Source organism: Advenella faeciporci (assembly GCF_014652395.1).
GTDB classification, from domain to species: domain Bacteria; phylum Pseudomonadota; class Gammaproteobacteria; order Burkholderiales; family Burkholderiaceae_B; genus Advenella; species Advenella faeciporci.
The window spans coordinates 1-57,671 of record NZ_BMYS01000017.1 but is presented as its reverse complement, the minus strand read 5'-3'; the positions used below and the strand labels follow the sequence as shown (position 1 = coordinate 57,671).

General features: G+C 53.2%; 50 protein-coding genes and 1 tRNA gene (1 of these 51 running past the window's edge). 33 read left to right on the top strand and 18 right to left on the bottom strand.

Going from position 1 to position 57,671, the window contains the following annotated elements; translation table 11 throughout:
* The 11 genes from trbE to IE074_RS11385 all read left to right on the top strand — a co-directional run.
* A protein-coding gene (trbE, locus tag IE074_RS11435) for a conjugal transfer protein TrbE (RefSeq protein ID WP_189385589.1) crosses the window boundary here: on the top strand, positions 1-1,718 show its 3' portion. Its footprint begins 742 nt before the window's first position; 1,718 of the gene's 2,460 nt are visible here — the last part of the coding sequence; its start codon lies off the left edge, out of view; its stop codon occupies positions 1,716-1,718.
* Positions 1,715-2,455 (top strand): P-type conjugative transfer protein TrbJ, encoded by a 741-nt coding sequence (trbJ, locus tag IE074_RS11430; RefSeq protein ID WP_189385588.1) that lies wholly within the window; start codon positions 1,715-1,717, stop codon positions 2,453-2,455. The genes trbE and trbJ overlap by 4 nt, the downstream gene beginning before the upstream one ends.
* A gap of 12 nt (positions 2,456-2,467) precedes the next feature.
* Entirely contained in the window at positions 2,468-3,673 is a 1,206-nt protein-coding gene (gene trbL / locus IE074_RS11425) for a P-type conjugative transfer protein TrbL (protein ID WP_189385587.1), read from the top strand.
* Positions 3,674-3,684: 11 nt separating this feature from the next.
* A complete protein-coding gene (gene trbF / locus IE074_RS11420; protein ID WP_189385586.1) occupies positions 3,685-4,389 on the top strand; it encodes a conjugal transfer protein TrbF in 705 nt (234 codons plus the stop codon).
* The gene (trbG, locus tag IE074_RS11415; RefSeq protein WP_189385585.1) at positions 4,386-5,378 is read left to right on the top strand and encodes a P-type conjugative transfer protein TrbG; all 993 of its coding nucleotides are present in this window, start codon (positions 4,386-4,388) and stop codon (positions 5,376-5,378) included. The genes trbF and trbG overlap by 4 nt, the downstream gene beginning before the upstream one ends.
* 2 nt (positions 5,379-5,380) lie before the next feature.
* On the top strand, positions 5,381-6,688 hold the full coding sequence (locus IE074_RS11410; protein WP_189385584.1) for a TraB/TrbI/VirB10 family type IV secretion system protein: 1,308 nt from the start codon (positions 5,381-5,383) through the stop codon (positions 6,686-6,688).
* Positions 6,685-6,900: a DUF2274 domain-containing protein gene (locus tag IE074_RS11405; protein WP_189385583.1), complete on the top strand. Its 216-nt coding sequence runs from the start codon at positions 6,685-6,687 to the stop codon at positions 6,898-6,900. Before IE074_RS11410 ends, IE074_RS11405 begins: the two co-directional genes overlap by 4 nt.
* A 142-nt stretch (positions 6,901-7,042) precedes the next feature.
* Complete coding sequence (locus IE074_RS11400; RefSeq protein WP_189385582.1) at positions 7,043-7,237, top strand: YodC family protein; 195 nt, start codon at positions 7,043-7,045, stop codon at positions 7,235-7,237.
* Positions 7,237-7,503 (top strand): DUF6953 family protein, encoded by a 267-nt coding sequence (locus tag IE074_RS11395; RefSeq protein WP_189385581.1) that lies wholly within the window; start codon positions 7,237-7,239, stop codon positions 7,501-7,503. The genes IE074_RS11400 and IE074_RS11395 overlap by 1 nt, the downstream gene beginning before the upstream one ends.
* 128 nt (positions 7,504-7,631) lie before the next feature.
* Complete coding sequence (locus IE074_RS11390) at positions 7,632-8,207, top strand: hypothetical protein (protein ID WP_189385580.1); 576 nt, start codon at positions 7,632-7,634, stop codon at positions 8,205-8,207.
* 247 nt (positions 8,208-8,454) lie between these two features.
* Complete coding sequence (locus IE074_RS11385; protein ID WP_189385579.1) at positions 8,455-8,757, top strand: helix-turn-helix transcriptional regulator; 303 nt, start codon at positions 8,455-8,457, stop codon at positions 8,755-8,757.
* Here the strand turns inward: IE074_RS11385 and IE074_RS11380 are convergent.
* From IE074_RS11380 to IE074_RS11365, 4 genes are all read right to left on the bottom strand, one after another.
* The gene (locus IE074_RS11380; protein WP_113934031.1) at positions 8,754-9,089 is read right to left on the bottom strand and encodes a helix-turn-helix domain-containing protein; all 336 of its coding nucleotides are present in this window, start codon (positions 9,087-9,089) and stop codon (positions 8,754-8,756) included. The genes IE074_RS11385 and IE074_RS11380 overlap by 4 nt on opposite strands.
* Positions 9,082-9,450: a type II toxin-antitoxin system RelE/ParE family toxin gene (locus tag IE074_RS11375; protein ID WP_189385578.1), complete on the bottom strand. Its 369-nt coding sequence runs from the start codon at positions 9,448-9,450 to the stop codon at positions 9,082-9,084. The genes IE074_RS11380 and IE074_RS11375 overlap by 8 nt, the downstream gene beginning before the upstream one ends.
* 54 nt (positions 9,451-9,504) lie before the next feature.
* Complete coding sequence (locus IE074_RS11370) at positions 9,505-10,788, bottom strand: tyrosine-type recombinase/integrase (protein ID WP_189385577.1); 1,284 nt, start codon at positions 10,786-10,788, stop codon at positions 9,505-9,507.
* Between the two features lie 175 nt (positions 10,789-10,963).
* Positions 10,964-11,048, bottom strand: a tRNA-Leu gene (locus IE074_RS11365).
* 220 nt (positions 11,049-11,268) lie between these two features.
* Between IE074_RS11365 and IE074_RS11360 the strand changes: the two genes are divergently transcribed.
* Positions 11,269-11,775: a HugZ family pyridoxamine 5'-phosphate oxidase gene (locus IE074_RS11360; protein WP_189385576.1), complete on the top strand. Its 507-nt coding sequence runs from the start codon at positions 11,269-11,271 to the stop codon at positions 11,773-11,775.
* A gap of 91 nt (positions 11,776-11,866) precedes the next feature.
* On the opposite strand, the gene IE074_RS11355 is transcribed toward IE074_RS11360, so the two are convergent.
* Complete coding sequence (locus IE074_RS11355) at positions 11,867-13,117, bottom strand: MFS transporter (RefSeq protein ID WP_229794010.1); 1,251 nt, start codon at positions 13,115-13,117, stop codon at positions 11,867-11,869.
* A gap of 199 nt (positions 13,118-13,316) precedes the next feature.
* On the opposite strand from IE074_RS11355, the gene htpG reads away from it, so the two are divergent.
* On the top strand, positions 13,317-15,233 hold the full coding sequence (gene htpG / locus IE074_RS11350; RefSeq protein ID WP_189385575.1) for a molecular chaperone HtpG: 1,917 nt from the start codon (positions 13,317-13,319) through the stop codon (positions 15,231-15,233).
* Between the two features lie 44 nt (positions 15,234-15,277).
* Here htpG and ampD read toward each other — a convergent pair whose 3' ends face one another.
* From ampD to IE074_RS11335, 3 genes are read right to left on the bottom strand one after another with little or no spacing between them, the layout of a single operon-like run.
* Entirely contained in the window at positions 15,278-15,868 is a 591-nt protein-coding gene (ampD, locus tag IE074_RS11345; protein ID WP_189385574.1) for a 1,6-anhydro-N-acetylmuramyl-L-alanine amidase AmpD, read from the bottom strand.
* Positions 15,868-16,122 carry a PP0621 family protein gene (locus tag IE074_RS11340; RefSeq protein ID WP_189385573.1) on the bottom strand — a complete coding sequence of 85 codons (255 nt, stop codon included), beginning with the start codon at positions 16,120-16,122 and terminating at the stop codon, positions 15,868-15,870. Before IE074_RS11340 ends, ampD begins: the two co-directional genes overlap by 1 nt.
* A complete protein-coding gene (locus tag IE074_RS11335; RefSeq protein ID WP_189385572.1) occupies positions 16,122-16,973 on the bottom strand; it encodes a cytochrome C assembly family protein in 852 nt (283 codons plus the stop codon). Before IE074_RS11335 ends, IE074_RS11340 begins: the two co-directional genes overlap by 1 nt.
* A gap of 97 nt (positions 16,974-17,070) precedes the next feature.
* Between IE074_RS11335 and ffh the strand changes: the two genes are divergently transcribed.
* Positions 17,071-18,498, top strand: coding sequence for a signal recognition particle protein (gene ffh, locus IE074_RS11330; RefSeq protein WP_189385571.1), 1,428 nt, complete (start codon positions 17,071-17,073; stop codon positions 18,496-18,498).
* A 145-nt stretch (positions 18,499-18,643) separates the two neighbouring features.
* On the opposite strand, the gene lysM is transcribed toward ffh, so the two are convergent.
* The 6 genes from lysM to IE074_RS11300 form a co-directional block, all read right to left on the bottom strand.
* Positions 18,644-19,078: a peptidoglycan-binding protein LysM gene (lysM, locus tag IE074_RS11325; protein WP_189385570.1), complete on the bottom strand. Its 435-nt coding sequence runs from the start codon at positions 19,076-19,078 to the stop codon at positions 18,644-18,646.
* Between the two features lie 114 nt (positions 19,079-19,192).
* Complete coding sequence (gene pip, locus IE074_RS11320; protein WP_189385569.1) at positions 19,193-20,140, bottom strand: prolyl aminopeptidase; 948 nt, start codon at positions 20,138-20,140, stop codon at positions 19,193-19,195.
* A gap of 5 nt (positions 20,141-20,145) precedes the next feature.
* Positions 20,146-20,877 (bottom strand): tRNA (guanosine(46)-N7)-methyltransferase TrmB, encoded by a 732-nt coding sequence (trmB, locus tag IE074_RS11315; protein WP_189385568.1) that lies wholly within the window; start codon positions 20,875-20,877, stop codon positions 20,146-20,148.
* Positions 20,878-20,941: 64 nt separating this feature from the next.
* Positions 20,942-21,541 (bottom strand): class I SAM-dependent methyltransferase, encoded by a 600-nt coding sequence (locus IE074_RS11310; RefSeq protein ID WP_229794008.1) that lies wholly within the window; start codon positions 21,539-21,541, stop codon positions 20,942-20,944.
* A gap of 43 nt (positions 21,542-21,584) precedes the next feature.
* Positions 21,585-23,660: a methionine--tRNA ligase gene (metG, locus tag IE074_RS11305; protein WP_189385567.1), complete on the bottom strand. Its 2,076-nt coding sequence runs from the start codon at positions 23,658-23,660 to the stop codon at positions 21,585-21,587.
* 173 nt (positions 23,661-23,833) lie between these two features.
* Positions 23,834-24,121 (bottom strand): hypothetical protein, encoded by a 288-nt coding sequence (locus IE074_RS11300; RefSeq protein WP_189385566.1) that lies wholly within the window; start codon positions 24,119-24,121, stop codon positions 23,834-23,836.
* Between the two features lie 105 nt (positions 24,122-24,226).
* Here IE074_RS11300 and apbC point away from each other — a divergent pair, with 105 nt between their 5' ends.
* From apbC to IE074_RS11270, 6 genes are all read left to right on the top strand, one after another.
* Positions 24,227-25,312 carry an iron-sulfur cluster carrier protein ApbC gene (apbC, locus tag IE074_RS11295; protein WP_189385565.1) on the top strand — a complete coding sequence of 362 codons (1,086 nt, stop codon included), beginning with the start codon at positions 24,227-24,229 and terminating at the stop codon, positions 25,310-25,312.
* A gap of 100 nt (positions 25,313-25,412) precedes the next feature.
* The gene (locus IE074_RS11290; RefSeq protein ID WP_229794007.1) at positions 25,413-27,140 is read left to right on the top strand and encodes an autotransporter assembly complex protein TamA; all 1,728 of its coding nucleotides are present in this window, start codon (positions 25,413-25,415) and stop codon (positions 27,138-27,140) included.
* Between the two features lie 17 nt (positions 27,141-27,157).
* Complete coding sequence (locus tag IE074_RS11285) at positions 27,158-33,169, top strand: translocation/assembly module TamB domain-containing protein (RefSeq protein WP_189385563.1); 6,012 nt, start codon at positions 27,158-27,160, stop codon at positions 33,167-33,169.
* 113 nt (positions 33,170-33,282) lie between these two features.
* A complete protein-coding gene (dcd, locus tag IE074_RS11280; protein ID WP_189385562.1) occupies positions 33,283-33,846 on the top strand; it encodes a dCTP deaminase in 564 nt (187 codons plus the stop codon).
* A 36-nt stretch (positions 33,847-33,882) separates the two neighbouring features.
* Positions 33,883-36,147, top strand: a complete 2,265-nt coding sequence (locus tag IE074_RS11275) for an arginine/lysine/ornithine decarboxylase (protein ID WP_189385561.1) — start codon at positions 33,883-33,885, stop codon at positions 36,145-36,147.
* Positions 36,140-37,345 carry a BaiN/RdsA family NAD(P)/FAD-dependent oxidoreductase gene (locus IE074_RS11270; protein WP_189385560.1) on the top strand — a complete coding sequence of 402 codons (1,206 nt, stop codon included), beginning with the start codon at positions 36,140-36,142 and terminating at the stop codon, positions 37,343-37,345. Before IE074_RS11275 ends, IE074_RS11270 begins: the two co-directional genes overlap by 8 nt.
* Before the next feature lie 33 nt (positions 37,346-37,378).
* On the opposite strand, the gene IE074_RS11265 is transcribed toward IE074_RS11270, so the two are convergent.
* Positions 37,379-37,708, bottom strand: a complete 330-nt coding sequence (locus IE074_RS11265; RefSeq protein ID WP_189385559.1) for a GrlR family regulatory protein — start codon at positions 37,706-37,708, stop codon at positions 37,379-37,381.
* Positions 37,709-38,000: 292 nt separating this feature from the next.
* Here IE074_RS11265 and gcvT point away from each other — a divergent pair, with 292 nt between their 5' ends.
* The 3 genes from gcvT to gcvP all read left to right on the top strand — a co-directional run bounded on the left by gcvT (position 38,001) and on the right by gcvP (position 42,479).
* Entirely contained in the window at positions 38,001-39,104 is a 1,104-nt protein-coding gene (gene gcvT / locus IE074_RS11260; RefSeq protein WP_189385558.1) for a glycine cleavage system aminomethyltransferase GcvT, read from the top strand.
* 107 nt (positions 39,105-39,211) lie between these two features.
* On the top strand, positions 39,212-39,586 hold the full coding sequence (gene gcvH / locus IE074_RS11255) for a glycine cleavage system protein GcvH (protein ID WP_189385557.1): 375 nt from the start codon (positions 39,212-39,214) through the stop codon (positions 39,584-39,586).
* A 25-nt stretch (positions 39,587-39,611) separates the two neighbouring features.
* The gene (gene gcvP, locus IE074_RS11250; protein WP_189385556.1) at positions 39,612-42,479 is read left to right on the top strand and encodes an aminomethyl-transferring glycine dehydrogenase; all 2,868 of its coding nucleotides are present in this window, start codon (positions 39,612-39,614) and stop codon (positions 42,477-42,479) included.
* A gap of 513 nt (positions 42,480-42,992) precedes the next feature.
* Here gcvP and IE074_RS11245 read toward each other — a convergent pair.
* The 3 genes from IE074_RS11245 to IE074_RS11235 form a co-directional block, all read right to left on the bottom strand.
* Positions 42,993-43,481, bottom strand: a complete 489-nt coding sequence (locus IE074_RS11245; RefSeq protein WP_189385555.1) for a dihydrofolate reductase — start codon at positions 43,479-43,481, stop codon at positions 42,993-42,995.
* An 83-nt stretch (positions 43,482-43,564) separates the two neighbouring features.
* Entirely contained in the window at positions 43,565-44,359 is a 795-nt protein-coding gene (locus IE074_RS11240; protein ID WP_189385554.1) for a thymidylate synthase, read from the bottom strand.
* 3 nt (positions 44,360-44,362) lie between these two features.
* On the bottom strand, positions 44,363-44,785 hold the full coding sequence (locus tag IE074_RS11235) for an OsmC family protein (protein ID WP_189385553.1): 423 nt from the start codon (positions 44,783-44,785) through the stop codon (positions 44,363-44,365).
* 176 nt (positions 44,786-44,961) lie between these two features.
* Here IE074_RS11235 and coq7 point away from each other — a divergent pair, with 176 nt between their 5' ends.
* The 10 genes from coq7 to IE074_RS11185 all read left to right on the top strand — a co-directional run bounded on the left by coq7 (position 44,962) and on the right by IE074_RS11185 (position 57,497).
* Entirely contained in the window at positions 44,962-45,645 is a 684-nt protein-coding gene (coq7, locus tag IE074_RS11230) for a 2-polyprenyl-3-methyl-6-methoxy-1,4-benzoquinone monooxygenase (RefSeq protein WP_189385552.1), read from the top strand.
* A 381-nt stretch (positions 45,646-46,026) separates the two neighbouring features.
* Positions 46,027-47,172, top strand: coding sequence for an MraY family glycosyltransferase (locus tag IE074_RS11225; protein ID WP_189385551.1), 1,146 nt, complete (start codon positions 46,027-46,029; stop codon positions 47,170-47,172).
* Positions 47,173-47,286: 114 nt separating this feature from the next.
* On the top strand, positions 47,287-48,561 hold the full coding sequence (gene tviB / locus IE074_RS11220) for a Vi polysaccharide biosynthesis UDP-N-acetylglucosamine C-6 dehydrogenase TviB (RefSeq protein ID WP_189385550.1): 1,275 nt from the start codon (positions 47,287-47,289) through the stop codon (positions 48,559-48,561).
* Between the two features lie 22 nt (positions 48,562-48,583).
* A complete protein-coding gene (locus IE074_RS11215; RefSeq protein ID WP_189385549.1) occupies positions 48,584-49,609 on the top strand; it encodes an SDR family oxidoreductase in 1,026 nt (341 codons plus the stop codon).
* Between the two features lie 7 nt (positions 49,610-49,616).
* Positions 49,617-50,972 carry a murein biosynthesis integral membrane protein MurJ gene (gene murJ, locus IE074_RS11210; RefSeq protein ID WP_189385548.1) on the top strand — a complete coding sequence of 452 codons (1,356 nt, stop codon included), beginning with the start codon at positions 49,617-49,619 and terminating at the stop codon, positions 50,970-50,972.
* Between the two features lie 19 nt (positions 50,973-50,991).
* Positions 50,992-52,134, top strand: coding sequence for a glycosyltransferase family 4 protein (locus tag IE074_RS11205; RefSeq protein WP_229794006.1), 1,143 nt, complete (start codon positions 50,992-50,994; stop codon positions 52,132-52,134).
* A gap of 2 nt (positions 52,135-52,136) precedes the next feature.
* Positions 52,137-54,032, top strand: coding sequence for an asparagine synthase (glutamine-hydrolyzing) (gene asnB / locus IE074_RS11200; protein ID WP_189385547.1), 1,896 nt, complete (start codon positions 52,137-52,139; stop codon positions 54,030-54,032).
* A gap of 45 nt (positions 54,033-54,077) precedes the next feature.
* Complete coding sequence (locus IE074_RS11195; protein ID WP_189385546.1) at positions 54,078-55,208, top strand: glycosyltransferase family 4 protein; 1,131 nt, start codon at positions 54,078-54,080, stop codon at positions 55,206-55,208.
* 2 nt (positions 55,209-55,210) lie between these two features.
* Positions 55,211-56,410: a glycosyltransferase family 4 protein gene (locus IE074_RS11190; protein ID WP_189385614.1), complete on the top strand. Its 1,200-nt coding sequence runs from the start codon at positions 55,211-55,213 to the stop codon at positions 56,408-56,410.
* Positions 56,379-57,497 (top strand): glycosyltransferase family 4 protein, encoded by a 1,119-nt coding sequence (locus IE074_RS11185; protein ID WP_308429760.1) that lies wholly within the window; start codon positions 56,379-56,381, stop codon positions 57,495-57,497. The genes IE074_RS11190 and IE074_RS11185 overlap by 32 nt, the downstream gene beginning before the upstream one ends.
* The last annotated feature ends 174 nt before the right edge of the window (positions 57,498-57,671 follow it).

Below are 57,671 nucleotides of genomic sequence, written 5' to 3'. Positions count from 1 at the left end.
ATCTGAACCGCCTGGGTTTTGCCTATCGCTGGAGCACACGCTTCATCTGCATGGACAAGGCGGAAGCCGAGAAGGAACTGGTCCGCCTGCGCCGCCAGTGGTTTGCAAAAAGAAAGAACGTGCTCGCGCTGCTGCGCGAAACCATTTTCCAGCAGGAGTCGCCGCTGGTCGATACCGACGCCAGCAACAAGGCCGCCGATGCGGACGCCGCCTTGCAGGCGCTGGGCAGCGATCAGGTGGCCTTTGGCTACCTCACCGCCACGGTCACGGTGCTGGATGCCGACCCGGCCACCGCTGATGAAAAACAGCGCCTGGTGGAGCGCGTCATTCAGGGCCGTGGCTTTGTGACCATCCCCGAGACACTGAATGCCGTGGATGCCTGGCTCTCGTCCATCCCCGGCAATGCCTACGCCAATGTGCGCCAGCCCATTGTGTCTACATTGAATCTGGCACACATGATGCCGGTGTCAGCGGTGTGGGCTGGGCCGCAGAAGAACAAGCACCTCGATGGCCCGCCACTGATTGTGACCCGCACCGATGGGGCCACGCCGTTTCGGCTGGTGACGCACATCGGCGACGTGGGCCACACCCTGGTAGTGGGGCCGACCGGCATGGGTAAATCGGTGCTGTTGGCGACACTCGCCTTGCAGTTTCGCCGCTATCGCGGCTCGCGCATCTTCGCCTTCGACATGGGCCGTTCCATGCGCGCCACCATCCTGGGGCTGGGCGGTGAGCACTATGACCTGGGCCATGACGGCGAGATTGCCTTTCAGCCCCTGGCACGCATCGACGCCGAAAGCGAGCGCACCTGGGCCGCTGAATGGCTGGAAGGCCGATTGCGGCACGAAGACGTGGCCGTCGGCCCCGATGAAAAAGCCGCTATCTGGTCCGCGCTGGGCAGTCTTGCCGGTGCACCGGTGGAGCAGCGCACCATGACGGGCCTGTCGGTGCTGCTGCAATCGAACGCGCTGCGCCAGGCGCTCGCGCCCTACGTGCTGGGCGGCGCCCACGGCAAGCTGTTGGACGCCGATCACGACCGGCTGGGCATGGCGCACGTGCAGTGCTTCGAGATGGAAGAGCTGATGGCGAGCCGTGCGGCGGTGCTGGCCGTGCTCGGTTATCTGTTCGCCCGTTTCGATGAACGCTTCGATGGCGCGCCCACGCTGTTGATTCTCGACGAATCCTGGCTGTTTCTGGATGACCCGGTGTTTGCCGCCCGCATCCGCCAATGGCTTAAAACCCTGCGCAAGAAGAACGTCAGCGTCATCTTCGCCACGCAGAGCTTGGCCGACATCAAGGAGTCGAGCATCGCGCCCGCGATCATCGAAAGCTGCGCGAGCCGCATTTTTCTGCCCAATCCGCAGGCGACCGAGCCCCAGATCAGGACGATCTACGAAGGCTTCGGCCTGAACGCGCGCCAGATCGAGATTGTCGCCACCGCCGAACCCAAGCGTGACTACTACTACCAGTCGCGACTGGGCAATCGCCTGTTCGATCTTGACCTGGGGCCGGCGGCGCTGGCCTTTGTGGGAGCTTCCACGCCGCAAGACCAGCGCGATATGGATCGTGTGTTGGCGGGTGCTGGTTTGCCAGGCTTTGCGGGCGCGTGGCTGCGCCATTGCGGCCTGGAGTGGGCGGCTGACCTGTTGCCTACGTTCCCCGGCTTTTCATCTTCAGTCTCTGCTGTTCCTTCCCATCCACCGGAGCCTCTGCCATGAAAATCTATCCCCGTTCAATTGCGCTTGCCGCCGTGCTCTCAGCGTCGTTATTCGCCGCTTCGCCCGTCTGGGCCTGGAAAACTGTCTTTGATCCATCGAACTACACGCAGAACACGCTGACCGCCGTTCGCACCCTGGAGCAGATCAACAACCAGATCAACCAGCTTCAAAACGAAGCGCAGATGCTGATGAACCAGGCCCGCAATCTGGCGAGTCTGGACTTCAACGTCGTCAACCGCCTGCGTACCACGCTGGCCGCCACGGATCGGCTGATCGCCGAAGCTCAGGGCATGGCTTACGACGTACAGCACCTCGACCGCGAGTTTGCGCGGCTGTATCCCGAGCAGTATGCCGCCACCGTCAGCGGCGACCAGATGGCTCGCGATGCCCAGGCGCGCTGGAAACATACGCTTGATGGCTTGCATACCGCGATGCGGATGCAGGCACAGGTTTCGCAGAACCTGCGCGACGATGAAAGCGCCCTGGCTGATCTGGTGAGCCAGAGCCAGTCCGCGCAAGGGGCGTTGCAGGCCATGCAGGCGACCAATCAGCTTCTGGCCCTGCAAGCCAAGCAGTCCATCCAGGCGCAGCAACTCCAAATCACGCAGGAACGCGCCGCCGCGCTGGAGCTGGCGCGACAGGCGGCTGCCAGTGAGCGTGGCCGCGAGGTGACGCGTCGTTTCCTCGGCAGTGGCACGCCGTACACGCCGCAGCCCGTGGATTTCTACGGGAACTGACGAGGCCAGGCCATGAATGACGTGACGGTCATCGACCGCTCCCTGAACACCTTTTCCACCTACATCGACTCCGGCTTCGGACTGTTGCAAGGCGAAGTGGCGTTCCTGACGGCCACGCTGATCGTCATCGACATCACGATTGCGGGCCTGTATTGGGCCATGAGCCACGCCACGGGCCAGGGTGATGATGTGATCGCCAAGCTGGTGCGCAAGGTGCTCTACGTCGGGACCTTCGCCTACATCATCAACAACTTCAACTGGTTGGCCGGCATCGTCTTTCGTTCCTTTGCCGGCCTGGGCCTGACGGCCAGCGGCTCGGCGGTAAGTATGGGCGAATTTCTGCAACCGGGACGGCTGGCCAAGACCGGTATCGACGCGGGTACGCCGATTCTGGAACAGATCAGCGATATGGCGGGCTTTCCCGAGGTGTTCGTGAACCTTACGCCTATCGTCGTGATGTTTCTGGCCTGGCTGGTGGTCATCGTCTGCTTCTTCGTGCTGGCAGTGCAGCTTTTCATCACGCTGATCGAGTTCAAGTTGACCACGCTGGCCGGGTTCGTCCTCGTGCCGTTTGCGCTGTGGAACAAGACGTCGTTCCTTGCAGAGAAGGTGCTGGGCAATGTGGTGTCTTCCGGCGTGAAGGTGTTGGTGCTGGCGGTGATTATCGGTATCGGCACCGGCCTGTTTGCCGACTTTCAGGTGCATCCGTCCGAACCGTCCATCGACCATGCGCTGGTCATCATGCTGGCCTCGCTTGCCTTGCTGGCGCTGGGCATCTTCGGGCCGGGCATCGCCACGGGGCTGATTTCCGGCGGGCCGCAATTGGGGGCTGGCGCGATGGCGGGTGCCGCGCTGGGTGCAGCAGGCACGGCCGCCGCCGTGGGCGCTGCCGCCACGGGTGTCGGTGCGGCGGTGATGGCGGGCGCACGCATGGCTCCAGCGGCCGCCCGATTGGCTGGTGGTGTGCGTGCTGCCGGATCAGCCACCGGCAGTACCCGATCAGCGTTCCAAGGGGCTTCTACCGCTGGTTCCACCGCCACGGGCGAAGCCGCCGATGCTGCCGCCGGTTCGCAAAAACAAAGCCAACCCGCCTGGGCCAAGCGACTGCAGCGCCGCCAGCAGATGACTCAGGCCGCCACGACCGCCGCGCACACGTTGCGCGGGGGCGATGGCGGCGGCGCCGGGCAAGGCCCTAGTCTTCGTGATTCCGATTCATAAGGAGAAAACCCATGCGATTCAAACGACCGCGGATGCGCTACGCCGAGACGCCGCAACCAGCGACCCCATACCAATCCGCCGCCCAGATCTGGGACGAACGCATCGGTTCGGCCCGCGTACAGGCCAAGAACTGGCGATGGATGGCTTTCGGTTGCCTGGTGTTGGCGCTGCTGATGGCTGGTGGCCTGGTCTGGCGCTCAATGCAATCCATCGTCACGCCCTATGTCGTCGAAGTCGATCAAACCGGCCAGGTGCGTGCGGTCGGCGAAGCCGCCATGCAGTACCGGCCCGCCGATGCGCAGCAGGCGCACCATATCGCCCGTTTCATCACGCTGGTGCGTTCGCTGTCCATCGATCCCGTCGTGGTGCGGCAGAACTGGCTGGATGCCTACGACTACACCACCGACCGGGGCGCGGCGGCACTGAACGACTACGCCCGGGTGAATGACCCGTTTGGCCGCATCGGCAAGGAGTCCGTAACAGTGCAGATCACGAGCGTCGTGCGTGCCAGCGACACGTCGTTCAACGTGCGCTGGACGCAGCGCCGTTACGTCAACGGCACGGCCGCCGGCCTGGAGCGATGGACGGCCGTGGTGTCCATCGTGTTGCAAACCCCACGCACCGAAGAACGGCTGCGCCGCAACCCGCTGGGCATCTACGTCAACGGCTTGTCGTGGAGCCGTGAACTGGATTCTTCCGAAGGAGCCAAGCCATGAATCCGTCTTTCCGCTTTTACGCTTTGCCGCTCATGCTACTTGTCCTGGCGGGCTGCGCCTCGCAGGGCAAGCCGCCACCCATGATTTCGCTCGATGAACCCGTGCAGGCGCTGCCGATTCCCGAGCCTCCCGCGCCGGTTGAGGTGGTGACGCTGCCCGAGGTGTTGCCCATGCCAGGACAGTTAAAGCCCTTGCCGGGCGTTGACGATACCAAGCTAACACCGGAGCCTGCGGACGAAACCGTGCGCGTATCCCGCGCCAATGCCCAGGCGCGGGTCGCGCCTACCCGCGAGGGCTACGTCAACGCCATACAGGTCTGGCCGTACACCGATGGCGCGCTGTATCAGGTGTATGCGGCGATTGGGCGCGTGACGATGATTTCGCTCCAGCCGGGCGAGGAACTGGTGACGGTGGCCGCAGGCGATACCGTGCGCTGGATTGTGGGGGACACTTCCAGCGGCAGCGGGGCCGACTTGCGCGTCAATGTGCTGGTCAAACCCATCCGTTCCAACCTGAAAACCAATCTGGTCATCACCACCAGCCGCCGCACTTACTTGCTGGAACTGACTTCCACGGAAAAAGCCTGGATGGCCTCTGTTTCCTGGGATTACCCCCGCGACCGGATGTTGGCCTTGCAGCGCCAGAATCAAGCTGCGCAAGCGGGTGCGCCCGTCGATACTGGCTTGTCGTTGGAGAACATCCGCTTTCGTTATGCCATAAGCGGCAGCAATCCGCCGTGGAAGCCGCTGCGTGCTTTCGATGACGGCGAGAAGGTCTATATCCAATTCCCGTCCGGGATCGCCCAAGGTGAATTGCCGCCGCTATTCGTCATTGGCGCACAGGGGGATGGCCAACTGGTGAACTACCGTTTTCGCTCGCCGTACTACATCGTCGATCGACTGTTCGGTGCGGCTGAACTGCGCTTGGGTGGCGATAAGGGCGACGTGGTGCGTATCGAGCGCAGCGACGGCGTGGCGCGGAGGAACTGAGCATGAGCGAAGAACACACGCCCGACCAGGCTGCGCCGCAGGCGGCCAAGGTCGCGCCCCAAACCGTCGCGCTGCGTACCCAGCCGCGCCCGGTCACGCGGCTAAACCGGCGCTCGCTGGCCATGCTCACAGGCGGTTTGGCCGTTGCGGTGCTGGGCGCCACGATCTGGTCATTGCAACCGCAGCGGCGCGGCGCGAACGAACAGACCGAGCTTTATAACGTAGACCGGGTATCGAAGTCGGAAGGACTCGATGCGTTGCCGACGGACTATTCCATGCTACCCGCCCCGGATGTGCCGGCCGGCGTACCCGAACTCGGGCCGCCGTTGCCGGGCGATCTGGGGCCGGCCATCGTGAACACGCAGCAGCCGGCGGTCGCCACCTACGCGCCGCCTGGCATCGACGCCGAAGCCGCCGAGCGTGAAGCATTGCGCAAGGAGGCCGATGCGGCGGCGGCATCATCGGTGTTCTTCCGCACCGGCCAGGGCCAGTCCGGCCAACCCATGGCGACGGTTGCGCAAGCGAGACCTGGCGCGCCCGGCATGGACAGTACCTTGGCCGCCTTTGACCCGCTGGCCGCAGGGCCGACCTCGACAGCGGCACAATCCACCGACCCCACTGCTATACAGAACCGGCAAGATCAGAAAGAAGCCTTCCTGCAATCCGGTTCTACAGAAACCCGCAATTCTGGGGATTTGCAGATGCCGGCCTCGCCGTATCAAGTGATGGCCGGAACGGTCATCACCGCCGCGCTGGTGACAGGCATCAAGTCCGATCTTCCGGGCGACGTCATCGGCACTGTCACCGAGCCCGTCTACGACTCCGCGAGCGGCAAGCATCTGTTGATTCCGCAAGGCTCGCGCATCCTGGGCCGCTACAACAGCCAGGTGAGCTACGGGCAAAGCCGGGTGCAGGTGGTGTGGAACCGCATCATCCTGCCAGATACGTCCTCTCTAACGCTCGACAATCTGGTGGGCAGCGACCCGGCGGGCTATGCGGGCCTGGAGGATGGCGTCGATTGGCATTGGGACCGCATTGTCGGCGGCGCTGTACTGACGACGCTCCTGGGTGTCGGCGCCGAACTGGCCGCCCCGGAAAACCGCCAGGACGGCGACCGCATCATCATCGCCGGACGCGACAGCGCGCAGGACAGCATCAATCAAATCGGCCAGGAAATGACCCGGCGCAACATGAATATCCAGCCCACCTTGACCAGCCGGCCCGGCTTGCCGGTGCGGATCATTGTTAACAAGGATTTGGTACTCCGTCCGTACCAGCCATTGTTTTTCAGCAAGGGAGCGTCACAATGACCACTACAAAAAAGCTGCGGCTTGGGCCGCTGCCTACAACCACGACCGTCAAGCTGACCTTTACATGCCCAGCCAGCCTGAAAGCCGATCTTGACCGCTACGCAGCGTTGCATGCGCAGACGTATGGGGAGTCGGTTGATGCCGTGACGCTTATTCCGCATATGCTGGAAGCGTTCATGGCGGGGGATCGGGGCTTCAAAAAGCGATTATGAGGGATTACCGAATGGCTGATGTCGACTAGCCTCAAAGACTACGACTGTCTCTTGGCTTCCCATGACGTAGTATGCTATAGAAACTTTTTGTTTCGTTCCGGTTCACAATGTGTATGGGGCATGTTTGTAAAGGGAAGAGGAAATGACAGAAGCATCGCAATTCGCAGTTGGTACTATCGTAAAGCTGAAGTCTGGTGGGCCAGATATGACAGTGAGAGGGTGGAGCGAGCTCAACAAGGCGTATACCTGCCAGTGGTTCGCGGGTAAAAAACTCGAACAAGGACATTTTCCGCTCAGTTCTCTCGAAGTCGCACAACAAGTGCCCAAAGGCGAGTGATGACGCCCGCCACGATTGCGGCTTGGATGCTTGCTCAGATTGAGCGTGATGGATGCATCTATCAAGATGATGTGGTGGACTTTCTTGTTAAGGCGAAGCGGGAAGATTTTCTGACTGAGAACGCCGAAGGTAATCAAGTGATTGGCAAGGATGTGCTTATGATGTTTCGTAAGCTGACCGAAACCACTGTGGTTTGGGTTAAGCCGGAACGGTATTGGCGGTGGCGCGTTGCTGAAGACGAACCGGGGCGTGATGCTCGCGGATAATTTCAAGTTAGTATTACTTAAGTAGCCACTGCCTGGTCGCTATTCCATGATTAATACGTACCGTCTAACAATTCTTTCATGCCAATACTGTTTCACGGCGCAGCTAAATTCAGGTGTTTTGCCTAGCTATGATTGAGATTGCTGGTCTTATTCTGGCCCTGGCAAGCATTGTATTTGCATTTGAAACGCCCAGAAATGCGTTTTTGAAGCTCGTTGGTGTCGGGAAGCACAAAAAAGACCATGCTACCCGACTAAATGTCAGAGTTGCCCCGGCGCAAGCGCATGAGTTGACATCCCTAGTCTTCGGGGCCACTCAATCCGGACGACATCCATTCTTTATCGAAGAGCCAAACTCAAGTCTTAATGAGGCTCTAAGCCTCTCAAAGGACACTGGTATGCCTATTTTTCTCGTCATCTATGACGAAAGCCATCCATCACAAAGCAAGCTCTACTATTCGCTTGGTTGCTTTATGGACTACTACACGACCAAACGACTGGTGCAAGACCATTTTATAGTGGTCCTCGCTCCGAAAAGTGATAAGGATGCGGCAAGCCTTGTTCCTTCAGATGATCCATTGGAGAACTGTCTTTGGGTAGTGCTAGATTTAGATGGAAAAATTATTCGTAGGGAAGGGGTATATGCAAACGCAGATGAGGGGCTAAAGCGAGTCCGGTCAGTTGTGGCCTCGATCTCTGAGGCATGATTCTTTGCTCAAACTCAGCTTGCTTCTCCGTAATGTTTAATTTGGCGTGGATTAGCTATCTTCGAAGTCACTCGCATTAGGTGTGGCACCGATGTAAGAAATCGTCCTTTAATGTCACGAAGAGCCTGACAGCATCATAAATTTCCGTCTGCTTTTCTGGGCTCTGCTGTAGTGCGCTCCAGCGAGTTTTGTTTCACGGCATTGTCATGCATTCTGTAGGTGATATTGGAAACTTTTGGGAGTTGTCATGTCACGGTCGGATGTTGCCGCTGCAACAGGTCAGCCTGAGCCCGCTTTTTACCGCATGGCGGATGTGTTGCGGATTACAGCCTTGAGTCGTTCAAGTCTTTACCGCCGTATTGCATCAGGAGATTTTCCCGCTCCGGTATCGCTCGGTGGGCGAGCCAAGGGGTGGAGGCGAGCGGCATTATTGGAATGGATCGAAGATCCGGTTGGGTATCGGCCGTTGACACATTGTGTGAAGAATACCGGCTCTGCTGGCGGCCGTGTCAGGCGCGTTGCAGCGGCCACGTCCCAGCCATCGACTTAGGCGTGGGTCAACACCAGGTGGCCGATTGGCTCTGCCGTCTCGCGCACACGAATTTCGATGTCGTAGCCTAGGCGGTTCAGGCAGTCCATCAGTTTGCGTTCGGAAAAGTTCGAGAACTCTCCGCGCAACAGGCTCGACACCTTGGGTTGGGTCAGCCCCATGCGTTTTGCCGCTTCGGCCTGCGTCAATCCGCGCTCGCGAATGGCTTTGGCAATTTCGACGGTCAGCCCAGACTTGATCTGGAGTTTATCGGCATCAGGCAGGCCCAGGTCGGCAAACACGTTGCCCGAACTGGCTTCGACCTCGATCCCTTCAACGATGCGTTTACTCATTTCTCAACTCCTGCGCAACGATTGCAGCCGCCTTCAAACGCTGATGAATGATGTCCATGTCCGGCTTGGGCGTTTCAATGCCCCGTTTGCTTTTCTTTCGGAAGACATGCAGCACAAAGACGGCCTCGGCGAAGCGCACGGTGTAGACGGTGCGGTAAGTGCCGCCGGTGTCGTCTTCAACAATTTCTAGCACGCCCGCACTGCCAAAGCCTTTTAGCACTTTTTCCGCTTCGTGCTGTTCGCCACGCTGGGCAAAATCGAGCGCATGACCGAAAAACTTTCGTACAGTGACGGGAAGGGCCAGCAGGTCTTTCTTGCTACTGCCAAGCCAGAAGAGCGGCTTTGTGGTGGAAGGCTTCATGCAAATATACCATTTCTGGGATGATGAGGCTACGGATTGCAAGCCAAGGCGGGCCTACGCACGCTTGAGCCAGAGGACGTTGTCCGCAAGCTTGGGCATTTTTCCCGCCTCCAGCTCATCCAGAAAATCCGCCCACTGCTGCACCATCACTTTGCGCTGAGCCAAGAAGGTGGCGCGGTCGTAGCTGGCGCCCAGTTCTTCTTTCGACACGTGTGCCAGGTGGCGTTCGATGACGTCCGGCTCCCAGCCAAGATACTCGCGGATCATCGTGCGTGCGGTAGCCCGAAATCCATGGCCTGTGATCTGTTCTTTGGTGTCATACCCTAGTGTGCGCAAAGCCGAGTTGATCGTGTTTTCGCTGATATAGCGTGACTTGTCGGAGCGCCTGGCCATGTTGGGGAACACCGGGCCGGAGGGGCCGGTAATGGGCAGCAGATCCTCCAGAACCCGCCGAGCCTGACGTGAAAGGGGCACGATATGCGCAGGGGTGCGGCTATCGCGCTTCTGCCACTCGCGCATCTTCATGTTCTCTGGCGGGCAGCGCCACAGTCCCTTTTTGAGATCGACATCTTCCCAATGTGCCAGGCGCAGTTGGCCGGGCCGCTGGAACACCAGGGGAGCCAAGCGCAAGGCGGCAACGGAAATGAAGTTGCCGGAGTACGCGCGCATGTCCCTTAAAAGCTGGCCCAGTAGCTGCGGGTCAGTGATGGCGGCGTAGTGGCGGCCGCGCGGTGTTGGCAAGCCACCCGTACGGTTGTTGACGAAATTCTGGGCGGGCTCCAATACACCCGTATCCACAGCGTACTGATAGACGTGCTGGACGGCTTCGCGGACACGCTGCGCCGTTTCCAGGTTGCCGCGATCCTTGATGCGATGCAGGCATCGAACGATTTCAGGAGGTCTGATGGCCTCCATGGCTTTGTCACCAACCCAGGGGAACACGTGAATTTCCAAGTGCCGGGTGACCTTGCTTTTGTAGCCGGCAGACCAGACGCGATCCTTGCTGGCACTTTCGAGCCAGGCGCGCGCCATCAGTTCGAAGGTATTCATCTTGGCGATCTTGGCTTGCTCTTGCTGCTCTCGTCGAGCGTCTTGCGGGTCGATGCCTTGAGCGCGCAGCGCGTTCGCCTCTCTGGTGAGTTCGCGTGCCATTGCGAGGGTGATCGTTGGGTAGGCGCCTAGGCCGATCTTGATTTGCTTCGTACCGGATTTGTACCGATAGAGCCAACTTTTGCTGGATGCGCGCACGCGCAGGTAGAGGCCATCGCCGTCATTTAGCATCTGCTCTTTGGCGCTGGGCGAGAGGGTGCGGATCTTCAGGTCAGTCAGGAATCCCATAGGTGTACCCCTGCAAAAAGAAAACTGGGTACAACCAGTCTAGGGTACACCTTGGGGGGCACGCAACGTCGGGATTTACTGAAACTTGATGGAACATCATGGGTTAAGATTCTATCCTAACCACATGATTTTCTTGAGAATTTGGTGCAGCTTGAACCTGTTTGGAACAAGCCGTTGGTGCCCGGGGCCGGAATCGAACCGGCACGCCTTGCGGCGGGGGATTTTGAGTCCCCTGCGTCTACCAATTTCACCACCCGGGCAATTTTGACGTTACTGGTAATAAAATTTCAACCCGTAACTATAGGCAGGAAAGAGGAAATTATATCCGGTTTTTTTATTTTTTACAGCAATAGCCGCCATATTTCATGATAAAAGAAAGTTTTCATGATAATTTGTCGTTTATGCAACACAAAAAAACAAGCCGGCTATAAAGTATGGGTAAAAACATCTACCACATAACTTCAAACCAGCAGGAAACTCATGGATACCGATCTGCAAGCTGAAATAGACCGTTTACACAATGAAAATGAATGCCTTTCCCTGATGATGGCAACCAACAATAACAAGGGAGAGCCTAACGCCAGCTACACCCCTTTCGCATGGCTCAATAACCGTTTTTATATTCTGGTGTCCGGTCTGGCCACGCACACGGTCAATTTGCAGCAAAACCCCAATCTGGCTATTTTGCTGGCAGACGATGAAAACAAAACCAAAAACATCTATGCCCGTGTGCGTTTAAGCTATCAGGCCAAAGCCGAAACGGTTGACAAAAACAGCGAAGAATATGAAAGCGCACTGGCTGCCCTGACGGAACGGGCCGGTAAAACGGTAGGTTTATTGGCTTCCTTGCCTGACTTTGTCATGTACCGGCTGTCGCCGTCAAAAGGCACACTGGTGCAGGGCTTTGGCAAGGCTTTTGCTTTTGATCCGCAAAAGAGTGAAAGCGCCACCCAGCTGACAAATCGTAATATTGCCGATTGGCGCTAATGTATCAGGCATGCCAGGTGCTTGGAAATGGTTTTTTGCCTGCCGTGGCAGTTGGGCCCGTGCAGGCAAGGGTGGGTGAGTGAAGCCTTGTTTATTGTTTTTCCAGCCTGTCTCGCTCACGAAAATAAGCAACATGGCGGCCATGCACAATATAAAACAGCACCATGCATAGCAGGGCCAGACCGGCCATGAGCCAGTACAGGTTGCGGTAGCCGGTTTCGGTAATAATGATTCCCAACAGGTAAGGGCCAAAACCCAGTCCGGCATCCAGACAGATATAAAACGTGGCGGTGGCCAGTCCCATGCGATGTGGGTTAACCACCTTGATGGCAACAGCCTGCAGGGCCGATTGCAGGCTGCCGTAACCCATGCCAATCAGGGCGGCTGCTATAAGCAACATTAGGGCTGAATCGGCTGTTGCCATGGCCGCCATCCCCAGGGCCAGTAACAGGCAGCAGGGGTACACGATCACGTTAGAACCTTTTTTGTCCAGGATTTTGCCGGCAATCGGGCGTGAAAACAGGATGATGGCAGAATAGACAACAAAAAAGAAACCGGCTGCCGTGACCAGATCCAGTTCAATCGAGTAGCTGTTCAGGAAGGTGAGCACGCTGGCAAAGCACAGTCCCAGCAGGAACATGACTGTTGAAACCGGCAAGGCCTGGCGTTCCACAAGATCACCCAGGGAAAAGTGAAAAGGATGTTCACCCGTGTGTTTGGTTGAGCCGGTTTTCAGGAAGGTTGAGGCTGTCAGGGCCAGCAGGCTGATAAACAGACAAAAGGCAAAAGACCATTTGAAATCAAAATTTTGGCTTATCCATAAACCCAGGAAAGGGCCGCTGGCCGAGGCCAGTGTGGTGCTAAGGCTGTAGTAGCCAATGCCTTCGGCTTTGCGATGGGATGGAATCAGATGCGCCACGATGGTTCCACAGGCCGTGCTGGCCACGCCAATGGCCAGGCCGTGCAGAAAACGGGCAGCCAGCAGGGAATAAATGGAATCACTGAAAAAGTACAGGCCGTTGGTTAGGGTGAAGGCAACCAGGCCGATCAGCAGCGTTTTTTTCTGGCCAATCACATCAACCAGCTGGCCAATAATAAGGCGACTGGTTAAGGCGCCAATAATGAAAATGCCCACTGCCAGCCCTGCCATGCTGATAGAAACCCCATAACGCTGGGTAACATAGTCTCCCAGGGTAACGATCAGGAAATAAAAGACAATGGAAATAAGCAGGTTGACCCCGGTGATGATAATGAAATCAGGGGTCCACAATTGTTTTTCTTGCATAGTGAATTTTTTGGGGAAAAGGTTGTTATTGTTTGCCGGTTCAGCAAGCCCGGGCAGTAAAGCGGAGCAAGTGAAAGAGGGCAGCCAATAACATGCGGCAATAATGCCTGAAGACCACCTATTATACGCTTTTAAGTAAAACCTTGCCGGGCCCTTGAAAAAAACCGGTTTGTCCCCAAGTGTGTGTGAAGCGCTCAGGCTTTGCCTGTTGTTATTTCAAATTCCATTCCAACTTTTTTTTATTTTGCCAATTACTATGAGTCAAGAAGAAACAGCTGTTCAAGCCGGCCCGCAAACTATGGGGTTTCAGGCAGAAGTCAAGCAATTACTGCATTTAATGATTCATTCCCTGTATAGCAACAAGGAAATTTTCTTGCGGGAGCTGGTTTCGAATGCTTCGGATGCCTGTGACAAGCTGCGTTTTGAAGCGATTGATAATCCCGCTTTGCTTGAAGGTGGCGCTGACTTGCAAATCAAGGTCAGCTATGACAAAGAGGCCCGTACCATTACCATTTCCGATAATGGCATTGGCTTAAGCCACGAAGAGGCAGTCGCCAACCTGGGCACGATTGCGCGCTCTGGCACGAAAGAGTTTTTCTCTCAGTTAAGCGGCGATAAACAAAAAGACGCCCAGTTAATTGGCCAGTTTGGCGTGGGTTTTTATTCTTCATTTATTGTTGCCGACAAGGTTACGGTTGAAAGCCGTCGTGCCGGTGTGGCCGCAAATGAAGGCGTACGCTGGACGTCCGAAGGCCAGGGCGACTTCACCATTGAAACGATTGAAAAGGAATCGCGTGGTACCGATATTACCTTGCACCTGCGTGCCGATGAAGACGAATTCCTTAGCCACTGGAAGTTAAGCGAGATTTTGCGCCGTTATTCCGATCATATTTCCCTGCCAGTGCTTATGCAGAAAGAAGAGTATGATTCAGAAAAAAGCGAGATGGTTAAACAGGACGAGTGGGAAGCGGTAAACCAGGCCAGCGCGCTGTGGATCCGTAACAAGTCTGACATTACCGACGAGCAGTATAAAGAGTTTTACAAGCATGTCAGCCATGATTTTGAAGATCCGCTTGCCTGGACCCATAACCGCGTGGAAGGTCGCAGCGAGTACACCCAGTTGCTGTATATTCCCAAGCGCGCACCGTTTGACTTGTGGGACCGTGACGGCAAGCGTGGCGTAAAACTGTATGTGAAACGCGTCTTTATCATGGATGAAGCCGAACAGCTGCTACCATCGTACCTGCGTTTTGTGCGTGGCGTGATTGACTCTTCCGACTTGCCACTTAACGTTTCCCGTGAAATTCTGCAGGAAAGCCGCGATGTCCGTTCCATTCGCGAAGGTTCGGTAAAGCGTGTCCTGTCCCTGCTTGAAAACATGGCCGAGAACAAGCCCGAAGATTACGCGACCTTCTGGGCCGAGTTTGGCCAGGTTTTGAAAGAAGGAACGGGTGAGGATCCGTCCAACCTTGAGCGGATTGCCAAACTGATGCGTTTTGCCTCTACCCATACCGATGAGCCTTTGCAGAATGTCTCACTGGCCGATTACATCTCACGCATGAAAGAAGGGCAAGACCGGATTTACTATGTGGTGGCCGACTCTTTCAATGCGGCCAAGAACAGTCCGCACCTGGAGATCTTCCGCAAGAAAGGCATAGAGGTCCTGTTGCTGTCAGAGCGGGTTGACGAGTGGATGATGTCCCATTTCCGCGAGTTTGAGGGCAAGCAGCTGGTGTCGGTCTCCAAGGGCGGCCTTGATCTTGCCGAACTGGCCGATGAAGCGGAAAAGAAAAAGCAGGAAGAAGTGGCCGAGTCCTTCAAGCCCTTGGTAGAGCGCCTGAAGGAAGTGCTTAAAGACAAGGTCAAGGACGTTAATGTAACGCTGCGCCTGGTGGATTCTCCGGCTTGCGTGGTGGTTGGCCAAAATGAATTAAGTCCGCATTTGCTGCGTATGTTGCAGGCGGCGGGTCAGGAAACCCCCGATTTCAAACCTGTCCTTGAAATCAACCCCGAGCATGCCATCATTGCCCGTATTCAGGCGGCTGAAGGTGATGAATTTGCCGATTGGGCCAATGTGTTGCTGGATCAGGCCCTGCTGGCCGAAGGTGCCCAGATAGCCGATCCGGCCGCGTTTGTGAGGCGGATGAATGCTTTGCTGCTGAAGTCGGTTTAACGCTTATCTGAAGCTGTTTACAGGCAAATGCCCGGCTCCGGTGTTTATCGGGGCTCGGGCATTTGCCGTTTGGTCCAGCCGCTTTCGGTTTGATATTGTTGCCAGTCAAAGTAGGGGCCCGGGTCGGTTTTTCTGCCTGGTGCGATATGTTCGTGGCCACGAACCGCCCTTAAGGTGTAGCGCGCTCTTAATACTTTGGTGAGCTGACTCAGGATTTCATATTGCTCGGGCTCGAAAGGTTCAAAGTCACAGCCTTCCAGTTCGATGCCAATGGAAAAATCATTACAGCTTTCTCGGCCATTAAAGCGGGAGACACCGGCATGCCAGGCACGGTTTTCGGTGCTGACGAACTGGACAATTTCCCCATTGCGGCGGATAAGAAAATGCGCCGAGACCCGCAAGTGTTTGATTTCATCAAAGAAGGGGTGTTCGTTTGGGTTAAGGCGGTTGGTAAACAGCTGCTCTATGGACGGGCCGCCATACTGGTAAGGTGGCAGGCTGATGTTATGAATCACCAGCAGCGAGACGTTTTCGTTTTTGTCGCGTTGGTCGAAGTTGGGCGAGGGCACCAGGCGAATATTAACGGTTGGCTTCAGCCATCCGTGGCGATCCAGCTGTAAAAATGGAATGGCCATTATTTCTGGCCCAGTCGGGCATGTTCTTCAGAACACCAGGTTTTGCCATTGATGAGGCAGGCTTCCGAACGGGGCAGGTGAATATGGCAGTGGGCGCATTGCACCATGGCTTCGCTGGCCTGGTTTTGCCGGGTGGCGGGTGGCTGGCTGGCGTTTGATTGCATGTTTTTGAAAAGCGCCTGAACGCGACCGGCAAACATGCGGATGGCCAGCATCAGGATAATGATCAGGATGATAAAGAGAAAAAATCTCATCAGATACCCTTGTTTACAACAACGTCAAAGATAAAGCGTGTGCCCGTATAGGCCAGCATGAGCAGGGCGAAGCCGGTAAGTGTCCATCGCAAAGCTAACCTGCCGCGCCAGCCCCAAAGACCGCGTCCAGCCAGCAGTATGCTGAATACCAGCCAGGAAAGCAGGGTGAAAATGGTTTTGTGATCCATGGGCAGGAACTGGCCGGTTTTGTTGAGCGACACCATAATGCCTGTGACAATAGACAGGCTCAGGACGCCAAAACCAATCCAGATCAGCTTGAACAGGATACGTTCCTGTTGCAGGAGAGGTGGCTGGGCTTCAAGAACGCGAGTCGTGAGCGAGGGGTTTTCCTGAAAATTAATTGGCTTGTGCAAGTATTGGTCCAGGGCGGTCATCAAGAAAGCCTGGATGGCGGCAATCGCAATAAGGCTATACGCAAACAGCGAGATCAGTAAATGGATCTTGAACAGATGGGTTTGTGATGGAATGACCAGGCTGTTTGCGCTGGAAGGGAAAAGGGCAGCGAGCAGGCAGATAAGGCTGGCAATAGGCAGCAGCAGCAAAAGCAGGCCGTCTATTTTGTTCAGCCTGCTTTCTATCCAGAACACGATCATGCCGAGCCAGACGGTAATGGACAGGCCCTGGGACCAGTTCAGCCTGATATGGTCTGCGTGCACGATAGCCCAGTGCACGGCAATACCATGCAACACCAGGGTGGAAAAAACACATACACTACGGATTGAACCGGTTTGCTTGATGGTTTTTTGCTGCACAATGGGGCGCCAAATTGACAAACTAAGCAGAAGATAGGCCAATGCGGCCAGAGAGTGCAATACAATGTCAGCTGACATAAACTGATATCTTGATTGTAGGGGTTAGGTTATTGACATATTAACATCTAAGTATAGCCTCTAATCCTGGTAATTCATTTATTAAAGTGCAAAATTCATGTTCGATAATTTAACTAACCGTTTGTCCCGGGTCATGAAGACCATCCGGGGAGAGGCCCGCCTGACCGAAGCCAACACGCAGGAAATGCTGCGCGAGGTACGCCTGGCATTACTCGAGGCCGATGTGTCTTTGCCCGTGGTGCGTGAGTTTGTTGCCAGGGTCAAGGAAAGTGCGCTGGGCGAAGAGGTCGCCGGCAGCTTAAGTCCCGGACAGGCGTTGGTGGGTGTGGTTCACAAAGAGCTTACCGCCTTAATGGGAGGAGACCTGGGTTCGCAGGCTTCCGAGTTGTCATTGGCGACACAGCCACCGGCAGTTGTATTAATGGCCGGTTTGCAAGGTGCCGGTAAAACCACTACGACCGGTAAACTGGCCAAGCTGATCAGCGCTGGCGATTTGCTGCAAAACGGTCGCAAGACAGGGCGTAAAAAAGTGCTGGTGGTTAGTGCAGACGTGTACCGGCCTGCCGCTATTGAACAGTTGAAAACGGTAGCCGCACAGGTTGGGGTGGACTTCTTCCCGTCAGATGCCAGCCAGAAACCGCGTGATATTGCCCTGGCAGCGGTCGATCATGCAAAACGGCATCATTATGATGTCTTGCTGGTGGATACGGCCGGTCGATTGGGTATTGATGAGGCCATGATGGCCGAAATCAGTATGCTTCATGAAGTGCTCAAACCCATTGAAACCCTGTTTGTGGTTGACGCCATGCAGGGGCAGGATGCCGTGAATGTGGCCAAGGCCTTCTCGGAAGCCTTGCCCTTGACCGGTGTTGTCATGACCAAGCTGGATGGTGATGCCCGGGGCGGTGCCGCTTTGTCTGTGCGGCATATTACCGGTAAACCCCTGAAGTTCATTGGGGTTTCTGAAAAACTGGATGGCCTTGAGCCGTTTCACCCCGAGCGTATGGCACAGCGGGTGCTGGGCATGGGGGATATTGTTTCCCTGGTTGAACAGGCCCAGCGCAATATCGATATTGCCGAAGCCCAGAAGCTGGCCACCAAGATCAAGTCGGGCGACCGCTTCGATCTGAATGATTTTCGTGAGCAGTTGCAGCAAGTCAAGAAAATGGGGGATATGGGTTCCCTGCTTGAAAAACTGCCGGCACAGTTTGCCCAGGCAGCGGGCCAGTTGCAGGGTGGTCAGGCCGAAAAGCAATTGCGCCGTACAGAGGGTATCCTTAACTCCATGACGCCCCAGGAGCGGGCAAAACCCGAATTGCTGAAGGCTTCACGCAAACGTCGTATTGCGGCGGGTGCAGGTGTGCCGGTGCAGGAAGTGAACAAACTGCTTAAGCAGTTTGAGCAAATGCAGGGCATGATGAAGCAGTTCAAGAAAGGCGGCATGGGCAAGATGATGCGTGCCATGGGCGGGCTCAAGGGCCTGAAAAACATGGGTATGGGTGGTTTTGGCGGGTTTAAGAAATAATGCAAAAAAGTCCGCCTGTTTGGGCGGACATTTGTATTAAACGAAAGTTGTTACCGCCAGTTTTCCTGAGACTGGTCAGTTTACTCGTTCCCATGCTCCTGCGTGGGAACGAGTGCGTGTAGACAAATAATTTAATGCCAGGGTATTACTGGGGAATGCGCAGAACCTGACCAGGGTAAATTTTATCCGGATGGCTAAGCATGGGTTTGTTGGCTTCAAAAATCTTCATGTATTGGTTGGCATCGCCATAGAGCTCCTTGGCAATCTTGGAAAGGGTATCGCCTTTTATGACGGTGTAAAACCTTGACTCGGTTTCTGCGCTGGCAGTGTTCAGCTGATTGTCTACTGTGGCAACGCCAAGGGTATTGCCCAAGGCGATGGCAATTTTTTCAGCATCGGCGGTAGTGGCGGCATTGCCTTTGACCGTCACTTTATTACCGTCTACGGAAATATCCAGGCCTTCTGCATTCAGGCCGTGCTTTTCCAGTTCTTTTTGCAGATTTTCGGGGGAAGCGGCACTGGCTTCGCTACCACCAAAAATCTTTTCGCCAACGTCTTTAATGAAGTTTAACAAACCCATAATAACTCCTGATTGCTGATTATCTGAAATAAGAGATGGCAGCTTGTGCAACCCCTTATGCATTATTCAACGAAAACAGGATAAAGCCCAGAATGAATTCGTTAAGAAATGTCATTAAGATGCGTTATCGGCAAATTTGTCGGTGGCGGCAATCAGGGCTTTCAGGATGCCCGGCTCGTTAAACGCATGCCCGGCATCGGCAATGATCTGGAATTCGGCTTGTGGCCATGCCTTGTGCAGTTCCCAGGCGGTTTTGGCCGGCGTGCAGGCATCGTAGCGTCCCTGAATGATAATGCCGGGAATGCCGTGCAGTTTATGGGCATTGTCCAGCAACTGGTTTTCTTTCATGAAACCGCCATTCGAAAAATAATGGTTTTCGATACGGGCAAAGGCAATCGCAAAATGATCGTCAACATGGCTGCTGACATGGGTTTCGTCCAGCAGCAGACTGATGGTTCTTCCTTCCCATAAGCTCCAGGCCCGGGCAGCCCTGATTTGCTCTTCTGGATTGTTGCCGGTCAGCCGTTTCTGATAGGCGGAAATCAAGTCATCCTGCTCTTCAGGTGGAATAGGGGCCAGGTAGTCTTCCCAGTAGTCGGGAAACAGCCACGAAGCACCTTCCTGGTAGAACCAGCGCAGTTCTTTTTTGCGTACCGTAAAAATGCCCCGTACAATCAGTTCACTGACATGGCCGGGGTGTGCCTGGGCATAAGCCAAAGAAAGGGTTGAGCCCCATGAGCCGCCAAAGACCAGCCATTTGTCTGCGCCCATGATGTCGGTGCGCAGGCGTTCCATGTCTTCAATAAGATGTGCGGTGGTGTTGTTGTGCAGGCTGGCATGCGGACGCGAGCGGCCGCAGCCGCGCTGGTCAAACAGCAAAACATTGTATTTGGCCGGGTCAAACAGCTGGCGATGCTGGGCCCCACACCCCGAACCCGGTCCCCCATGCAGGAACACGGCAGGCTTTCCCTGGGGATTGCCACAAAGCTCCCAGTAAACCTGATGGCCATCGGCGGTTTCCAGAAAACCGGTTTGATAGGGTTCAATGGGTGGGTACAGCATATGCATTAATCCTTTTTCTTTTTAAAGACCAAGTCCCATACGCCATGGCCAAGGCGCAAGCCACGGGTTTCAAATTTGGTTTGCGGGCGGTAATCGGGCTTGGGTGCGTAATCTTTGGCGGTGTTTTCCAGCTCGGGGTTGGCAGACAGCACTTCCAGCATTTGTTCGGCGTAGTTTTCCCAGTCTGTGGCGCAATGAATATAGCCACCCGGTTGCAGCCGGCTGACCAGCAGTTGCACGAACTCGGGCTGGATCAGACGACGCTTGTGGTGCCGTTTTTTTGGCCAGGGGTCGGGGAAGTAAATATGCACGCCTGCCAGGCTGTTGGCGGGCAACATGTTCTTGACCACTTCCACCGCGTCGTGTTGAATGATACGTACATTGTTCAGCGAAGACTCTTCAATGCGCTTGAGCATGGCGCCAACACCGGCATTGAATACCTCAACACCCAGGAAGTTTTCTTCATGGCGGGCAATGGCAATTTTTTCGGTGGTTTCACCCATGCCAAAACCAATCTCAAGAATGGTGGGTGCCTGTCTGCCGAATACTTTCTCGTAGTTTATGCAAAGTGGCTGGTAGGCAATCGACCATTTGTCCATTAGGCGCTCTATGGCCAGTTTTTGGCCAGGCGTCATGTGTGAGCGGCGGTGAACAAAGCTTTTGATGTGCCCGAATTGTTGTTCGGGCTTTTCGGTGCCTTCGGCAACCGGTTCGGGGTTTGTGTTTTCAGTACTCATGTCAATTTCACTAGTTAAGCCGTAATTGTATTTGATACGGGCCAACAAGTTGAGGATATGAGTGCTAAAACTTAAATGTCATGACTTTTGCGGGCGGAATATTGCCCCAGACGATTTCACTGTGAAACTGGCTGGCCTTGATATGGGTTTTCCATAGTGGCGAGCGCAGGTTGTAGGTAAATTGAATGGCCAGGCCTTGTCCTTTTAAAAGGGTATGCCATTGTCGCAGAATCTGCTGGCAGATATCAGGAGGCAGTGAAATCAGGGGAAGACTGGAAACCACGGCATTGATTTTTGCATTGTGTGGAATAAGGGTGTCCAGATGGGCTGCATTGCCGTTGATGACGGTAATAGAGGGAAAACGGGCTTTTAAATGACGGGCGAAGGTGGGGGAAAACTCAATCACATAAAGTTTGTCGGGGGAAATGCCATGCTCCAGAATAGCCTGGGTGATAACGCCAGTTCCCCCGCCCAGCTCAATGACGATGCCATCATTGTCCAGGGGAATATGCCGCGCCATTTGCCGCGCCAGCTTTTTTGAGCTGGGGCAAATGGCGCCGGTAAACTTCGGTTGGTTGATCAGCTCCTGGAGGAACATGAACGGGCCTGCTGTTTTTACGATACTGCTGATCTTTTTGGCTTGTTGCCACCAGACTCCATCCATATGCACATCCTGTTGCGAGATAAATTGATCTTGCCTTGTTGGTTTAGTGAATACGCATACCGGGTTGCGCGCCTTCCCAGGGCTCGAGAATGTAAATGCCGGGGTTGTTTTTTTCGTCGGCATGGCTGGCTGCAAGAACCATCCCTTCGGATATACCGAATTTCATTTTACGAGGAGCCAGGTTGGCAACCATAACGGTTAGTTTACCCACCAGATCTTCTGGATTATATGCTTCTTTTATGCCCGAGAAAACATTTCTGTGACGACCTTCTCCTACATCCAGTGTCAGACGTAACAGTTTGGTTGAGCCGTCCACATGTTCGCAATTGATGATTTTGGCAATACGCAGGTCAATTTTGGCGAAATCGTCAATCTTGATGGTTTCTGTAATGGGCTCACCACCGGGGATAAGCGCTTCTGGTGCCGGCGGTTCGAACAGGTCGTCGAGCATTTTGGGATCAACCCGTTGCATCAGATGCTTGAAGGTGGCGATGTGTTCGGGCAATTGTGTGGCATCCTGCCAGCTGAAATCAGTATCCTGTTCGAAAAGTTCTGTTGCAATCCGGTTGGAGAGCGCAGGCAATACGGGGGTTAGCATCACTGACAAGGCCTTGAAGCCGGCAATGGCGCGCGAACAGATATCCTGCAGGTTTTCTTTTTGGGCGGGTTCAGCAGTGCTGATCCCTTTGGCCAGCACCCATGGCTGGGCGTTGTCGAAGCCCTGGTTAATCTTGTCTGCGTAGGCCATCAGGGTACGGATGGCGCGGCCGTATTCGCGTGCTTCGAAATCGTTGCGAACGCTTTCGGTGACACTGGCAATTTCTGTGGTGAATGCGTTGATATCGCCCAGGTAAGCCAGTTTTCCGTCAAAGTGTTTGCTGATGAAGTTGGCGGCGCGGCTGGCAATATTAATGTATTTGCCAATCAGGTCGCTATTGACGCGGGCAATGAAATCATCGGGGTTGAAATCAATATCTTCAACACGCGCATTCAGTTTGGCGGCAATGTAATAGCGCATCCATTCGGCATTCATGCCCAGTTCAAGATATTTGATGGGAGAGATGCCGGTGCCACGGCTTTTGGACATTTTCTCGCCACTGACGGTAATGAAACCGTGCACAAACAGGGAGTCGGGTACTTTACGCCCTGAAAACTTGAGCGTGGCGGGCCAGAACAGGGCGTGAAAATAAATAATGTCCTTGCCAATGAAGTGAACCTGTTCGGTGTTTCCATTGGGGTCCAGCAGGTCGTCAAAGTCAAGGCCCTGTTGCTTGCAATAGGCTTTTAAAGAGGCCAGGTAACCAACGGGGGCGTCCAGCCATACATAAAAGTACTTGCCGGGCTCATCGGGAATTTCAATGCCAAAATAGGGTGCATCGCGCGAGATGTCCCAATCATTCAGATTGCTTTCGCTTTCGCTGTCTTCGGTGTTGCCAAGCCATTCACGGGTTTTGGCCAGGACTTCGTTTTGCAGGCGTTTTTGGCCTCGGGCATTGGTGCCGTTGGTCCAGTCTTGCAGGAATTCAACGCAGCGCGGGTCAGAAAGCTTGAAGAAGAAGTGTTCGGATGATTTCAATACCGGGGTGGCATTGGTAAGGGTAGAGTACGGATTGATCAGTTCGGTGGGGGCGTAAACGGCACTACACACTTCACAGGAGTCGCCATACTGGTCTTTGGCATGGCATTTGGGGCACTCGCCCTTGATATAGCGGTCTGGCAGGAACATGCCCTTGACCGGGTCATAGAATTGTTCTATGGTTTTGCTACTGATGAAACCGGCCGCTTTCAGGGCTTTGTAAATGTCACCCGACAACTGTATGTTTTCTTCACTGTGCGTGCTGTGCCAGTGGTCAAACTTGATATGGAAACCATTCAGGTAAGTGGGGCGTTCATTGGCATAACGGGCAACGAGTTCTTCCGGGCTGATGCCTTCTTTTTCGGCCTTGAGCATGATGGGGGCCCCATGGGCGTCATCGGCACCGACAAAATGAACGGTATGACCCGACATGCGCATGGTGCGAACCCAGATATCGGCCTGGATGTATTCCATGATATGGCCAATATGAAACGAGCCATTGGCATAAGGGAGTGCGGTAGTAACAAAAATCGTGCGTGTCATGAACAATTACAGTAAAAATTAAACAGTTGAATGATTTTAGACGAAAATGCCGGTTATAACTGAACCGGCAGAATATTTCCAACAGGAAACGGGCGGGGCAAACACGAAAAGATAACAGGAAATTTTTAAAATTCTTCTATCTTACCGAAAAAGCGTGAATGAAAAACGGTTTCTTATTTTATTTCGCGTATTTCAACGTCGGTCACGTCTTTGGCGCTGGTGGAAAATTTGCGTTTGTGGAATTTTTCCTGGAAGTCGGTTTGAGTTTGGCGTGCCCGGGTGCGTGATTGTGCCCAGAACTGGCCGGCAGAAAAGTTTTGTCCGCGAACGCGGGCGATAACATACATAACGCCAAGGGCAATGGCGGTTGATGCCATGAAGATGAACGCCATGCAAAGGCCAACAATGGCCAGAATGACAAAGAGAACGCTTTTCAGGATGCTGTCTAGAAAATCTTTCATTGTGTATGGAAACCCCATGATAGTGGCAGGTTTATCTTCACCTGCCGATGATAAAAACGGTATGATTGACTATTCTACTCAAGTAAGTTTAAAAGTGATAAAACCATGAGTTTACAAATAAACACCATTCTTTCCGAGCTGCAGTCTGTGCAGGATCCACTTACCGGTATGTCCCTGGCTAAAAAGTTTAGGGAAAGGGACCTGGAAATCAAGGGTAATACCGTAGAAGTCAAGTTATTCCTGGGCTATTACCCCGCCGAAGACAAAGGCAATATCGAGCAACAAATAACAGACGCCTGTGCCAGGGCGGGTGCCGCTCAAACCCGGATCAATTACTTAGATGGTATCAAAAGCCATGTAGTTCAAGGGGGCCTGAAACCAATTGCATCAATAAAAAATATTATTGCGGTCGCTTCAGGCAAAGGTGGTGTGGGTAAAAGTACAACTTCTGTCAATTTGGCACTTGCCCTGTCGCAGGCGGGTGCAAAAGTCGGTATCCTTGATGCTGATATCTATGGTCCGAGCCAGCCGTTAATGCTGGGTGTTTCAGGCAAGCCCAAGTCAGTTGATGGCAAAAGCATGGAGCCCCTTGAAGGGCATGGCATTGCAGTCAACTCAATTGGTTTCCTGATAGACGGCGATGCGCCGGCCATTTTACGTGGCCCCATGGTTGCCCAGGCCCTTGAGCAATTGTTAAGACAAACGAATTGGCCTGATCTGGACTACCTGATTGTGGATATGCCGCCCGGAACCGGCGATATAGCCCTGACACTGGCCCAGAAAGTGCCGGTTGTGGGGGCGGTTATTGTTACCACGCCACAAGACATAGCCCTGGCCGATGCCCGCAAAGGCCTGCGCATGTTCCAGAAAGTGGATGTGCCCATTCTGGGTGTAATTGAAAACATGTCCATGCATGTGTGTTCAAACTGTGGTCATGTTGAGCACTTGTTTGGTCATGACGGCGGGCGTAAAATGGCCCAGGAACTTGAAGTGCCCTGGTTGGGCAGCCTGCCGCTCACATTGGCGGTACGTGAGCAGACAGACTCGGGCAACCCTACGGTGGTGTCTGATCCTGACAGTGAAGCGGCCAAGTCGTACCGGCATATTGCCAGAAAACTGGCGGTTGGGGTTTCCGATTTGGCGGTAGATATGAGTGGCAAGTTTCCTTCAGTAGTGGTAAAACCGTTATGAAGTTAAATAATATGTAATACAAACCTGTTAACCATTCAATCCGATGCACTTTTCAGCCCGGCACGTTATTTTTTTACCACTTATCCTGTCTGCCACTTCAATGGCGTTTGCTGCTGGCAAGCCCGAGGTGGTGGTTGATCCCAGCGGATTAAGCCCAGAGGTGCTGAAAAGTGTTGATGCCGGCATTAGTGCCGTGGTGCGTCTGGCCGACGACCAGGACGGTGGCGAAGCCGAGCGGATTCGCAGCCGGGGGCGTGATGCCGTGATTTCCGCCCTTGCCACACACGGGTATTTTGCACCCAAGGTGACCCTTGAGGTGGGTGAAGATGTGGCGGGTGAAACCTGGGATATTTATATAGAACTTGGTAAAGTGGCCAAGGTGGCATCGGTGGAAAACCGCTTTGCAGGCAGTATAGCCGGTGCCCAATATGCCCAGCGGGTGGATGCCCTTAAAAAAAACTGGGGCTTGCCCGTTGGCGCCGATTTCATTAATGCCCGGTGGAGTGCCTCCAAAAGCACCTTGCTGGATGACGTGATGGATCGGGATTTTTACCTTGCCCGCATGACCCACTCCCAGGCAGTGGTAAATCCCGAAACCGCCACGGTTGATACCGTAACCGAAGTGAATAGTGGGCCGGCAGTCACCCTGGGCAATATCGAGGTGATTGGCCTGCGTCGTGTTCCCGAAAGTCTGGTGCGCCGTTATATACGCTATAAACCTGGCGACCCCTACGTCCAGGACCAGCTGGATGACTGGCAGCAGGCCTTGCAGTCAACCAATTTTTTCAGGGGCGCATTCGTTTCCCTTAAAACCCCGGAAGGCTCTGGAGTTTATGATCTGGAGCAGGTGGAGCTGCCCGTGTCTGTCCGGGTAACCGAAGGTCCGTCACGTTCTATTGCGGGCTCTTTGGGGGTCGATGACATTAGTGGAATCCGGATTGAGGGTCTGTATACGCAAAATGTTGTCTGGGGGTTGCCGGTTATTATGGAAACCGGTGCCGGCTTCGATTTTAAAAGTCAGCGTGCTTTTCTTGATTTCACCTTGCCACCCAATTACGATGGTTCAAGGGACAGTTTTGGCGTAATGGCCCGTCATTCCGATATTCAAAATGAAGATGTCACCCGTTTTGGCCTGGGCTGGAAACGAAAGCGCGAATTCAAACTGGATCCGGAAAGCCGGGTTAATTATGAGTCCAATTGGGGGGTTCTGCTTGCGCACGATTCTATCAAGCGTGAAAACGAAGCACGTTTTTCTTTGCCAACCATGGTGGGTACCTGGGATTTGTTGCGACGCGATCTTAATGACCGCTATGACCCGCGCGAAGGGAACCTGATCGCCTTGGGCCTGGGGGCCGGCATGACGCTGAACAAGCAGCAGACCTTTGGCCGGGTTGGTTTACGAGTGCAGCAATGGTGGCCGGTGGGTAAAAGAGACGTCTTTACGCTTAGGGCAGAAGCCGGACAGGTGTTGGGCTCCAAAAATACGCCCATCCCTGATGACTTTGGCTACCGGACAGGTGGCCCCCGCTCCATTCGGGGCTATAAATACAATGAGTTTGGTCGTGATACGGGCAATGCCATTGTGGGCACCCGTTCGCTGGCGGTGGTGGGTGCCCAGTACATGCATTACTTTGATGACCGTTTTGGCATGAGCGTGTTTGTTGATGCCGGTGATGCAGCGCCTTCTTTTCGGGACATGAAAATTGCCCTGGGCTATGGGGTGGGTGCGATTGTCAAGACACCGGCCGGGCCCTTGTCACTTGATTTGGCCTGGGGGCAGCGTGACCGTAAATTAAGACTGCACTTTTCTTTAGGGGTGGCGTTTTGAGCAGGATCCGCAGGCATTTGAAAAAATGGCTTAAATGGAAAACCACCCTTTTGCTGGCGCTTTTCCTGCTTGCCACATTTCTGTTCTGGGCATTGGGTACCAGTGCTGGCAGTAAATGGACCTTACGTAATATGCTGGCCCAGGTGGGCGGTGAAATAGGTGCGGTTGAAGGGACAATCTGGAGCGGCCTTAAACTTGAGCGCTTGGTGATTGACACACCCGAGGTAAGTGTGGTGGCAACCAATGCCCGTGTTCAGGTCAAGTGGCTCGAGCTTTTCAATCGTCGTCTTAAAGTGACGCATATGGAAGTGGGCGATCTGGATATCCGCCTGTTGCCGGTGTCAGCCCCAGAGCCTGAAACGGATGCGGGACCTTTTGCCATGCCGGGCCTGCCGGTTACCATAGAGGTGGATACGGTTCGTGTTGGCAGGTTCGCGCTTGTGCAGGCCGATGGCAGCCATTTGCCTATCGGCTTAAGCGGGTTCTGGGTAAGCAATTTGCGGGTTAACCAGGAACAGGCCAGCGGGAAAATTGACAGCTTGCATATCAGTCATGATCTGGTTAATAGCGATCTGAGCGGCAATCTTAAAATTACCCAACTCAAGTCGCCTTGGCCATTAGAACTTGATCTTCAGGTCAAGACGTCCAGCGAAAACCGCAGCTCGCCTATTTGTCTGGACCGTTTTCTGGCTTCCTCAGTATTCAGGGGGCAGGACAGTGGCAGTTGTACCTTTGACCTGGATCTGCAAGCGCAGGGCTCGGCCGATCGCCTGGGAATTGTCCTGGAGGGTAACGGGCAGGGAGTAAAACTGGATGCCAATACCGTTTTAAACCTGTTTGCACCGGTTCCCCTGGAAAACGCACATTTGGCACTGGCGCTTGAAAACGGTGCCTCGCTGCTGTTGAATGCCGAACTTAAAGAAAAACAGGGGGTTGATGGCAGTGACCGGCTGGAAGGCAGTTTGCTCAGCAATCGTCTGGCCTTGCATCAAGTGCTGGCCGGTGCCGTACCGGAGTCCCTGTTAACCGCCCGTTTCGGTTTCAAGGCCGACCTTGCGGGGCTGGATAAGCTGCATCAGCTGGACGTGCAGGCACATATAGATGCGGCCAGCCGCTGGAACCGTCTGCCTTTGTCGGGTGATATCAACTTGCAGCTTAAGAGTCTGTCCTCGGCAGATGCAATTTATATCGACAACGCGCATATCGACCTGGTTCAGGGCAGGAATAAAATTCGCTCCTCGGGCGGTTTCGGGCATGCCGACAGCCGTCTGTTGCTGGATATCAATCTGCCCGAATTGGCCAGTCTGTGGCCTGGTCTTGAAGGTAGCGGTAGTGCCAATGGTGAGGTGAACGGCTCGCTGGCAAAGCATGATGCATTCCTGAAAGCCACCTTTGCCCAATCCGGCGCCACAGACCTGGGCAAGGCGCCAGTCAGTCTTGAAACCCGCCTTGAGGGGGCGCTGGCTCTTGATGAGCAGGGGCAAGCGGTTTGGCAGGGCTATATTGACGGGTTGAACCTGCAACATGCGAACATTCGCCTTGAACAGCAGGACAAGCTGGCGCTTTATTTTGCCCCGGATGCACGTGACCAGGAAAAGCAATGGTCAGTCGGGGCATCGCAATTCAAACTGGTTTTGAATGGCAAGCCGGCAATCCTGGATCACCAGTTGTCTGAAGGCAGCCAGCGTGGCTGGAAGACACAGGGAGAATTCTCTGATTTAACGATTGGTTATCCCTTCGTCAGGGATATTCAACAGGCATTGGCTGGTGGAAACGAAGAAAAACCGGAGGCCGCAAAAGCTAATAAAATAGCCGATGTTATTTATGACGGCAACTGGAGTTTCCAGCAAACGCAGACGTTGGCCGGTACCGTTAATTTGCAGCGTACCGCGGGCGATAGTCTCTTGCCACTGGAGGTAACCATTCCTCTGGATTTCAATACTCTGGCGCTTCAGGTGAAAGAAACCCTGCAAGCTGACGCATCCACGCTGACGGTCATTGACGCTACGGGGCGTGGCAACAAGTCTTCCATCGATATGAGCCTGAACCTTAATCTGGATTCGCCTTTTCCTTTACGCGATGGCCATGTAAACCTTGGCCTGACCGACAACTCCCGCGTGCAATTGAAAACCGTGGTGCATGAAAACCAGGGTCAGAATCATGCGGATAAGATCAGTGCCACATTACACACCCGGGACCTGGCGCTGGATAAACTGCTGGCGGGTGCAGTGCCCCAGGCTTTATTGAATGCCGATATTCGTGTTGACATAGACTTGCTGGATCAACAGGAAGTCAAGAATGTGGCGCTGGATGCCCGCTTCAGGCAGCCAAGCCAGTGGAACAATCAGCCGCTGGACGGGCATTTGAAAACCCGTATCAACACCAGTGGTTTGTTTGCGTCCCCCCAGGTTGGTGTTGACCCTTCAGCGCAGCAAGAAGCCAAGGCCAATTATGAAAATCTGAGCGTGTCAGACACCGATATTTACCTGGTGCTGGGCAATAACCGGATAGCCGGTTCGGGCGGTTTTGGGCAGACACACAGCCAGTTGGCGCTTGATATAAATGCCCCCACACTGGCTTCATTCTGGCCAGACTTGCCGGGCAGCATTCATTTCAATGGCGTGCTGGATGGCAATATGCAGAATCACAAGCTGGTCTTGCAGGCCATGTATGCAGATGGCGCCGATAATCGTCTTGGCAAGGCGCCGGTCACACTGGATCTGGAGCTTCGCGGGCGCTGGGCCAGAGTCAAGGAAGGCAACAGTTGGGTGGGCACCCTTGGTGTACTGGATGCCAAACATGCCGGTATCCGGCTGTTGCAAACCTCACCCCTGTCTTTGTCACTCATGCCCACCGCGGTAAATGACCAGATTCAATGGACTGTGGGTGAGTCCGCCTTAAGTCTTGAATTGCCTGATGATCATAAAGTATCCATCGTGCAGGAAGGCGCCCAGGGCAGTAACGGGAAATGGCAAACCAAGGGGGCAGTCAAGGATTTGGCCATTAGCCCTGAGCTGATTGACCAGGTAAGACAATTGCTGGATCCGACCCGGCAAGAAAAGCTGGCCAGCACCAATGGGCAAAAAAAAGCGGAACGCAAGGAAGTGGTGCTGGATGCCGACTGGAATTTGGCGTTTTACCGGGTCTTGCTGGGTAGTTTTAATCTTAAACGAATAAATGGTACTGGCGTTTTGCCGTTTGCCACACCGGTGCCACTTGATTTTCATGCGCTCAGCCTGGACATAACACAGCAGCCAGGCGGTGAAGGCAAGGGTGATCTCATCCACTTGAGCGCCTCGGGTCAGGGTGAAAAATCAAGTCTTAGTGCCAATATCAATGCCGATATGCTGTCTGCCTATTATTTGCACGATGCCGATATCAGCGTAAGCCTGCCTGACGGATCTGCCTTGCAAACCCAGGTAACGGTAACACCCAATGAGGCCAATCGCTCTTATCGTATTCTTGGCTCATTGGCCACGCAAAAGCTGGCGCTGGGCAAGCTGTTTGAAGGCATTCTTCCTCCTTCGGTGCTTGGCACAAGGCTGGAGCTGGATTCGGAGCTGTCCCCCGAGGTAGGCCTCCTGAGTGCGCATGTCAAGGGAGATGTTGACGGGGGCAGTCAGTGGAATAACCAGAAACTGGCAGGCAAGCTTGACGTTTCCTTACTGCGCCAACTGGGTTCATCCGGTGGTGTGGCTGTTGGCGCCATTGATCCGCATGTTTATACAATTCCGAGGGCGGAGATCAACCTGACGCTGGGCGGCAGTGCCATCAAGTCATCAGGTGCTTTCGGGCAGGCTGACGATAAACTGGCCCTGTCTGTGAATGCGCCGCGGTTTTCCGATTTCTGGCCAGGTTTGCCAGGCAGTCTGGTTTTAAATGGCAATCTGGATGGCTCGCTGGCCAGTCATGTGGTAGGTCTTAAAGGTACGTTTTCGCAGGGCAAGTCAACAGAACTTGGCCGGGCTCCGGTTAGTTTTGATCTTGGGTTAAAAGGCTTCTGGGGAGAGCTGTCTGCGGGGGCCGATGGCTGGAAAGGTACACTTGAACGACTCCAGGTTTCACATGCCGGATTCTCGGCCAATCAGGAAAAACCGCTGGAGGCCATGTTCCTGCCTGCCGGAGTGGGGGGCAAGCCCGAATGGCAACTGGGCACGTCTTTGTTGAAGATCGGCCTGCCAGGCAGGCATGAGGTCGTGATCAATCAAGAGGGCGCCAGTGGCCGGGAGGGAAATTGGGCCAGCAAGGGTTCCATCAATCGCCTGTTAATTAACCCTGCACTGGTCAAAGACATGCAGGATGCGCTGGGCATGGTGGAAAACAACCAGAACAGCAATGGCGGGATTGTTGACAATCGCAAGAAGCAGGTTGTTGATGAGAACCTGCTTTTTGATCTTGACTGGGATCTGCAGTTTAATGGTGCGCTGGCAGGTACGGCTAACCTGAAGCGGGTTGGAGGCGATTTTGTCGTTCCCCTCCAGAACCCATTGGCTTTGGGTTTGACGCAAATGTCCCTGGCTGTCAGGGCTAATCCAGTTTCCGGAACACAAAGCCAGGTATTGGCTGACCTGGCCATTGATACCCGGGACAAAGGTTCCCTGACGGCCCGTGTCAATAGCCGGATGAATGGCATGACGCCAGATATCAATGGTGGGACCAGCGTTGTCCTTAAGGGCAGGCTGGACGATATTGCCTGGCTTTCTGCTTTTACCGGAGAGTTGCTTGACCTGGGGGGGAGCGTCAATCTTGACTTGACGGCACAAAGCAGTGTTTCGGGTCAATGGTCAACTTCAGGCTCGGTGACGGGTGACAAAGTAAGGGTTGTACAGATTGACAATGGGGTGCGCCTGCTTGACGGGACCCTTAACGGGACCTTCCGCAATAACGAATTTGTAATCAATTCCCTGCATTTTCCTTCGGTGATCAGGGTGATGCCAACCGAATGGCGGACCAAACAATGGATTGAAGAAAATCCGCCGGCCCAGAACGGCAGCATGAACATTACCGGTCGCTGGAATCTGATGAACAGCAAGGGTAATGTGAAGGTGACGCTGGATCATTACCCGATTGTGCAACGGGCAGACCGCTTTGCCATGGTCAGTGGCAATGTTGATATTGATGCCAGCCTGCCAAATATTGATATTGTTGGCAAGGTAACGGCCGATGCCGGATGGGCCAGTATTGACATTCTGGGAACCGTGCCGTCGGTGGATAGTGACGTGGTTGTGCTTCAACCCGGCCAGAAAGAAGTGGTGTCCAGTGAATCCACCACTAACCTGAATCTGGATTTTACGGTTGATTTGGGACCGCGTTTTTATCTGGTGGGTATGGGTCTGAACTCGGGGCTTGTCGGGGACTTGAATATTATTCAACGAGACGGTCGCCTGACCGCATTAGGGGCATTCCGTACCCGTGGTGGCGCTATCGAGGCGTATGGCCAGCGATTGCAAATTCGTCGCGGACGGATCACCTTTCAGGGCAATATTGCCAATCCTGTGCTGGATATTGAAGCCATTCGGACCGGTCCCGAAGTGGAGGCCGGCCTGCGAGTGGTGGGGACGGCCAGACGACCAAGGATTACGCTGGTGTCTTACCCTGATGTGAGCGAGGTGGAAAAATTATCCTGGCTGATCATGGGACGTGGTCCCGACAGTAATGGTGGCGATATTGCCTTGCTGTTTTCGGTTGGTTCATCCATTTTGGGGGGCGGTGAGCCTTTTTACCGGCAATTGGGTCTTGATGATGTGGCCGTGCGTACCGGTGATTTGGGTAAATCAGGGAGTGTTTTGCCTGAGCAAACCGTGGCTTCAGGTCTGGAGTTTGACGCTTCCAGCAATCTGGCGACCCAGTTTTTTGTCGCTAGCAAGAAATTCGCCAATGGGGTGACGGTTAGCGTGGAACAGGCACTGGCCGGTACCGGGTCGGTGGTCAAGGCCAGTTATAAGCTGTTCAAATATATAACAGTCGATGCAAAAGTGGGTACGACTAACGGGATTGAATTTGTCTACCGGCGTTTTTTCAGGGATTAGGGTAAATCAGGGTTGCAAGGCTTCGGGTAAGGCTACAATTCTATATTCAATTATGAATCCGGTTTTGGGAAAAAGGCAAAACCGGTTTGTGCAATTTCACTGAGAGTAAGGCAATGAGCATAAAGAATGATCGTTGGATCCGGGAGGCAGCTGCTGCCGGTATGATCGAACCCTTTGAACCGGGTCAGGTTCGCTCGGAAAATGGTGAAAAAATCGTCAGTTATGGCACCAGCAGTTATGGTTATGATGTACGTTGTGCCAACGAATTCAAGATTTTTACCAATATTAATTCCACGATTGTCGATCCCAAATCATTTGACGAAAAATCATTCGTTGATTTCGTGGGTGACGTATGCATTATTCCGCCTAATTCCTTTGCCCTGGCCCGTACGGTGGAGTATTTCAGGATTCCCCGCAATGTACTGACCATTTGCCTGGGCAAAAGCACCTATGCCCGCTGCGGCATTATCGTCAATGTCACCCCGCTTGAACCCGAATGGGAAGGGCATGTGACGCTTGAATTTTCAAATACGACTCCCTTGCCGGCCAAAATTTATGCCGGTGAAGGCTGTGCCCAAATGCTGTTTCTGGAAAGCGATGAAGAATGTGAGACTTCATACAAAGATCGGGGCGGAAAGTATCAGGGTCAACAAGGCGTAACACTGCCAAGAACATAATAGTTGCTCACCGTATTGTGAGTGAAGGAGTTTCGAATGAAGTTTCGCTTTCCCATCGTTATTATTGACGAGGATTTTCGCTCGGAAAGTGCTTCCGGGTTTGGTGTACGCGCCCTGGCCGATGCCATCAAGGCAGAAGGAGTGGAAGTGCTGGCGGTAACCAGCTATGGTGATCTGAGCTCGTTTGCCCAACAGCAAAGCCGTGCCAGTGCTTTTATTTTATCCATTGATGATGAAGAGTTTGATGTGGACTCTCCCGAGGACGTTGCGTTTGCGATTAAAAACCTGCGTTCCTTCATTGGTGAGCTGCGTTTTCGCAATGCTGAAATTCCGATTTACCTGTACGGTGAAACCAGAACCTCCCAGCATATTCCCAATGATATTTTGCGTGAGTTGCATGGCTTCATTCATATGTTTGAAGATACGCCCGAATTCGTGGCGCGCCATATTATCCGCGAAGCACGCAGCTACCTGGACAGCCTGCCACCGCCGTTTTTCCGTGAACTGGTCAAGTACGCCCAGGACGGTTCTTACTCCTGGCATTGCCCGGGCCACTCGGGTGGGGTTGCTTTCCTCAAAAGTCCGGTAGGCCAAATGTTTCACCAGTTTTTTGGTGAAAACATGTTGCGTGCCGATGTCTGCAATGCGGTAGAAGAATTGGGCCAGTTGCTGGATCATACCGGACCGGTGGCCGAATCCGAAAAAAACGCAGCCCGTATTTTTCATGCTGACCATTGTTTTTTTGTGACTAACGGTACTTCCACCTCCAATAAAGTGGTGTGGCATGCCAACGTGGCTTCCAATGACGTGGTGGTGGTCGATCGTAACTGTCACAAATCCATTTTGCATGCCATTACCATGACGGGTGCCATTCCGGTGTTTTTGCGTCCAACCCGCAATCACCTTGGTATTATCGGTCCCATTCCCCTTGAGGAATTCGAACCTGAAAACATCCTGAAGAAAATAGAGGCCAACCCGTTTGCCCGCAATGCGCTTAACAAGAGGCCGCAAATCCTGACGCTTACCCAAAGTACTTATGACGGTGTTATTTACAACGTTGAAATGATCAAGGAAAAACTGGGTGACATGGTTGAAAACCTGCATTTTGATGAAGCATGGTTGCCGCATGCGGCTTTTCATGAGTTCTATAACAATATGCATGCCATTGGTGAGGGGCGTCCGCGTAGCAAGAATGCCATGGTTTATGCCACGCATTCCACCCATAAACTGCTGGCAGGCATTTCCCAGGCATCCCAGATTGTGGTGCAAGAGTCCGAAACCCGTGTGCTTGACCGCAATATCTTCAATGAAGCTTACTTGATGCATACGTCAACCTCGCCCCAGTACGCGATTATCGCTTCCTGTGACGTGGCGGCTGCCATGATGGAGCCGCCGGGCGGTACCGCCCTGGTAGAGGAAAGTATCCGTGAAGCCATGGATTTCCGTCGTGCCATGCGTAAAGTCGCTTCCGAATATGGCAAGGATGACTGGTGGTTCAGGGTATGGGGTCCCAACCGTCTGGTGGCTGATGATATTGGCACACAGGAAGACTGGTTCCTGCGCTCAGGCGAGGAATGGCACGGTTTTGGTGATCTGGCTGAAGGCTTTAACATGCTTGACCCGATCAAGGCTACCATTGTGACACCGGGCCTGAATATCAATGGCAGTTTTGATGAAACCGGTATTCCGGCCGCACTGGTATCCAAGTACCTGACCGAGCACGGTATTGTGGTTGAAAAAACCGGCCTGTATTCCTTCTTCATCCTGTTTACCATCGGCATTACCAAAGGTCGCTGGAACACCATGCTGACGGCATTGCAGCAGTTCAAGGATGATTATGACCGTAATCAACCCCTGTGGCGTATCATGCCCGATTTTTGCGCGAACCATAAACAGTACGAACATATGGGACTGCGCGATTTATGCCAGATGATTCACGAGGCATACCGGGATCATGATGTGGCCCGCCTGACCACCGAAGTCTATTTAAGTGATATGGTGCCTGCGCTCAAACCGTCCGATGCCTTCGACAAGATGGCTCACCGGGACGTTGAAAGGGTGAGCATTGATGATCTTGAAGGAAGGGTAACCGGTGTTTTGTTAACGCCGTATCCTCCGGGTATCCCGTTATTGATTCCGGGTGAGCGCTTTAATAAAACCATTGTTGAATATTTGCAGTTTGCCCGTTCTTTCAATGCGAAATTTCCGGGTTTTGAAACGTTCATTCATGGTTTGGGTAGTGAAGTTGATAAAAATGGAAATACCCGGCTTTACGTGGATTGTCTGAAACTTGATGAGTAACGGGGCGGTGTTTGACGTTGCCATCATTGGTGCGGGGGCGGCTGGCATGATGTGCGCCGCCGTTGCCGGCCAGCGTGGCCGGAAAGTGGTGTTAATTGATCATGCCGCCAAGCTGGCCGAGAAAATTCGTATCTCTGGCGGTGGTCGCTGCAATTTCACCAACCTGGGTACCACGCACCAGCAATTCATTTCCAATAATGTCCGGTTTTGCCGTTCGGCCTTGTCGGCCTATACCCCACAGGATTTTCTGGCCTTGCTGGCTAAATACAAGGTTAGCTGGCATGAAAAGCATAAGGGGCAGTTGTTTTGTGATCATTCAAGTGAAGATATTATTCATGTCCTGCGTGCCGAATGTGAACTGGGCAAGGTGGCCTGGCGCATGGGATGCTCGGTCAATGACATAAGCCAGCAGGAAGACCAGTCATTTGTGCTGCAAACATCGGCAGGTACCATTCGTGCCACAAAGCTGGTTGTGGCCACTGGCGGGATGGCCATTCCCCAGTTGGGAGCCAGTGACTATGGTATGAAAATCGCCCGCCAGTTTGGCCTGAAAGTGGTTGAACCCCGTCCGGCCCTGGTGCCGCTCACGTTTGATGCCGACACCTGGCGGCGTTTCAGTACGCTGGCGGGCGTTTCACTTGAAACGGTGGTGGCCACGGGTGCCGGGAAAAACAAGTCGTTTTTTCATGAAGACCTGTTGTTTACGCATAAAGGCCTGTCGGGGCCTGCCATTTTGCAGATTTCCAGCTATTGGGAGCCTGGCAGCCCCATTATGCTTAATCTGCAGCCGACACTAAATCTTGAGTCAGGGTTGATCGATAAGAAATCGGGTAACCGGCAGCAGCTGCTAACCGTGCTGGGCGGTATGTGGCCCAAGCGGCTGGCAGAGTGCTGGCTGGAAAATATGGGTATTACCGCTGACACGCGTCTGGCAGATATGCCTGATAAAAAAATAAGAGAATTGGCCGCCCTGATTCATGACTGGCAATTGATACCTACCGGTACTGCCGGTTATAAAAAAGCCGAAGTCATGAAAGGGGGGGTGGATACCGCTGAGCTGGACCAGAAAACCATGCAAACCAAAAAACTGCCAGGCCTGTATTTTATAGGTGAAGTGGTTGATGTGACAGGTTGGCTGGGAGGTTATAATTTCCAGTGGGCATGGGCATCCGGGGTGGCTTGTGGACAGGCGCTTTAAATAATAAATAGCCAGAAATTGCCACTGAAAAGCTTATAAATCTATATTGGCTATTTTGGTGGCGGCAATTTTGATTTCACGGCCACTGGGTGAGTAGCCGGTCATCTCAAAGCCGGTTTCGGTTTTGATGCCTGTCAGAGACAAGTCAAAGGTATCGCTGATGGTGCCAAACGCTTCATTGTGCTGGGCTTTGTAAGCCTTGATTTTAAGGTTGGCGACCACTTCGTCCGGGGTGGTTGCCTGTATGGTTCCCGAGTAAAGATAGTTGGCGTCGCCACCGCGGATACGGGCATCTTCTATAACGGTAATGCCGGGGTTTGACTTTGATTCGGCAATCAGGGTTGCGTAAAAACCATTATCCATAGTTTTCTCCTTTGGTTGTAATCAGCTCTACATTAACAGATTTATTATGACAGGGATATTGCAAAAAAGTTAAATCGGTTAAGTGTTAGTGGTTAGTAAAAACCAGGAATGTTAGTTTGTATCATGAATTTGTTGATCGGGCATCTCTGGTAAATACCTAGAAAACAGCTTATTTACCCCTGCCAATTAGTAATATAATTTTCAGCAATGGGAGGTGCAGGATGCGTTATTACCGCGCCGGATCCGGGCAATTCCTTAGCCAGCCAATGCAAATACTAAACAAGGTTTCCCCATGTCATCTGAAAATCTTCAATTTACTCCCTTGTACGACACGCATATATCCCTGGGCGCCAAAATGGTGGATTTTGGCGGTTGGGACATGCCGGTGTCCTATGGTTCACAAATCGAAGAGCACCATGCCGTGCGCAATGCCGTGGGCATGTTCGACGTTTCTCACATGCTGAATGTGGATATTTCGGGGCCGGGTTCGTTTGATTTTTTGCGTCGCGTGCTGGCCAATGACGTGGCCAGGCTTGCCGTGCCGGGCAAGGCTTTATACAGCTGCATGCTAAACCCCGAGGGTGGGGTGATTGATGACCTGATCGTGTATTTCTTTGCCGTTGATAACTGGCGCCTGGTGGTGAATGCAGGCAGGGCAAAGGTTGATGTGGCCTGGCTGCAGGCGCAGGCCACACAAGAAGGTAATGACCGGGTGGTGATTACCCCACGTCATGACCTGGCCATGATTGCCGTGCAGGGACCACATGCCCGGGATAAAGTCTGGAATATCCGTTCCGGCCTGAAAGCGCAAACCGAGTCCCTGTCACCCTTTACCGCTGTTTTTGTTGGGCCGGATTTCATGGTGGCCCGTACCGGCTACACCGGCGAAGACGGTTTTGAAGTTGTTTTGCCCGCCACCCAGGTCGTGGCTTTCTGGAATGATCTGCTGGCGCAAGGGGTAAGGCCGTGTGGCCTGGGTGCCCGTGATACCTTGCGCCTTGAGGCTGGCATGAATTTATATGGTCAGGATATGGATGAAACCATTCAGCCCGCCCAGGCAGGCTTGGGCTGGACGGTTAGCCTTAAAGACGAGGCCCGGGATTTCATAGGTCGCCAGGCAATTGCCCAGGCGCCAAAACGCAATGCCTTTATGGGCATCAGGCTGAATGAGCGTGGTGTGATGCGGGCGCATATGAAAGTCAGGACCGAATCGGGAGAGGGCGAGATTACCAGTGGTACCATGTCACCCACTTTGGGTTTTTCCATTGGTTTTGCCCGTTTGCCTGAAGGTGTCCAGGCCGGTGATCCAGTCCAGGTGGAGTTGCGTGGCAAATGGCTGCCGGCTACTTTATGCGCATTGCCTTTTGTGCGACATGGCAAGCCAATGGTGTCTTGACCCTGCTGTTTTGCGGGCCATATATAAATCTTGAAGAAATTAATGCTAATGTCACGTTTAAAACGTGTTTGTTATATATAAACCTATCAATCAGGAGTTGTTAATAAATGAATTTGCCTACCGATCGTAAATATACCAAAACCCATGAATGGGTTTTGGCAGAAGGTGATGTTTTTGTAGTCGGGATTACCGACAATGCACAGGACCAGCTGGGTGACCTGGTTTATGTGGGTGATGTTAATGTGGGTGATACCCTGAATGCCGGTGAAACAGCGGCAGTGGTTGAGTCGGTCAAGGCGGCTTCAGATATTTATGCGCCCGTTGATGGTGAAATTGTGGCGTTCAACCAAAACCTTGAAGAAGAGCCCAATTTGATCAACGAAGACGCTTATGCAAACTGGATCTTCAAGATAAAGCCCAATAATCCGGCCGATCTTGAGACCTTGCTGGATGCCGCAGGCTATCAGGAACAGGCTGAATAATCACCCTTTTTATGGGATAGAGAATATGTTGCGTACACATAAGGATGTGTCCCAGGCGTTTATTGGTCGACACGTAGGGCCCACCGAGGCCGAGCAGACTAAGATGCTGTCCGTTATCGGGGCTGAAAGCCTGGATGACCTGATCGAGGAAATTGTTCCTTCAGGTATCCGCCTTGCAGAACCATTGGCGTTGGATCATGCCCGCAGTGAAACCGATGTGCTTGGCGAACTTAAGAAAATCGCATCGGGCAACAAGCTGTACAGAAACTATATTGGGCAGGGCTATTACGGCACACATACGCCTAATGTGATTTTGCGCAACATACTTGAAAATCCGGCCTGGTATACCGCCTATACCCCTTATCAGCCTGAAATTTCCCAGGGCCGGCTTGAGGCCTTGCTGAATTTCCAGACGATGGTGGCCGATCTGACCGGCTTGCCGGTGGCCAATGCCTCTTTGCTTGACGAGGCAACGGCCGCTGCCGAAGCAATGACACTGGCCAAGCGGGTATCCAAATCCAAAAGTAATGTGTTTTTCGTGTCAATGCATTGTCATCCGCAATCCATAGCGGTGCTTCGTACCCGTGCCGAGGCACTGGGTATTGATGTAGTGTGTGGCAATGAGCTGGAAGATATCCCGGATTGCTTTGGGGTGTTGCTGCAGTATCCGCATAGTCTTGGCGGGGTACTCGATTACGCCAGCCTGACCACGGCCCTGCAGGCAAAAGGCACGGTTGTTGCCGTGGCCACCGATTTGCTGGCCCTGGCCATTTTGAAAGCCCCCGGTGAATGGCATGCCGATATTGCCGTTGGCAGTGCGCAGCGCTTTGGGGTGCCCTTGGGGTTTGGCGGTCCACACGCCGGGTTCATGGCCTGTAAAGATGCGTTCAAGCGCAATATGCCCGGCCGCCTGGTGGGGGTTTCGGTAGATGCCCAGGGTAACCCGGCTTTACGGCTGGCCTTGCAGACCCGTGAGCAGCATATTCGCCGTGAAAAGGCCACGTCCAATATTTGTACGGCCCAGGTTCTGCTGGCGGTAATGGCCAGCATGTATGCGGTTTATCATGGGGCTAATGGTATTCGTGCGATTGCGCAGCGGATTTATGTTTGCACGCTGGTGTTAAAAGAAGCCATGGCCCGGATGGGGTTGAGTACGGTTAATGATACTTTTTTTGATACCTTGCAGGTAAAAACAGCCCTGGCGGCCGAGGTGCTCAAGGCAGCCTTGCGGGCGCAAATCAATCTGCGTCAACCTGACAGTGACAGTTTCGCGGTGTCCCTGGATGAAACGGTAACGCTTGAAGATCTTCAGCAACTGGTGAACGTGATTGCCGCGGGCGTTGGCAGGGCGGCGCCAGATGTGGCCGGGCTTTATGCCGAACTGGATGTTTTTGTGCCCAATAGTGTGGCCAGACAGTCTGCCATTTTGTCGCATCCGGTTTTTTCCAGTATTCATTCCGAAACTGATATGCTGCGTTATTTACGCAGCCTTGCCGATAAAGACCTGGCCCTTGACCGCAGCATGATTCCATTGGGCTCCTGCACCATGAAGCTGAATGCGACGGCAGAGATGATTCCCATTACCTGGCCCGAGTTTGCGCACCTGCACCCTTATGCCCCCCGGGATCAGGCGGCCGGTTATGAAGAGTTGCTGGGTCGCCTGTCTCGTGCCTTGTGTGAGATTACGGGGTACGATTCGATCAGTTTGCAGCCCAATTCGGGTGCTCAGGGAGAGTACGCCGGGCTCTTGGCCATTCGTGCCTATCACCAGGCCAATGGGCAGCATCAGCGTAATGTTTGTCTTATTCCCGCTTCTGCACATGGCACCAATCCGGCATCGGCGCATTTGGCGGGCATGGATGTGGTGGTGATTGCCACTGATGCAAATGGCAATGTGGATGTGAGCGATCTCAAGGCGAAGCTGGAAAAGATAGGTGACCAGGTTGCGGCCCTGATGGTGACTTATCCGTCTACGCATGGGGTGTTCGAAGAGTCTATTACCGAGATTTGCGAGGCAGTGCATCAGGCAGGCGGGCAGGTTTATCTTGATGGTGCGAATATGAATGCGATGGTGGGGCTGGCCAAGCCAGGCCTGTTTGGCTCTGATGTGTCGCATCTTAATTTGCACAAGACGTTTTGTATTCCGCATGGCGGTGGCGGGCCAGGTGTTGGGCCGGTTGCGGTGCGTGCCCATTTGGCGCCATATTTGCCGGCTGTGCTGGATGAGCAGGGACAGCGTGATGGCAATACGGTGGTGGGACCGGTGTCTGCGGCGCCATATGGGTCTGCCAGTATTTTGCCCATCTCTTATGTGTATATTGCCTTAATGGGAGCAGAGGGCCTGAAACGGGCGACCGAGGTGGCTTTGCTGAACGCAAATTATATTGCGAAGCGGCTGGCGCCTTATTACCCGGTGCTGTATTCAGGACGCAATGGGCGTGTTGCCCATGAGTGTATTCTGGATTTGCGTCCTATTAAGGAGAGTAGCGGGGTTACGGTGGATGATGTGGCCAAGCGCCTGGTGGATTATGGTTTTCATGCGCCTACGATGAGTTTTCCGGTGGCGGGTACGCTGATGGTGGAGCCGACCGAGTCGGAGAGCCTGAAGGAGCTGGATCGGTTCATTAATGCGATGATTGCGATTCGCAAGGAGATTGAGCAGGTCGAGAAGGGGCAGGTGGATGCGCAGGATAATGTGCTGGTGAATGCACCGCATACGGCGCAGATGCTGGTGGCGGATGTTTGGGAGCATGGTTATTCCCGCACCGAGGCGGCGTATCCGCATTCGGTGTCGCCGGATGGCAAGTATTGGCCACCGGTGGCGCGGGTGGATAATGCTTATGGTGACCGGAATCTGGTTTGTACTTGTCCGCCGCTCGAGGATTATGTTTGATTTTTTGATTTTTTGATTTGGGTCTTTATTGGTTTAGGTCTTTATTGGTTTGGGTCTTTGGGGATTTGAGTTTTTAGTTATTTAAGACTTTAGTTATTTGAGCCCGTTCTTTTTGAGATGCGCGGATTCATCATTCAGGTTTGCTCCGACGCCGCTGCGCGCCGAAGTCGCTGCACCTGAATGACGAATCCGCGTTTCTTTGTTTTAGGCAGGTGGTTTCTTCTTGAGAAGGGTGGTTTTCAGGTTGGTGGCAGGATGAACTGCATCGTAAACTTAGGGGTCATTCCCCTCCTGCGGAGGGGGCAGGCGAGTATGGCATAGACTTGATTTGCCGTGAGGTCATTCCCCTCCTGCGGAGGGGGCAGGCGAGTATGGCATAGACTTGATTTGCCGTGAGGTCATTCCCCTCCTGCGGAGGGGTGGCAGGCGAAGCCTGACGGGGTGGTTGTGTGCATACTTCAGCCTGGGGTGGTTGTACGCACACCCCGGTGCCAGATAGTTGAAACCTGTCCGTTACGCTTTTTCGTAGATGACGAAGTCGTAGGTCAAGCCGTTTTCTTCGGGCTGGGTTTGGCGGCTGGTTTCTTTCCAGCGGGTTTTGTCCAGGGCCGGGAAATAGGTGTCGCCTTCAATGTTGGCGTGGATCTCGGTGGCATATACCTTGTCACATTGGTCCAGGCACAGGCGGAAGATTTGTTCGCCACCGATGATGAAGACGTTTTGTGCGTTGTCTGCGGCCGCAGCGGTGATGGCTGCTTCAAGGGTGGGGACGCATTCGGCGCCGGTGGCCTGGTAACTGGCATTGCGGGTAATAACGATGTTGCGTCTGCCAGGCAGGGGGCGGCCCAGGGACTCCCAGGTTTTTCGGCCCATGACAATGGGGCTGCCCAGGGTGGTTTTTTTGAAGTTGGCCAGGTCGCCCGGGATGTGCCATGGCATGGTGTTGTCTTTGCCGATGACGAGGTTGTCAGTGTAGGCAACGATGATGTTCAAGGATGTCATATGCTGGGTGTCTGGTATTTATTGGGTACTTGGTTTAGTGCTAATTAATGATACTGCTACTGCTTGTGTTTGCCTTGTGTGGGTTATACGGCAACGGGAGCCTTGATGTGGGGGTGGTGCCGGTAGTCAAGGATTTCGAAGTCTTCGTATTGGTATTCAAACAAAGAAGCGGGTTTGCGCTTGATATTAAGTTTGGGGTAGGGGAAGGGCTCACGCGACAGTTGCAGCTCGACTTGTTCCAGGTGGTTGCTGTACAGGTGGCAGTCGCCGCCGGTCCAGATAAACTCACCCACTTCAAGATCGCATTGCTGGGCCACCATGTGGGTGAGTAGGGCATAGCTGGCAATGTTGAAGGGGACGCCCAGGAAAATGTCGGCGCTGCGCTGGTAAAGCTGGCAGGAAAGCTTGCCTTCGGCGACATAGAACTGGAAGAAGGCGTGGCAGGGAGGCAGTTTCATTTTGCCGATGTCTGCCACGTTCCAGGCGGAAACAATCAGGCGACGGGAGTCGGGGTTGTTTTTGATCTGTTCAACAACCTGGGTGATCTGGTCGATGTGTTCACCGTTGGGGGTGGGCCATGAGCGCCACTGTACGCCGTAAACCGGGCCAAGATTGCCGTTTTCATCGGCCCATTCGTCCCAAATGCTAACCCCACGTTCTTGCAGCCATTTGACGTTGGAGTCGCCCCGCAGGAACCAGAGCAGTTCTATGAAGATGCTTTTGGTGTGCAGCTTTTTGGTGGTGACCATGGGAAAGCCTTCTGCCAGGTCAAAGCGCATTTGATGGCCGAAGACCGAACGGGTGCCGGTGCCGGTCCGGTCGGTTTTGCTGACGCCTTTTTCATAGACGTGGCGCATGAAGTCTTCGTATTGACGCATGGCTCAAGCCTCCAGGATTTTGATTTCGTGCGTGATTTCGGCTGTTTTTTCCAGCATGGCAACGGCTGAGCAGTATTTGGTGTGGGACAGGTTTACGGCCCGTTCAACGACTTTCTCAGACAGGTTTTTGCCTTTGACGGTAAACACGAAATGGATTTTGGTGAAAACTTTGGGGTCGGTATCGGCGCGTTCACCGGTAATGGCCACGTTGCAATGGGCAATGTCCTGGCGGCTGCGTTTCAGGATAAGTACCACGTCGTAGGCAGCGCAGCCGGCCGCACCGGTCAGGATCATTTCCATCGGTCGCGGGGCCAGGTTGTTGCCGCCGCCTTCTGGGGCGCCATCCATGGCGACAACGTGGCCACTGCCGGTTTTTGAAACAAAAAGCATGCCCTCGGGGCCATTCCATTCAACTGTACACTGCATGTTAGGGGTCCTGAAATAACGATTTCCGCAAGCACTAGGGGCTTTGCCGGAGTTTGAAGGTTGGATACCTGTCATTCTACTGTTTGTTGACCGGTTTGGCGTGCAAGACTGTTTCAATTGGCTAAAATAGCTCGTTGAGTGCCGAACCTTTGAGTATTACCGGAGATGATTTTTTTATGACGCATATTACCACTACCGCAGTAACGAAACCGGCTTTTCGTCGCCAGCCCTCAGGACTTGATACCTTGTTTATCGAGGTCAACAAGGCGCTTGAGGTGCTGTCGGGGGCATCACAGGCAACGCGCCCAAATCCCGCTGGAGAGCCGGATATTACCGATGCTGGGTTGAATGAGTCTGAAAAAAAACATGTGGCGGGTTTGATGCGGGTCAATCATGTAGGAGAGGTGTGCGCGCAGGCGCTGTATCGTGGCCAGTCAATCATGTGCAAAGACCCGCAGATCAGGCAGGTGTTGCTGCATGCCGCCGAGGAAGAGGTGGATCATTTGTCCTGGTGTCATGGCCGGCTTGGCGAACTGAAAAGCCATACCAGCCTGTTGAATCCCTTGTGGTATGCGGGTTCGTTTACGCTGGGCGTCATGGCCAGCGTGGCGGGTGTGCCGAAAAACCTGGGTTTCATGGCGGAAACAGAAAGGCAGGTTGAGCAGCATCTTGAATCACACCTGGCATCGTTACCCGAGCAGGATGAGCGCTCACGTAAAATCGTGACTCAGATGCGTGACGATGAAATAGGGCACAGAACCACTGCCGAGGTGAATGGGGCTGAAGAGTTGCCAGTGCCGGTGAAGCAGGCCATGCGGTTTATGTCAAAAATCATGACGACTTTGGCTTACCGTCTATAAGTTTTGTTGTTTTTACAACATTCGTTACGATTTTCTTAGGGTTTACCTGTAATTTTTCTTGCGTTGCACCATAAAAATCGGTTATAGTTACTACATCGGATGACGAAACACATTAAGAATTAAAAAAACATTCTAATGTGCGCTTTAAGAAAGCAGTCATGCCAAGGTTGTCTCCTCCACCCTCCTCCTTTGGTGGATTTTGCCCAAAATCTTACGATTTTGGGCATTTTTTTTGCCTGTTAGCTATACAATAAGTAATAACTCATTTCGGATTTAAAATAAATAAGGGATATCTATTATTTCCTGTATGATTCGGATTTGTTTTTTGCTAATGCCAAAACCGGGTTTTGACTGAACCTTTTGGTTTTTCATTGGTCCTGAATGTTTTTTTTGCGCCTTGGGTTTACTTTGACTTTTACTTGGCAATATTTATATATCAGCATAGTGGCATTTATGGTGGGCGGCCTCATCGTTGCATCCGAACGATGGCATGGCGCCTACACCGGAGACTATGATCTCAATAAGCCACAGGCTACACATAAGCGTTCAACCCCCCGCATTGGCGGGCTGGCGGTCTTTGCCGGCACGCTGGCCGGATTGCTGGTGCTGGGCCGCCCCGACAACACCACCCTTAACTGGTTATGGCCAGCCTTGTTTGTGGCTTCCATGCCGGTGTTTGTAGCAGGTATTTTAGAAGACATCACCAAGGATATCGGTTCAGGCAAGCGCTTGCTGGCCGCTTTTGCATCGGCTGCCATCGCCTGGTGGTTTTTTGGTGGCGTCAGCCGGGTGGGTTTTTCATTCATAGACCTTATACTGTCCTTCTGGCCCATTTCTCTTTTGTTTACCATGATTGCGGTGGGTGGTTGTACCCATGCCCTTAATATTGTCGATGGCATGAATGGCCTGGCTGGTATGGTTGCCATGCTCATGGCGAGCTCTATTGCGTTGGTTGCTTACCAGGTCAATGATTTGGCGATTTTTGCCATTGCGCTGGCCATGGCTTCTTCCATTGTTGGTTTTTTTGTCTGGAATTTTCCGTTTGGCAGGGTGTTCCTGGGCGATGGTGGCGCATATTTTATTGGCTTCATGCTGGCTGAGCTGGCTGTGCTGCTGGTAATACGCAATCCGTCGGTATCCCCTTTTTATGCCCTGGCGGTGTTGTTTTATCCTGTTTTTGAAACTCTTTTTTCCATATGGCGGCGTCGCTTCAAACGCGGGGTACCGGTCGATCAACCCGATGCCTTGCATTTGCACCAGCTTATTTTCCGCCGTCTGGTACGCGTCACTTTCAGCCGTACGGGGCGTGATGCGGTTCCGGCCTTGTGTAACGCCTTAACCTCACCTTATTTGTGGGTGCTTACCTTAATTGGTCTGGTGCCGGCCACCATTTTCTGGGATAACGCGATTTTGCTTTGTATCAGTATGCTGGTTTTTTCTTCGGTGTATATTTGGCTTTATTCACGCCTGGTTGCCTGGCGCTGCCCGCGCTGGCTGTTGCTACCCTCGGTCTCACGTAAACGATGACGTCCGCAAAAAATATATTTCATCAGCTTGGGTTTTCTTGCTTTTCTGGTTAACCCTGATTGTTACAATCAGAAATTCCGCAAAATTATTTAGCTATTCCTTTGGGAGAAATTCGTGCAAGTTCAAGATATTAAGTTGGCAGTTATCGGCCTTGGCTACGTAGGATTGCCTTTAGCAGTTGAATTTGGCAAAAAACGGTCGGTGTTGGGGTTTGATATTAACCAAAACCGTATTACCGAACTGCAGGGTGGACAGGATCACACGCTGGAAGTCAGCAGCGAAGAACTTGCCGAAGCGCCACACTTGCAATTCAGTGCCAATCCGGCCGATCTGGCCAAGGCCAATACGTATATTGTGACGGTGCCCACGCCCATTGATGAATACAAGCGTCCTGATCTGACGCCGCTGGTAAAAGCCAGCGAAACCATTGGCAAAGTCTTGAAAAAGGGCGATATTGTCATTTATGAATCTACCGTGTATCCTGGTGCCACCGAGGAAGATTGCGTGCCGGTTCTTGAAAAAGTCTCTGGCCTGAAATACAACGTGGATTTCTTTGCCGGCTACAGCCCCGAGCGGATCAACCCGGGTGACAAGGCACACCGTGTTTCCACCATCAAGAAAGTCACGTCCGGTTCAACACCTGAAGTGGCCGAGGTGGTTGACCGGTTATACCGTGAAATCATTGTGGCTGGTACGCACAAAGCCAGCAGTATCCGGGTGGCCGAAGCCGCCAAAGTCATTGAAAATACCCAGCGTGATGTGAATATTGCGCTCATCAATGAACTTGCTCTTATTTTTAATAAAATGGGTATTGATACCCAGGCTGTGCTGGAAGCGGCCGGTACCAAATGGAATTTCCTGCCGTTCCGTCCCGGTCTGGTCGGCGGTCATTGCATTGGCGTTGATCCTTACTATCTTACCCACAAAGCCCAGTCTATTGGCTATCATCCGGAAATCATTCTGGCCGGCCGTCGCCTGAACGATAGCATGGGCCCTTATGTGGTGGCCCAGCTTGTTAAGGCAATGACCAAGAAAAGCATTCAGGTCCAGGGCGCCAAGGTACTGGTGATGGGCCTGACCTTTAAAGAAAACTGCCCCGACCTGCGCAATACCCGGGTGGTGGATATTCTTAAGGAACTTGATGAATACAATATGGATGTCGATGTGTACGATCCTTGGGTGGATGCCCAAGAGGCGCAGCACGAGTATGGCGTGACACCCGTCAGTCAGGTTCAGCAGGGCGTCTACGATGGCATTATTCTGGCCGTTTCCCATAAGCAGTTTGTGGAAATGGGGGCCGCCGCCATTCGTGCGCTGGGCAAACCCGATCATGTGCTGTATGACCTGAAATACGTGTTAACAGCAGAAGAAGCCGATATTCGTCTTTAATTGGGTAAAAGGAAAATCAAGCATGAGTCAGGCATTTGAAACTTTGAAAGCCGATTTGCAGCGCCAGCCCCGTACGTGGCTGGTTACCGGCTGTGCCGGTTTTATCGGCTCCAACCTGCTGGAAACGCTTTTACGGCTTAATCAGAAAGTGGTTGGGCTGGACAACTTTGCAACCGGCTATCAGCATAATCTTGATGAAGTCCAGGGCCAGGTTTCTGACTCGCAATGGCGCAACTTCAACTTTATCGAAGGGGATATCCGCAACCTGGAAACCTGCCGCCAGGCATGTGAAGGGGTGGATATCGTGTTGCATCAGGCTGCGCTGGGTTCGGTGCCGCGTTCCATCAATGACCCCATTACCACCAATGATGTGAATATTGGCGGTTTTCTTAATATGATGGTGGCGGCCCGTGATGCGGCAGTGACCTCGTTTGTGTTTGCGGCCTCCAGTTCCACCTATGGCGATCACCCCGATTTGCCTAAAGTAGAAGATAAAATCGGCAATCCCTTGTCGCCTTATGCGGTGACCAAGTATGTTGATGAGCTGTATGCCAGCGTTTTTGCCCGTACCTATGGTTTCCGTTCGATTGGCTTGCGTTATTTCAATGTATTTGGCAAACGCCAGGATCCTGATGGCGCTTATGCCGCGGTGATTCCCAAATGGACAGCCGCCATGATCAAGGGCGAAGATGTCCTGGTGAATGGTGATGGTGAAACCAGCCGCGATTTCTGTTTTGTGGAAAATGCCGTGCAGGCCAATCTGCTGGCGGGTGCCAATATGCCTGAAAACGGTTTCGAGGTGTATAACGTGGCGGTCAATGCAAGAACCAGCCTGAATGAGCTGTTTGCCTACTTGTCTGCCACCTTGGGGGCCAATGGTATCCAGTATGGCAAACAACCGGTTTACCGGGATTTTCGTCAGGGTGACGTGCGTCATTCACAGGCGGATATCGGCAAGGCGCAGGCACAGTTGGGTTATGTGCCCAGCCATACGATTCTTCAGGGTATTGAAACCGCCATGCCCTGGTATATTCAATTCTTGAAATAGTCTTTGTTTGAAGCAGCTTCGTACCAGGCTTAACCGCCTGCACCCCGATCATAAGCGTATTGCCCAAGGGGCAATGCGCGTCGCGTTTTTTTTACTGATCGGGAAAATGGCCGGTGCCATCAAGGAAATTGCGGTTGCCCACCGTTACGGGGTTAGTGATATTGTAGATGCTTACCAGTTTACCTTAACCATGGCCAATTGGTTACCGGTAACAATGGTGGGCGCCTTTTCAATCGTTCTTATCCCCGCCTTGGTCAAGGCACGATATGCAGGCCAGCATGAGCGCACCCGTTTTATTCTTGAATTGCAGGGCTGGATTGTGGTGCTCGGAGTACTGCTTTCCATAGCCACCTATCTTTTCTGGCCCCAAGTATTGCAATATACGGGCGGCAATTTAAGTGCCCAAACCAAACAGGCCAGTCTGGAGCTGATCCACGCCTTTGCCCCGGCTGTTTTGCTGACCCTTGTTATAGGGGTATGTACTTCGCGGCTGCGAGCCCATGAGCGACATATCAATAATCTGCTGGACAGCATACCCGCCTTAATGATATTGGCGGCTATCCTGGTAACGCCAGGTAATGTCAGTGTTTACCCGCTTTTATGGGGAACACTGCTGGGTTACCTGATTCAGGCGGTATGGCTGTCTGCGCTGGCCCGCAAGGCTGATGGCGGCAATTGGGGCTGGCCCAAGCCGGGTTTGCAATCACCACAATGGCCCATGTTGCTGAATGCGGCCGGTATTATGCTGGTTGGGCAAGTTGCCATGAGTTTTGTGGGGCCTCTTGATCAAATGGCGGCAGCCAGTCTGGGCAGTAATGCCAATGCAACCTTGGGTTATGCAACCCGTTTGCTCTCGCTGCTTATTGGAATTGGTGCCGCTTCAGTTGGCCGTGCGGCCTTACCGGTTTTGGCCGATGTGCAAAGCCGTGGCAATCCTGCCCAGGCACGGTCCATGGCGCTTAAATGGTCTGCTTTAATGTTAATGGTGGGGACGGCAGCGGTTTTGCTTGGCTGGTTTCTGGCACCCTGGCTGGTAAAACTCTTGTTTGAAAACGGTGCATTTACCGCTGAAGACACCCTGAAAGTGGCCTCGGTGTTGCGCTGGGGGCTTTTGCAACTGCCTTTTTATTTTGGCGTATTGATCCTGGTTCAGTTAATGGCCAGCCAGAACCGTTATAAACTGATGGCAATTATTGCCATTGGTAATTTTTCACTAAAGGCATGCATGAATGTCATACTTGCTCCCGTAATGGGCGCCGAAGGTATTATGCTGGCGACAAGTTTAATGTATTTGTTGTCTTATCTCTGTTATTTTTTTGCGGTCCTGAAATATGGCGCGACAAAAAAAACTTCTTCAGCCTGAACTAAATATGTCTTTCGAGATGCATACGAAAACTTCTCCCTTGCGAATCATGCTGTTTATTCATTCACTTCGAGGAGGAGGCGCCGAGCGGGTTGCGGTCGATTTGGCCGCCCGGTGGATTTCCAATGGGCACGATGTCTTGCTGGTGACCCAAACTGATGCCTCTGAAAATGCGTATGAATTGAATAAACTGGTACAGCGGATTTCCCTGAATACGGCCGGCTTCAAAGGAGTACTGGCCAATTTGCGACGCCTTTATATTTTGCGCCGGGAAATCAGGCGTCACCGTCCCGATATTGTCATTGGCTTCATGACGACCTCTTCCATTTTGGCTGTCCTGGCTGCTTCAGGAATCTCAGGGTGCCATGTGATTGCAACCGAACACACGCATCCACCTTCCCAGACACTTTCCGGTCTGTGGCAAAAATTGCGTCGTTATACTTATCCCAAGGCCTCCAAGGTGATTGCCTTGACTCACGGGACACAAGTGTGGCTTGAAAAACATGTGCCCGGTTCGAATATCGCCGTGATTCCCAATGCGGTGCATTGGCCGCTTGAAAATAAAGAACCTGTTATTCAATACGTAAAAGCGCCAGGTCGCAAGCTTTTGCTGGGAGTGGGACGCTTGCACCACGACAAAGGGTTCGATTTGTTAATAAAAGCCTTTGCCTCTATTGCGCATTTGCATCCGGAATGGGATTTGATTATTCTGGGTGAGGGCGACAAGCGGGAAGCGTTGCAAAAGCAGCTTGAAGAGGCCGGTATGAGTAGTCGTATTTCCATGCCGGGCCGGGCCGGGAATATGCTTGCCTGGTCCAAGATGGCAGATATCTATGTCTTAAGTTCACGCACCGAAGGCCTGTCAAACAGCCTGCTCGAAGCCATGGCCTGTGGTGTGCCCAGTGTGGCATTCGACTGTGATACCGGGCCACGCGAAATCATTCGCCCAGACCTTGATGGTGTGCTGGTGCAGCCCGCCGAAGATGAAGAAGCCCTTGCGGCTCATTTGTCGGCACTCATGTTCAATCAGACCAAACAGGTGGAATTGGGCAAGCGGGCGATTGATGTCCGCGACCGTTTTTCAATGCGCCGGATTTCAGGACTGTGGCAGCAAGTGTTCAATGAAGTCCTGGACCATAAAAAAGACGGCCAAAAGGGGTAAGCATGTGTGGAATAGTAGGTATTGCCGGCAGCTACGAGGATAAGGAAGGCATACTGCGTGACAGTTGTCGTAAAATTGCCTACCGTGGCCCCGATAGCCAGGGTCTCTGGTTAAGTCAGGAAGGTCATATCGGTTTTGGCCATGTCCGGCTGGCCATTCAGGATTTGTCAGTGCAGGGGCATCAACCCATGGCTTCGGCAGACCAGCGATTCATGATAGTGTTTAACGGGGAAATCTATAACCACCCCGAGTTGCGTGCACAACTGGAACAAAATACCCAGGCACCAGCCTGGCGTGGCCACTCCGACACTGAAACCCTGCTGGCTTGCTTTTGTGCCTGGGGTATAGAGCAAACCCTGAAAAAGGCCATTGGCATGTTTGCCATTGCGGTCTGGGACAGGCAAGAAAAAAAACTAACCCTGGCGCGTGATCGTTTTGGTGAAAAGCCGTTGTACTATGGCTTTACGGGGCAGGGACTGGTATTTGCCTCGGAGCTCAAGGCCATTATGGGTGTGCCCGGGTTTGAAAAAACGCTTAACCGTGATGCGGTTACTTTGCTGTTGCGGCACAATTACATCCCTGCTCCCCATAGTATTTTTCAGGATATTTTTAAATTGCCGCCCGGCACCTGGTTAAGTCTGTCCGAACAGGATTGGCAAAACAGGCGCAAGCCGGAGCCACAGGTTTACTGGTCTGCCTATGAAACGGCCAGACAGCAACCCAAGGTTCATTACGAGTCTGATGATGCCGCGATTGACGCGCTGGCAGGTGTGCTCTCCCGGTCCATTAAATTACAGTTGATTTCTGATGTGAGCCTGGGCGCGTTTTTGTCCGGGGGCACCGATTCTTCCCTGATTGTTGCCTTGATGCAGCAGCAAAGCGCACAGGCTGTCAAGACCTTTTCCATCGGTTTCCATGAAAAAAAATATAATGAAGCCGAATATGCCAGGTCTATTGCCGGGCATTTGGGCACCGATCATACCGAGCTGTACGTCAGTGCCAATGATGGTCTGGCCCTGGTGCATTCCCTGCCTGCCATGTACGATGAACCGTTTGCCGATTCTTCGCAAATTCCCATGGCGCTGGTTACGAAAATGGCATCCCAATCGGTAACGGTGGCTTTATCGGGAGACGCTGGTGATGAATTGTTTGGCGGCTACTCACGCTATCAGCGGGCCGCCTCCTGGTGGGAACGTCGTGAAAAAACCTTGCCTTTTGTCCGTTCGCTGGTGGCCAGCGCAGCGGGTAAACTGGCCCCGGGTTTTAGCGGCAATAAAAAGGACAAATTGCAAAAGCTGCATGAAGTGCTGCGTGCCAACGATGCGGTTGATTTTTACCGGCAGTTTGTTTCATACTGGAAGGACCCTTCAAGCGTGGTGTTGGGGGCCCGTGAGCCGGCAACCGCTTTCAGTCTGGCACCCATGGGTTCTTTTCTGGAAACCATGATGATCATCGATCTGGTTTCTTATTTGCCCGATGATATTCTGGTAAAGGTTGACAGGGCTGCCATGGCTTGTTCCCTGGAAACGCGAGTGCCCTTGCTTGATCCCCGTATGTTTGAATTTGCCTGGGGCCTTGAGGACAAATACCGGGTGCGTGATGGCCAGAACAAATGGTTATTGAAGCAGCTTTTATACCGAATGGTGCCTCGTTCCTTGTTGGATCGCCCTAAAAAAGGATTTTCGGTACCGATGGGTGAGTGGTTAAGAGGTCCCCTGAAAGATTGGGCTAATGATTTGCTTGACCCTTCCCGCCTGCGTAAGCAGGGTTTGCTTGATGATATTCAGGTGCACGAACGCTGGCAGCAGCATCAGGCACAACAGTTTGACTGGAGCCCTCATTTGTGGGGGGTCTTGATGTTACAGGCCTGGATGGATCATTACGATATACAGGGCTAATATTCTGCAGCAAGGTCGTAATAAATAATAAATGGGTTGGGCATTATGAAAATCATGTTGCTGGTCAGTTCAATGAATGCAGGCGGCGCCGAGCGTGTTGCCGCCACGCTGGCAAGTGCCTGGGTTAAACAGGGGCATCAAGTGGTGCTTGTGCCCTGTTTTGCAAAAGGGAGTGGTCATTCATTTTACCCTTTGTCCCCGGAAGTCCAGGTGCGATGGCTGGCCGATGACCTGCCCGGCCAGAAGTGGCTGGGCCGAGTCATAAAACCCTTTGTGCTCAGGAAGCGGATCAGGGCGGAACAGCCCGATGTGATTGTTTCTTTTCTGACCAATGTAAATGTGACGGCCCTGATGGCGACCCGGGGAATTGATATTCCCGTGATTGTTTGTGAAAGAACCCATCCGGTGATGAGCAGTAATATTGGGGGCTTTCTGAAGGTATTGCGTAATAAACTGTATCCTTTGGCAGACGCTGTGATGATTCAGACTGCTGATGCCGCACAGGCGTTTACCCGGGTCTTGCCTGGCCTGAAACATGTTGCGGTTATCCCGAATCCCTTGCCCGAGGGTATTGAACAGCTGACGACCTGCAACGGGCTTTGTACTGTAAGCGGTCGCAAGACACTGGTCGCCATGGGGCGCTTTGTACCTGCCAAGCAGTTTGATGTCCTGATCGATGTTTTTGCCTCGGTTAGCCATGATTATCCCGATTGGGATTTATGTATCTGGGGGGATGGGCCAGAACGTGCAACCTTGATTGACAAGGTGAAAAAAATGGGTTGTAGCCAGCGTATTACCTTGCCGGGTAAAACGACTGAACCCTGGGAGGCGCTCTCACATGCCCATGCATTTGCAATGACATCGCGGGTGGAAGGGTTTCCCAATGTCTTGCTTGAGGCAATGGCATTGGGCTTGCCCAGTATCAGTTTTGATTGTCCCAGTGGTCCGTCAGAGTTGACGCAACAGGGAACGGCGGGTTTGCTGGTGCGCCTGAATGACAGGCTGGAGCTGGAAAAGGCAATCAGGCGTTTTTTCGGCGATGATGATTTTCGGTGTGCTTTGGGCGCTCGCGGTAAACAGGCGGTCTGGTCCAGATATAGGCTTGAAACGGTGTTGCTGCAGTGGGATGAGCTATTCAGGCAGGTGGGTGTTCCGGTTTCAGGCAAAATGGAATGAAGATAAATAAAAAAATACGTGTCGTGCATCTGATTAGCGGTCTTTTGCAGGGAGGGGCCGAGTCGGTTCTGTTTCGTCTGGTCACCTGGCCAGACCCGGAGGTGGAACATATTGTCGTGTCATTTGCCGATGCCGGCATTTATGGCCAGCCGCTTATGGACGCCGGGGTTGAGGTGAAAATGCTGGGCATGACCCCGGGGCGCTTGAGCCCTGCAGATTTCTGGCGACTTAAAAAATGTCTGACCCGGCTTAACCCCGATGTGATCCAGACCTGGATGTACCATGCTGACCTGATTGGCGGGCTGGCGGCCCGTATGGCAGGGTTCCGGCATGTTGCCTGGGGAATTCGCAATTCCGGTGCCAATTTGGCCAAGAGCAGCCGTTCGGCTTACCTGTTTGCCCGGCTGGGCGGTTTTTTTTCACGCTGGCTGCCCCAGCGGATTGTTTGTTGTGCCGAAGATGCCCGCCATCGTCATGTTCAATGGGGATATGATCCTGAAAAAATGGTGGTTATTCAAAACGGCTACGATTTGTCCCGCTGGGTTAGGAATGAGATGGCTCGCCAGGCATTGCGGGCCGAGTGGGGCCTTGGCGAACAGACACCGCTGATGGGGTTTGTGGCGCGCTGGAATCCGCTAAAAGATCATGCAACCCTGATTAAGGCTTTTTCCCAATGCCTTGAAAAACAGCCCGATTTGCGTTGTGTCCTGGTGGGTAAGGACATGGATGCCGGCAACCCGGTGTTAATGGCGCTGCTGACTGAATACGGGGTTAGGGAACAAACCATTTTGCTGGGTATGCGTAACGATGTGCCAGGTATCATGAGTGCCCTTGATTTGCATGTGCTGTCCAGTATTGCCGAGGGGTTTCCTAATGTGGTGGCTGAAGCCATGGCGTGTGGTGTGCCCAATGTGGTCACCAATGTCGGTGATGCCGCCCTGATTGTGGGTGATAAGGGCTGGGTGGTGCCTCCTGCCGATCCCGTGAGACTGGCTGAAAAAATCATTCAGGCTTTGGATCATATTGAAAAGAACGGTAAAAATACCCTGGCCCGGCAGGTACGGGAACGGGTCATGAATGCGTTCAGTCTTGAAAAAATGGTGGCTGAATACCGTCAAACCTGGATGGACATGCTCAAGATAAACGGCAAGACAAAATTAAAGGATGGATATGTCCAGAAAAATACTATTCGTGGTGAATAATCCGGCTTTTTTCCTGTCGCATCGCTTGCCTATCGCCCTGAAGGCAAAAGAAGAAGGTTATGAGGTGGCGATTGCCACCATGCCAGGACAGGCTGTGGCACAAATTGTGGCGCACGGCCTGACGCATTTTGTGATTCCCATGTCACGAAGTGGCATGAATCCGTTTTCAGAGCTAAGAACCATTTATGCCTTGTACCGTTTATATCGCAACTATCGGCCAGACCTGGTGCATTTGGTCACGATCAAGCCGGTTTTGTATGGCGGCATTGCCGCCCGCCTGGCCAGGGTAAAAGCGGTGGTTTATGCCATTTCCGGACTGGGTTTTCTTTTTACCCGTGAACGAAAAGGGATAGATTGGGTCAGGCAAATCACCCGGCAGCTCTATCGTTTGGCACTGGGACATAAGCATAGCCGGGTCATTGTCCAGAATGACAATGACCGGCAGATTTTGCTGGATATGGGCGCCATGCAAGAAGCCCAGGCGGTAAAAATCAGGGGCTCGGGGGTCGATGTGGCCGCCTTTGCCACACAGCCTGAACCCGTTAAACCGGTCGTGGTGACCATGGCCGCCCGTCTGCTTAAAGACAAGGGGGTGATGGAGTTTGTGGAGGCGGCAGGGATCTCCGCCCGCCATGGCAGCGATATACGCTGGCAACTGGCCGGCACGCCCGACCCGGGCAATCCCGCTTCGGTTACCCAGGCTGAGGTGCAGAGCTGGGGGGCCGAGGTGAAGGTGTTGGGAGACGTCAAGGACATTGCCGGCTTGTATGCACAGTCCCATATTGTGGCGCTGCCTTCTTATCGTGAAGGCTTGCCCAAATCGCTGGTAGAGGCGGCGGCCTGTGGCAGGGCGGTGGTTACCACCGATGTGCCGGGTTGCAGGGATGCCATAGAGATTGATCAAACGGGCTTGCTGGTGCCGGTCCGGGACGCACAAAAACTGTATGAGGCAGTGGCCAGACTGGCTGCCGACGACAACCTGCGGTTAAGCATGGGCAATGCAGGACGTATCCTGGCTTTGGAGGAATTCGATATTCGCAAGGTGGTTGACAAACACCTTGCGATTTATCAAGAACTGCTTGACTGAAGCTGCAAGCTTTATTCATTAAAAATCAAATTGGTACTCATTCCCGCTACTCGTTACTCGTTCCCACGCTCTGAACTGACCCCCAAAAGTTGGACACCCATTCAACTTTTAGGGGTTTTTCAATGGAAAAATATGATGTGCAATTCAAAGTCAAATTAGTAAAGGAGTATCTGT

What these genes read in the sequence shown, in the direction of transcription:
- trbJ (WP_189385588.1), top strand. Translation starts at nt 1,715, where the DNA reads ATGAAAATCTATCCCCGTTCAATTGCGCTTGCCGCCGTGCTCTCAGCG.
- trbL (WP_189385587.1), top strand. Translation starts at nt 2,468, where the DNA reads ATGAATGACGTGACGGTCATCGACCGCTCCCTGAACACCTTTTCCACC.
- trbF (WP_189385586.1), top strand. Translation starts at nt 3,685, where the DNA reads ATGCGATTCAAACGACCGCGGATGCGCTACGCCGAGACGCCGCAACCA.
- trbG (WP_189385585.1), top strand. Translation starts at nt 4,386, where the DNA reads ATGAATCCGTCTTTCCGCTTTTACGCTTTGCCGCTCATGCTACTTGTC.
- IE074_RS11410 (WP_189385584.1), top strand. Translation starts at nt 5,381, where the DNA reads ATGAGCGAAGAACACACGCCCGACCAGGCTGCGCCGCAGGCGGCCAAG.
- IE074_RS11405 (WP_189385583.1), top strand. Translation starts at nt 6,685, where the DNA reads ATGACCACTACAAAAAAGCTGCGGCTTGGGCCGCTGCCTACAACCACG.
- IE074_RS11400 (WP_189385582.1), top strand. Translation starts at nt 7,043, where the DNA reads ATGACAGAAGCATCGCAATTCGCAGTTGGTACTATCGTAAAGCTGAAG.
- IE074_RS11395 (WP_189385581.1), top strand. Translation starts at nt 7,237, where the DNA reads ATGACGCCCGCCACGATTGCGGCTTGGATGCTTGCTCAGATTGAGCGT.
- IE074_RS11390 (WP_189385580.1), top strand. Translation starts at nt 7,632, where the DNA reads ATGATTGAGATTGCTGGTCTTATTCTGGCCCTGGCAAGCATTGTATTT.
- IE074_RS11385 (WP_189385579.1), top strand. Translation starts at nt 8,455, where the DNA reads ATGTCACGGTCGGATGTTGCCGCTGCAACAGGTCAGCCTGAGCCCGCT.
- IE074_RS11380 (WP_113934031.1), bottom strand. Translation starts at nt 9,089, where the DNA reads ATGAGTAAACGCATCGTTGAAGGGATCGAGGTCGAAGCCAGTTCGGGC.
- IE074_RS11375 (WP_189385578.1), bottom strand. Translation starts at nt 9,450, where the DNA reads ATGAAGCCTTCCACCACAAAGCCGCTCTTCTGGCTTGGCAGTAGCAAG.
- IE074_RS11370 (WP_189385577.1), bottom strand. Translation starts at nt 10,788, where the DNA reads ATGGGATTCCTGACTGACCTGAAGATCCGCACCCTCTCGCCCAGCGCC.
- IE074_RS11360 (WP_189385576.1), top strand. Translation starts at nt 11,269, where the DNA reads ATGGATACCGATCTGCAAGCTGAAATAGACCGTTTACACAATGAAAAT.
- htpG (WP_189385575.1), top strand. Translation starts at nt 13,317, where the DNA reads ATGAGTCAAGAAGAAACAGCTGTTCAAGCCGGCCCGCAAACTATGGGG.
- ampD (WP_189385574.1), bottom strand. Translation starts at nt 15,868, where the DNA reads ATGGCCATTCCATTTTTACAGCTGGATCGCCACGGATGGCTGAAGCCA.
- IE074_RS11340 (WP_189385573.1), bottom strand. Translation starts at nt 16,122, where the DNA reads ATGAGATTTTTTCTCTTTATCATCCTGATCATTATCCTGATGCTGGCC.
- IE074_RS11335 (WP_189385572.1), bottom strand. Translation starts at nt 16,973, where the DNA reads ATGTCAGCTGACATTGTATTGCACTCTCTGGCCGCATTGGCCTATCTT.
- ffh (WP_189385571.1), top strand. Translation starts at nt 17,071, where the DNA reads ATGTTCGATAATTTAACTAACCGTTTGTCCCGGGTCATGAAGACCATC.
- lysM (WP_189385570.1), bottom strand. Translation starts at nt 19,078, where the DNA reads ATGGGTTTGTTAAACTTCATTAAAGACGTTGGCGAAAAGATTTTTGGT.
- pip (WP_189385569.1), bottom strand. Translation starts at nt 20,140, where the DNA reads ATGCTGTACCCACCCATTGAACCCTATCAAACCGGTTTTCTGGAAACC.
- trmB (WP_189385568.1), bottom strand. Translation starts at nt 20,877, where the DNA reads ATGAGTACTGAAAACACAAACCCCGAACCGGTTGCCGAAGGCACCGAA.
- IE074_RS11310 (WP_229794008.1), bottom strand. Translation starts at nt 21,541, where the DNA reads ATGGATGGAGTCTGGTGGCAACAAGCCAAAAAGATCAGCAGTATCGTA.
- metG (WP_189385567.1), bottom strand. Translation starts at nt 23,660, where the DNA reads ATGACACGCACGATTTTTGTTACTACCGCACTCCCTTATGCCAATGGC.
- IE074_RS11300 (WP_189385566.1), bottom strand. Translation starts at nt 24,121, where the DNA reads ATGAAAGATTTTCTAGACAGCATCCTGAAAAGCGTTCTCTTTGTCATT.
- apbC (WP_189385565.1), top strand. Translation starts at nt 24,227, where the DNA reads ATGAGTTTACAAATAAACACCATTCTTTCCGAGCTGCAGTCTGTGCAG.
- IE074_RS11290 (WP_229794007.1), top strand. Translation starts at nt 25,413, where the DNA reads ATGGCGTTTGCTGCTGGCAAGCCCGAGGTGGTGGTTGATCCCAGCGGA.
- dcd (WP_189385562.1), top strand. Translation starts at nt 33,283, where the DNA reads ATGAGCATAAAGAATGATCGTTGGATCCGGGAGGCAGCTGCTGCCGGT.
- IE074_RS11275 (WP_189385561.1), top strand. Translation starts at nt 33,883, where the DNA reads ATGAAGTTTCGCTTTCCCATCGTTATTATTGACGAGGATTTTCGCTCG.
- IE074_RS11270 (WP_189385560.1), top strand. Translation starts at nt 36,140, where the DNA reads ATGAGTAACGGGGCGGTGTTTGACGTTGCCATCATTGGTGCGGGGGCG.
- IE074_RS11265 (WP_189385559.1), bottom strand. Translation starts at nt 37,708, where the DNA reads ATGGATAATGGTTTTTACGCAACCCTGATTGCCGAATCAAAGTCAAAC.
- gcvT (WP_189385558.1), top strand. Translation starts at nt 38,001, where the DNA reads ATGTCATCTGAAAATCTTCAATTTACTCCCTTGTACGACACGCATATA.
- gcvH (WP_189385557.1), top strand. Translation starts at nt 39,212, where the DNA reads ATGAATTTGCCTACCGATCGTAAATATACCAAAACCCATGAATGGGTT.
- gcvP (WP_189385556.1), top strand. Translation starts at nt 39,612, where the DNA reads ATGTTGCGTACACATAAGGATGTGTCCCAGGCGTTTATTGGTCGACAC.
- IE074_RS11245 (WP_189385555.1), bottom strand. Translation starts at nt 43,481, where the DNA reads ATGACATCCTTGAACATCATCGTTGCCTACACTGACAACCTCGTCATC.
- IE074_RS11240 (WP_189385554.1), bottom strand. Translation starts at nt 44,359, where the DNA reads ATGCGTCAATACGAAGACTTCATGCGCCACGTCTATGAAAAAGGCGTC.
- IE074_RS11235 (WP_189385553.1), bottom strand. Translation starts at nt 44,785, where the DNA reads ATGCAGTGTACAGTTGAATGGAATGGCCCCGAGGGCATGCTTTTTGTT.
- coq7 (WP_189385552.1), top strand. Translation starts at nt 44,962, where the DNA reads ATGACGCATATTACCACTACCGCAGTAACGAAACCGGCTTTTCGTCGC.
- IE074_RS11225 (WP_189385551.1), top strand. Translation starts at nt 46,027, where the DNA reads ATGTTTTTTTTGCGCCTTGGGTTTACTTTGACTTTTACTTGGCAATAT.
- IE074_RS11215 (WP_189385549.1), top strand. Translation starts at nt 48,584, where the DNA reads ATGAGTCAGGCATTTGAAACTTTGAAAGCCGATTTGCAGCGCCAGCCC.
- IE074_RS11205 (WP_229794006.1), top strand. Translation starts at nt 50,992, where the DNA reads ATGCATACGAAAACTTCTCCCTTGCGAATCATGCTGTTTATTCATTCA.
- asnB (WP_189385547.1), top strand. Translation starts at nt 52,137, where the DNA reads ATGTGTGGAATAGTAGGTATTGCCGGCAGCTACGAGGATAAGGAAGGC.
- IE074_RS11195 (WP_189385546.1), top strand. Translation starts at nt 54,078, where the DNA reads ATGAAAATCATGTTGCTGGTCAGTTCAATGAATGCAGGCGGCGCCGAG.
- IE074_RS11185 (WP_308429760.1), top strand. Translation starts at nt 56,379, where the DNA reads ATGTCCAGAAAAATACTATTCGTGGTGAATAATCCGGCTTTTTTCCTG.